Genomic DNA, 55,972 nt, shown 5'->3' on the forward strand with positions numbered 1-55,972 from the left:
CCGGAATGACGCCTTCGCGAGCAAGCTCGCTCCTACAGCAGCATGCTGATCAGGAACATCCGCCGACAAACTCCAGCCACAAAAAAGGCCGCATGTTCATGCGGCCTTCAGTCACCTCAACCCTTCAGGCAATAAAAAACCACCGCTAGGGTGGCTTCTGCAAAGCACCATGGACTCAATCGCCGCGATACTCACATCCGCTGGTGCATGTCTCGTGGATGCGCACCTTTGAAAGCTCCGGCAGCAACGGCTTGAGTTCATTCCAGATCCATTTGGCCAATATCTCGCTGGTAGGATTCTCCAGACCTGGGATGTCATTCAGATAGTTGTGATCCAGACGCTCATACAAGGGCTTGAAAATAGCCTTTATCTCGGAGAAGTCACGGATCCATCCAGTATGCGGGTCAACATCCCCGCTGAGGTGAATGCCAACCCGGAACGAATGACCGTGCAGACGACCGCATTTATGCCCCTCGGGCACATGAGGGAGCCGGTGCGCTGACTCAAAAGTAAACTCTTTAAAAATTTCCACGATGTATGAGCTCTGAAATAATGGCAATCGCCTGAGCGATTAAAGCAGGACGCGAGTTTAACAGCTATCAAGTGAAAGACCATGCCTGGGGCTGGAGCAGGGCGCCAGGCGGCAACACATTGATGGCATGTGGCCAGATCTCTTCAGTTTGAATTAAGTTGTCCAGGTTAAGCTGGTGCCTGTAAAACCTATCGCCAACGGAGGCTGATAATGAAAATGTTCACGACGTTGCTGACTGCCGCAACGCTGGCTGTTACTGCAAACTCTGCAGTGGCGCGGGACATCGATACATCTGAGGCGCAAAAGCTTCAGGACACCGGTACGATCCAGGCGCTGTCGAAACTCAACGAGGCGGCGTTGGCGACTCATCCGGGCGCAACCATCACTGACACTGAACTCGAAAACGAATACGGCAACTACGTCTATCAAGTAGAACTGCGTGACACCCAGGGTGTCGACTGGGACCTGGAACTGGATGCGGTAACAGGTCAGGTCTACAAGAATCATCAGGACAATTAATGAACGCCAATGCACGCTTGTGCATCATTGTGGGCTGTAGTCTGGTTTGTACGGCTGCACACGCCAGGGATCTGAACCAGGACGAAGCGCTGCAGTTAAGGCAGCGCGGAGTTATTCAACCGCTGGAACATTTTATCGAGCGTGCCCTGAGTTACCATCCAGGCGCCAGGTTGCTGGAAGCCGAGCTGGAAGAAAAACATGACCGCTACGTGTATGAGTTCGAACTGCTGACACCCAATGGGATTGTTCGCGAGATCAAGTTCGACGCACGCGACGGACGATTGTTGAAAGATGAGGAAGACTGATGCGGTTGCTGCTGGTTGAGGACAACGTGCCCCTGGCCGATGAATTGATCGCGGCCCTCGGGCGTCAGGGCTATGCCGTGGACTGGCTGTCGGACGGTCGCGATGCGGTCTATCAAGGCGCCAGTGAGCCCTACGACCTTATCGTGCTGGATCTGGGCTTGCCAGGCGTGCCTGGCCTTGAAGTGCTGGAGCAATGGCGCTCCAAGGGCCTGTCGGTCCCGGTGCTCATTCTGACGGCACGCGGTTCCTGGTCGGAACGGATCGAAGGTTTGAAAGCCGGAGCGGATGATTACCTCACCAAGCCATTCCATCCGGAAGAGTTGCAACTGCGCATCCAGGCTCTGCTGCGTCGGTCTCACGGACTGGCCAACCAGCCAACACTGGAGTCGGCCGGCCTGCACCTCGATGAAGGTCGTCAGTGCGTCATCAAGGACGGTGCCGACATCCAGCTGACTTCCGCGGAGTTCAGGCTGCTGCGTTATTTCATGCTGCATCCCGAGCAGATTCTTTCCAAAAGTCATCTCTCCGAACACCTCTACGACGGTGAGAACGAGCGAGACTCCAACGTCATCGAGGTTCACGTCAACCACCTGCGGCGCAAGCTGGGTCGTGGCGTCGTCGAGACCCGCCGTGGTCAGGGCTATCTGTACGGTGGTGCGGGCGCTTGAGGTCGATCCAGCGGCGCCTGAGCCTTGGCTTGATAGCCGTTCTGGTCGTGGTCGGACTGATCATGACCCAGACCAGCCTCTGGCTGTTCGAGCTGGGTCTGCAGCGCTATCTCGAATCCGGCCTGCGCAATGAAAGCGAGAATCTGCTGGTAGCCCTGGCCCGCGGTCCGGTGGGCATGCAACTGGACGAGCATCGCTTGTCCGGGGCCTATCAGCGTCCATTGTCAGGGCACTATTTCCGGATCGATTTCGCCGACGGTCACTGGCGGTCCCGCTCGTTGTGGGACTTCGAGCTGCCCGAACCACAGGCTACCGGCCTGCATGCGAATCTTGAGCTGGGCCACACCGGGCAATCACTGCTGATACTGACCGAGGAATATCGCAAGTTCGGTCAGCAGATCACCATCACCGTGGCCCAGGACTACACGCCGGTAAGGGCCAGTTTCAAGCGCCTCCAACAGATCGGTTTCGCAATGGGGCTCGCGGCCTTGTTGATCGTATTGTTCCTGCAGCGGGTAACCGTGCGCCGCGCCTTGCGACCGCTTGAGCGTGTGCGCGAACAGATCTCCCAGTTGCAGCAGGGGCAGCGCTCCCAACTGGATGATGAAGTACCTCTCGAACTCGAGCCGCTCGTTGCCCAGATCAATCACCTTCTGGCCCACACTGAAGACAGCCTCAAACGCTCGCGCAATGCACTGGGCAACCTGGGTCACGCGCTGAAAACCCCTTTGGCGGTGTTGCTCAGCCTGGCATCCAGCGAGCAACTGGATGCTCATCCCGGCCTGCGCAAGACCTTGCAGGAGCAGCTGGAAAACATCCGCTTGCGGCTGGAGCGTGAACTCAATCGTGCCCGCTTGTCCGGCGACGCGTTGCCGGGCGCCTGTTTCGATTGCGATGTCGAGCTGACCAGCCTGTTTGAAACCCTGCGCATGATCCACGGCGGGCATCTGGATCTGATCAACGACGTCGCGCCCGGCGTGCAGCTGCCGTGGGACCGCGAAGACATCCTCGAGGTCCTCGGAAACCTGCTCGACAACGCCTGCAAGTGGGCTGACAGCCAGGTGCGTCTGAACATCACCGCGCAGGGCCAAGGCTACTGCCTGTGTATCGATGACGACGGCCCGGGGATTCCCCAGTCCAAACGCGAGGAAGTCTGCAGCCGCGGCATTCGCCTCGATGAGCAGACCTCGGGGCATGGGCTTGGGCTGGGCATCGTGCGGGATATCGTCGAAGCCTGGGGTGGTCGGCTGGCTATGCTCGAAAGCCCCTTGGGCGGGCTGCGCGTCAGCATTGTCCTGCCCGAGCGCAGCGCGCCTTGAGCGGGCGCATGGCGGTACGCGACCCTCAAGGCAACAAGACACCTGTCACTCCCCAGATCAACATCCTGCCTATCGATGCATTGCCTGGGGCACTCGTGGGAATCCTGGCTGACTAAGCTCTAGACCGGGCGCAACGCACGGGCTAAGACATGGACAGGACATGAACGAATCCACGATTCAATACAAAACCCTTTTGCTACTGGTAGTGCTGGTCACTATCGCTTTCATCTGGATACTGCTGCCGTTCTACGGTGCGGTGTTCTGGGCAGTGATCCTGGGGATCATCTTTGCGCCCGTGCAGCGCCGCCTTCAGCTGCGACTCAACCGCTCACGTAATGTCACGTCCCTGTGCACGCTGCTCATCTGTCTGGTCATCGCCATCTTGCCGGTGATCGTGATCAGCGCGTTGCTGGTTCAGGAAGGGACCGTGCTGTACAAGAACGTCGAGTCCGGTCAACTGGACATCGCCGGCTATCTGGCGGAGTTCAAGGATCTGCTCCCAGGATCGCTCCAGACGCTTCTGGATCGAATGGGCATGGGCGACCTCAATGGCTTGCGTGACAAGATTGCCAAGGGTGCAATGACAGGCAGTCAGTACCTGGCCACTCAGGCGTTCAGTTTCGGGCAGGGAACGTTCGATTTCGTGGTGAGCTTCTTCATCATGCTTTACCTGCTGTTCTTTTTTCTGCGCGATGGCCAGGAGCTGGTGCGCAAGTTGCGTACTGCCGTTCCCCTGGCCGAACAACAGAAGCGCCGTCTGCAACTCAAGTTCACCCGCGTCGTGCGCGCCACGGTCAAGGGCAACGTCGTCGTGGCCGTCACTCAAGGTGCTCTGGGCGGTTTCATTTTCTGGGTGCTGGACATTCCCAGCGCGTTGCTCTGGGCGGTGATCATGGCGTTCCTGTCCCTGCTGCCGGCAGTAGGAGCGGGCATCGTCTGGGCTCCCGTGGCGGTGTACTTCCTGCTCAGCGGCATGATCTGGCAAGGCGTGGTCCTGGCGCTGTTCGGGGTCTTCGTGATCGGACTGGTTGATAACGTGTTGCGGCCGATCCTGGTGGGCAAGGACACGCGAATGCCGGACTACCTGATCCTGATCTCCACCCTCGGCGGGATGGCGGTATTCGGCCTCAACGGTTTTGTGATCGGGCCGTTGGTAGCCGCGTTGTTCATGTCGACGTGGGGCATCTTCGCCGGTTCGAAGAAAACCGTGCGCTTACCGGGCTGACAGAAATCGAAGCAAAAAAAACCCTGCACATGTGCAGGGTTTTTTATTTTCGGCAGGATCAGCTCGCCATGTGCAGCCCGGCGTTGACCACCAGATCCAGCAACGGCTGCGGATACACACCCAGTACGAAAGTCAGGATCGCTACCGCCAGCAACATCACACCGCCGGTACGCTGCGCCCAGTTAAAGGCCGCATCGTGGCGTGGCAGCTTGGCGTCCACCAGATACATGGTGACCATCACGCGCAGGTAGTAGAACAGGCCGATGGCGCTACCCAGCACCAAGGCTCCGATCAGCCACCACAGCTGCGATTCGACGCCGGTCGCGATCATGTAGAACTTGCCGATAAAGCCCGCGGTCAGCGGGATACCGGCCAGCGACAGCATCATCAGGGTCATGACGGCGGTCAGGTACGGACGGCGCCAGAAGAGGCCGCGGTATTCGAACATCGCATCGGCATCACGCCCGCTGTAAGGCGAAGACATCATGGTGATCACGCCGAACGCGCCCAGGGACGTGAGCACGTAGGTCGCCAGATACACGCCGATGGCTTCCACCGCCATGCCTTTGCTCGCCACCAGGGCGATCATCAGGTAACCGAAGTGCGAGATGGACGAATAGCCCAGCAGACGCTTGAGGTTGGTCTGGGTCAGGGCCAACAGGTTGCCGATCAGGATCGAGGCCACCGCGATTACCGCCAGCACGTCATGCAGTACGCCGCTGCTGGCAGCCGGGGAAATCTGGAACAGTCGCACCAGCACCGCGAACACCGCAACCTTGCTGGTCGTTGCCAGGAAGGCGGCGACCGGAGCCGGCGCACCTTCGTACACGTCCGGCGTCCACAAGTGGAACGGTACCAGCGACAGCTTGAACGCCAGACCGACCACCATCATCGCCAGGCCCAGGCTGGCCAGTGCGCTCGGCATACCGGTGGCGGCGATGGCCATGCCGATCCCCGTGAAGCTCAGTGAGCCTGCATCGGCGTACAGCAGCGCCATGCCGAACAGCAGGAACGCGGAGCCAGCCGCCGACAGCACCATGTACTTGATGCCGCCTTCCAGCGAGCGTTTGTTGAAGAACGCATAAGCCACCAGCCCATAGACCGGCACCGACAGCAACTCCAGGCCAATGAACAGGCCCGCCAGGTGCTGCGCGCTGACCAGTACCAGGCCACCGGCGGCTGCCAGCAGAATCAGCAGATAGAGTTCTTCGCGATTACCCGGGTAACCCACCTTGTCATCACCCAGGTAAGCGTGAGCCATGGTCACACACGCCAGGGTAGAGGCCAGGATGATCGCCATGTACAGGCAGGCGAAGCTGTCGATCTGCAGCAGCGGCGTCACCGCCAGCGGGGCGACTTTCAGCGCCGGGTAAATCGATAGCAGAGCCAGGTTGAGGCCCGCTACCGACAGCAGGAAGGTTTGCGAGTGATTGCGGCGCCATGCGATCGCCAGCATCACCACGACAATCGTGATGCTGGTGATCAGCAGTGGAGCAAGCGCAATAAAGTGTTGAATCGTCAGGTCCATAGCGCTCTTACCGGGCCGAAGCGAGTTGAGTGAAGGCAGTGCCTAGCCATTGCTGCACGCCATGCATGGTCGCTGCAGAGGTGTCGAGGAACGGCTGCGGGAAAACCCCGAGCACGATCAGCAACACGGCCAGGCCCAACACCATGATCAGTTCCCGTCCGTCCATGCCCTTGAGGATCTCATCGGACTGGGACGGGCCGAAGTAGGCACGGTGAATCATGATCAGCGAGTACACCGAACCGAACACCAGGCCGGACGTCGCCACTGCGGTGATCCACGGCGAGCTGACGAACGAACCCAGCAGGATCAGGAATTCACCGACGAAGTTACCGGTGCCCGGCAGCCCGAGGGATGCTGCTGCGAAGAACAGGCTGATGGCCGGCAGGTACGCGATGCGCGACCAAAGGCCGCCCATCTCGCGCATGTCACGGGTGTGCAGACGCTCATACAGCTGGCCGCTGAGGATAAACAGCGCGGCGGCCGACAGACCGTGCGCAAGCATCTGGATCACTGCGCCTTGCAACGCCTGCTGGCTGCCCGAGTAGATACCGATCAGCACGAAGCCCATGTGCGAAACGCTGGAGAACGCGATCAGACGTTTGATATCGGTCTGGGCGAATGCCAGGAAGGCGCCGTAGAAAATGCCGACCAGACCCAGGCCCATGGCGATCGGCGCGAATTCCGCCGATGCATTGGGGAACAGCGGCAGGGCAAAACGCAGCAGGCCGTAGGCAGCGGTCTTGAGCAGGATACCGGCAAGGTCGACGGAACCTGCGGTCGGCGCCTGTGCGTGGGCATCCGGCAGCCAGGAGTGAAACGGCACAACCGGCAGCTTCACCGCGAAGGCAATGAAGAAGCCCAGCATCAGGATGTACTCGGTACCGGGTGCCAGCTGGGTCTTGAGCAAGTCGGCGTAGGAGAACGTCAGCACGCCGGTCTGATTGAAGTGCACCAGCACCAGGCCCAGGATCGCCACCAGCATGATCAGGCCGCTGGCCTGAGTGAAGATGAAGAACTTGGTAGCCGCGTAGATCCGGGTCTTCTTGCCGTCCGAGGAACTGTGACCCCAGAGCGCGATGAGGAAGTACATCGGCACCAGCATCATTTCCCAGAAGAAGAAGAACAGGAACAGGTCGATGGCCAGGAACACGCCGACGACGCCGCCCAGGATCCACATCAGGTTCAGGTGGAAGAAACCGACCTTGCGCTGGATTTCTTTCCACGAGCACAGCACCGACAGCACACCGAGCAGGCCGGTGAGCAGGATCATCAGCAGCGACAGGCCGTCGAGTGCCAGATGCAGGTCGATGCCGAAGCGTGAGATCCACTGGCGGTGGAATTCCAGGGTCCAGGTCGGATCGGCGCCGGGTATCGGCGCCAGGCTGTAGTTGCCGGTGGCCCAGAGCCAAAGGCCCAGGGCCAGTTCCAGGGTCATGGTCAGCAGCGCGATCCAGCGCGGCAGGGTAGGGCCGAAGCGCTCACCCAGCCAGCACAGCAGGCCGCCGATAAAGGGGATCAGGATTAGCCAAGGCAGAATCATGACGGGCTCAATTCCTTTCGCAAATTCGCAAGGTTCATGTCAGACCGCAACCAGAACGACGGCACCCAGTACCAGAACGGCACCGGCGGCAATCGAGGCAGCATACCAACGCAGCTGGCCGGTTTCAGTGCGGCTCATGGTGTCATGACCGCCTTTGACCAGGCGCGGGATCAGGCCGATGGTGCGGTCGAACGGGTCGCCACGCAGCAGGCGGCTGATCGCCAGATAGGGTTTGACGAACAGCTTGTCGTAGATCCAGTCGAAGCCCCAGGCCGCGAACCACCATGTGGTGAGGAAACGACCCGGCGCACTGTTGGCGATTGCCGTTACGAAACGACGCTTGCCCAGGAACAGCAACGCTGCCAGCAGGATTCCCGCCAGAGCGATGGCACCCGACGCGATTTCCAGACTGTGCTTGGCTTCGCCGCCCGCGTGGCCGACGCTTTGCGGCAGCACATCGGCCAATGGCGGGGTGATCAAGGCACCGATGAAGGTCGACAGCACGATCAGGACCGACAGCGGCAGCCAATGAGCGATACCGTGACCGGCATGCGCCTCGGTCTGCTGCTTGCCGTGGAACGCGATGAAGATCAGGCGGAAGGTATAGAGCGACGTCATGAACGCGCCGACCAGACCCGCATACAACAACCCGTTATGCCCGCTGGCGAAAGCTTCCCAGAGAATCTCGTCCTTGGAATAGAAACCGGCGGTCAGCAACGGCAGTGCGGCCAGTGCGGCACCCCCGACGATGAAGCTGGCGTAGGCCAGTGGCAGTTTTTTCCACAGGCCGCCCATCTTGAAGATGTTCTGCTCGTGGTGGCAGGCAACGATCACCGCGCCGGAGGCGAGGAACAGCAGCGCCTTGAAGAACGCGTGGGTCATCAGGTGGAAGATCGCGCCTTCCCAGGCACCTACGCCCAGCGCCAGGAACATGTAGCCGATCTGGCTCATGGTCGAGTAGGCGAGGATACGCTTGATGTCGGTCTGCACCAGAGCCGCGAAACCGGCCAGCACCAGTGTCACACCGCCGACGATACCCACCAGGTGCAGGATGTCGGGCGCCAAGGCGAACAGGCCGTGGGTACGGGCGATCAGGTAGACGCCTGCGGTCACCATGGTCGCGGCGTGGATCAGTGCCGAAACCGGCGTCGGGCCGGCCATCGCGTCTGCCAGCCAGGTCTGCAGCGGCAGCTGTGCGGATTTACCGACTGCACCACCAAGCAGCATCAGGGTCGCCAGCACGATCCAGAAGTCGCCGACCTTGAAGTGCTCCGGCGCGCGGACCAGCAACTCCTGCACGTTGAGCGTACCCAGTTGCTGGAACAGGATGAACAGGCCGATAGCCATGAACACGTCGCCGATCCGGGTCACGATGAACGCCTTGAGTGCGGCGTTACCGTTGTTGCGGTTGCTGTAGTAGAAACCGATCAACAGGTAACTGCACAGGCCCACGCCTTCCCAACCGAAGTAGATGAACAGCAGGTTATCGCCCAGTACCAGGAACAGCATGCTGGCAATGAACAGGTTGGTGTAGGAGAAGAAGCGCGAGTAACCCTCTTCGCCGCGCATGTACCACGAAGCGAACAGATGGATCAGGAAACCGACGCCGACCACCACGCCCAGCATGGTGACCGACAGGCCGTCCAGGTACAGCGCAAAGTTGGGCTGGAAACCGTCGACGTCCATCCAGCGCCACAGCACTTGGGTGTAGTGACCGCCTTCAGGTGGTGCCACGTTGAATTGCCAGATGACCCAGGCGGTCACGATGGCGGAGAGGCCGATGGAGCCGACGCCAATCAGCGCCGCGAGGTTTTCCGAGATGCGACCGCGTGAGAACGACAGCAGCAGAAAACCGATGAGGGGAAATACGAAAGTCAGAAAGAGAAGATTCATCCGCGCATCTCGCTGGCAGCATCGATATCGAGAGTGTGGAAGCGGCGATACAGTTGCATCAGGATCGCCAGGCCGATACTGGCCTCGGCCGCGGCCAGGGTGATCACCAGAATGAACATGACCTGTCCATCCGGCTGCGCCCAGCGGCTACCGGCTACTACGAACGCCAGTGCCGATGCGTTCATCATCACTTCCAGGCTCATGAGCACGAAAAGGATGTTGCGACGCACCATCAGACCGACCAGACCCAGGCAGAACAGGACGCCGGCAACCGCCAGCCCATGTTCGAGGGGAATTGCATTCATGGCTTGGCTCCTTCTTGCCGGGCTTCTTCACGACCCAGGTGGAACGCGGTTACCGCAGCGGCGAGCAGCAGCATCGAAGCAAGCTCCACCACCAGCAGGTAAGGACCGAACAGGCTGATCCCGACCGCCTTGGCGTCGACAGTGGTATGACCGATGGCGGCGCCGCTAGGGTTGGCGAACAGCACATACAGCAGTTCACCGAGCAGCAGCACGCCCAGGATCACCGGACCGAGCCAGATACCCGGCTTGAGCCAGGCACGCTCCTGGTCGACCGAAGCCGGACCCAGGTTGAGCATCATGACCACGAACACGAACAGCACCATTATGGCGCCAGCGTAGGCGATGACTTCCAGCACACCGGCAAACGGTGCGCCCAGGGCGAAGAACGTCATGGCCACGGCAATCAGCGAAATGATCAGGTAGAGCAGGGCATGCACCGGATTGGTGTTGGTGACCACCCGAAGGGTCGACACCACCGCAATGCCGGAGGCGAAATAGAAAGCGAATTCCATCGGGACTTCCTTAGGGCAGCAAGCTCTTGACGTTGATCGGCTCGGCTTCGTTCTGCGCGGCGCCTTTGGGCTTGCCGGCAACGGCCATGCCCGCAACGCGGTAGAAGTTGTATTCCGGGTTCTTGCCTGGGCCGGAGATCAGCAGATCTTCCTTCTCGTAGACCAGGTCCTGACGCTTGAAGTCGGCCATTTCGAAATCCGGCGTCAGCTGGATCGCGGTGGTCGGACAAGCTTCCTCGCACATGCCGCAGAAGATGCAGCGCGAGAAGTTGATCCGGAAGAAGTCCGGGTACCAGCGTCCGTCTTCGGTTTCGGCTTTCTGCAGCGAGATGCACCCGACCGGGCAGGCCACGGCGCACAGGTTGCAGGCCACGCAGCGCTCCTCGCCGTCCGGGTCGCGGGTCAGGACGATGCGGCCACGGTAGCGCGGCGGCAGGTAGACCTGTTCTTCCGGGTACTGCAGGGTGTCGCGCTTGCGGAATGCATGTGAGAACACCATCACCAGGCTGCGAACCTGGGTGTAGGTGCCATGCACGATATTCCATAGATACTTGAGCATGGTTAGGTCCTCACTGACCTGCCGCAGGCGTGTTCAACAACACGATTGCGGCAGTTACCAGCAGATTGATCAGGGTCAGCGGCAGGCAGAATTTCCAGCTGAAATCCATCACCTGGTCATAGCGCGGACGCGGAATGGAAGCGCGCAGCAAAATGAACAGCATGATGAAGAACGCGGTCTTGAGTGCGAACCACATGAAGGAGAGCGAAGGCAGGATGTCGAACGGGCCATGCCAGCCGCCGAAGAACAGAGTCACCAGCAGCGCCGAGATCAGCACGATGCCGATGTACTCACCGACGAAGAACATGCCCCATTTCATGCCGGCGTATTCGATGTGGTAGCCGTCGGCCAGTTCCTGTTCCGCTTCGGGCTGGTCGAACGGGTGACGGTGAGTCACGGCGACGCCGGCGATGAAGAAGGTACAGAAACCCAGGAACTGCGGAATGATGAACCACAGGTTCTGGGCCTGGTACTCAACGATGTCGCGCATGTTGAAGGAGCCGGCCTGAACCACCACACCCATCAACGCCAGGCCCATAAACACTTCATAGGACACGGTCTGTGCCGAGGCGCGCAGGCTGCCGAGCAGGGCGAACTTGTTATTGCTCGACCAGCCGGCGAACAACACGGCGTACACCGACAGGCCGGCCATGGCGAAGAAGAACAGCAGGCCGATGTTCAGGTCGGCCACGCCCCAGGTCGGGGTGATCGGGATGATGGCGAAGGCGATCAGCAAGGCACTCATGGCCACCACCGGCGCCAGGGTGAAGATCATCCTGTCGGCGAACGGTGGGTTCCAGTCTTCCTTGAAGAACATCTTGATCATGTCTGCGGCGATCTGGAAAGCGCCGAACGGACCGACGCGGTTCGGACCGTAGCGATCCTGCCAGAGCGCGAGCAAACGGCGCTCGACCCAGCTGAGCAGGGCGCCGCAGATCACCACGGCCAGCAGGATGACGATAGCCTTGAGAACCGAGATGATCACGTCGATCACTTCAGGGGTAAACCAGCTCATAGCGCCGCCTCCTGCAGACCGTCAACGGTTTTGCCGAAGATCGCCGCCGGAATGCCGGCCAGACCTGCCGGCAACGCGACCAGTCCGGCACCCAGTTCTTCGTTGATGCGCAGCGGCAGACGCAGTGTCTGGCCCGCGACGCTTACGTTCAGCATGGCACCCTCGTTGACACCCAGACGGTCGGCTTCGGATTTGGCCAGGGCGACGTAAGCTTCAGGAATGCGCTCTTGAACCGGCGCGGCCAGTGACGAAGTCTCGTCGCTGCCGAACAGATGGAAGAACGGCACCACCTGCCAGGTTCCGCGTTGTGGCGAGAAGGCGCGGGGCACGCTGGCGAACCAGCTCAGGCCGTCGCCTTTGCTTTCGATCAGGCGCGTGCCCGGATCGCCGGCACGCAAATGACCACCGACTTCGTCCTGGAACTTGTTCCAGGCCTGCGGCGAGTTCCAGCCCGGCGACCAGGCGAACGGCACCTGCTGACGCGGCTCGGCCGAACCCGAATAGCCTTCCATGGAGAACGCGAACGCGGTGTCCTTGTCCTGCGGAGTACGCGGTTCATGGACGCTGATGTTGGCGCGCATCGCAGTGCGGCCGCTATAACGCAGGGGTTCGCGGGCCAGCTTCATGCCCTTGATGCGGAACGAAGCGGACGGTGCGGCGTTGACGATACCCGCCAGCTGAGCGCTGCTGCTGGCGCAGGCTGCGGTGACGTGGTCCAGTTGCGTCCAGTCCACCGGCTGATTCAGCAGGGTGGCGCGCAGGGCGTGCAGCCAGCGCCAGCCTTCGTGAACCAGAATCCCGGCGTCCAGATAGGTCGGATCGAATACCTGGAAGAAGCGCTGGGCGCGGCCTTCCTGGCTGACCAGCGTACCATCGCCTTCGGCGAAGCTGGCCGCAGGCAGGACCAGATGGGCGCGCTCGGTGGTCGGCGTGGTCTGGTGGTCGGCGACGATCACCACCTTGGCGGCGTTCAGTGCCGCATCGACGGTTGCGGCATCCACTCGGCGATAGAGATCGTTTTCCAGCACGACGATGGCGTCGGCCTGGCCGGAGATCACGGCCTGCAGCGCTGCATCGACGGACTCGCCGCCGAACATGGCAAGGCCCATGCTGTTGGCTTCCGGCACGATCAGGCTGATAGAGCCTTGCTTGTCGCGCAGTTTCAGGGCTTTGGCGATGTTCGCGGCCGCTTCGATCAGTGCATTGGAGCCCAGCGAGCTGCCGGAGATGATCAGTGGACGCTTGGCCGCCAGCAATGCGTCGGCGATGCGTTGTGCCAGCTCCAGGGCCTCGCCGTCCAGACCTTCCACAGCCGGGGCGCTGGCATCCAGGGCGTGGGCCACGGCAAAACCGATGCGGGCCAGGTCGTCCGGCGCGGCGTGGACGCATTCCTGCGCCACATCGTCCAGGCGGGTTTCAGCCAGGCTGGCGATGAACAGCGGGTTCAGCTCGTGCTGGCCGATGTTCTTCACCGCGGCATCCAGCCACGGCTGGACCTTCATGGCCGCAGCCATGTCTTCGGCCTTGCCCTTGACGGCCTGACGCAGGCCCAGGGCCATGCGCGCGGCGGTCTGGGTGAGGTCTTCGCCGAGGACGAAAATGGCGTCGTGATCTTCGATGTCGCGCAGGGTCGGGACCGGCAGCGGGCTGTCGTTCAGTACCTGAAGGATCAGGCGCAGACGCTCCAGCTCACCGGCTTCGATACCGGTGTAGAAATGCTCGGCGCCCACCAGTTCACGCAGGGCGTAATTGCTTTCCAGGCTGGCGCGGGGCGAACCGATACCCACGATATTGCGGCCGCGCAACAGATCGGCGGCCTTGTCCAGCGCCTGGTCCAGGCTCAGCTTGACCTGACCTTGAGCCAGCAGCGGCTGGCGCGGACGATCCTTGCGGTTGACATAGCCGTAGCCGAACCGACCGCGGTCACAGAGGAAATACTGGTTCACGGAACCGTTGTAACGGTTCTCGATGCGCCGGATTTCGCCGTAACGCTCGCCGGGGCTGATGTTGCAGCCGCTGGAGCAACCGTGGCAGATGCTCGGCGAGAACTGCATGTCCCACTTGCGGTTGTAGCGCTCGGAGTGAGTCTTGTCGGTAAACACACCGGTCGGGCAGACCTCGGTAAGGTTGCCGGAGAACTCGCTTTCCAGCGTGCCGTCTTCAACGCGACCGAAGTACACGTTGTCGTGGGCGCCGAACACGCCCAGGTCGGTGCCGCCGGCGTAGTCCTTATAGAAACGCACGCAACGATAGCAGGCGATGCAGCGGTTCATCTCGTGCGCGATGAAAGGCCCCAGTTCCTGATTCTGGTGGGTGCGCTTGGTGAAGCGATAACGGCGCTCGTTGTGGCCGGTCATCACCGTCATATCCTGCAAGTGGCAGTGACCGCCTTCCTCGCAGACCGGGCAGTCGTGAGGGTGGTTGGTCATCAGCCATTCGACCACACTGGCGCGGAACGCCTTGGATTCATCGTCATCGATGGAAATCCATGTGTTGTCGGTGGCAGGGGTCATGCAGGACATGACGATACGACCACGGGTGTCGTTTTCGTCGGTGTACTGCTTGACCGCGCACTGGCGACAGGCGCCAACGCTGCCGAGGGCCGGGTGCCAGCAGAAATAAGGGATGTCGAGGCCCAGCGACAGACATGCCTGTAACAGGTTGTCCGCGCCATCGACCTCAAGCGCTTTGCCGTCTACGTGGATAGTAGCCATGGTTCAAAGTTCTTCGTTGGCCCGTTGTCAGCGGGCGTGGCTAATGGAATCTCGGTTGTATCTGCCTTGCTCAGCCCGCGAGGGCGCCGGCAGTTACAGGGTTGACGGCCTGCTGGGCCGCCAACCGGTGTGTCTTGTTATGCGCCGGCTGCGGTCGGGCTTTTCGCCGTCGTGTACAGGGCGTTGGTCTCGGTGCGGACCGGCGCGATGCCTGCCTCGAACTCCGACCGGAAGTATTTGATCGCGCTGCCCAAGGGTTCCACGGCGCCTGGTGCGTGGGCGCAGAACGTCTTGCCGGGGCCGAGGAAATTGACCAGGCCCAGCAGCGTCTCGATATCGCCAGGTTGTCCCTGGCCTTTCTCGATGGCGCGCAGCATCTTCACGCTCCACGGCAGGCCGTCGCGGCAGGGCGTGCAGAATCCGCAGGATTCCTGAGCGAAGAACTCTTCCATGTTGCGCAGCAGCGAAACCATATTGACCGAGTCGTCTACCGCCATGGCCAGGCCGGTACCCATACGGGTGCCGACCTTGGCAATGCCGCCGGCATACATCTGGGCATCCAGATGTTCCGGGAGCAGGAACCCGGTACCGGCGCCGCCCGGCTGCCAGCACTTGAGCTTGAAGCCATCGCGCATGCCGCCGGCGTAGTCTTCGAACAGTTCGCGGGCCTGCACGCCGAACGGCAGTTCCCAGAGGCCAGGGTTCTTGACCTTGCCGGAGAAGCCCATCAGCTTGGTGCCATGGTCTTCGCTGCCTTCGCGGGCCAGCGACTTGTACCAGTCGTTGCCGTTGTTGACGATCGCGGGCACGTTGCACAGGGTCTCGACGTTATTGACGCACGTCGGCTTGCCCCATACACCGACAGCGGCGGGGAAGGGCGGCTTGGAGCGCGGGTTGGCGCGTCGGCCTTCCAGGGAGTTGATCAGTGCGGTTTCTTCACCGCAGATGTAGCGGCCGGCGCCGGTGTGGACGAACAGTTCGAAATCGAAACCGGTGCCCAGGATGTTCTTGCCCAGCAGGCCGGCAGCCTTGGCTTCCGCGACCGCACGGTTCAGGTGTTTGGCCGCGGTGACGTATTCGCCACGCAGGAAGATATAGCCGCGATACGCTTTCAGTGCCTTGGCACTGATCAGCATGCCCTCGACCAGCAGATGGGGCAGTTGCTCCATCAGCATGCGGTCTTTCCAGGTGTTGGGCTCCATTTCATCCGCGTTGCACAGCAGGTAGCGGATGTTCATGGATTCGTCTTTGGGCATCAGGCCCCATTTGACGCCGGTGGGAAAGCCCGCACCGCCGCGCCCCTTGAGGCCCGAATCCTTGACGGCCTGTACGATGTCGTCCGGCGACTGTTCGAGCAGTGCCTTGCGCGCGGCCGCATAGCCGTCCTTGGTCTGGTACTCGTCTAGCCAGACCGGCTCGCCATCATCGCGCAGGCGCCAGGTCAGCGGATGGGTTTCTGCCGTGCGCGCAATGGTGTTGGCGGGGCCGAAAGAAGTGATGGTCATAGGTAACCCTCCAGCATCTTGGCAACGCCAGCAGGCTGTACATCGCCGAAAGTGTCGTCGTCGACCATCACGGCCGGAGCCTTGTCACAGTTGCCCAGGCAGCACACCGGCAGCAGCGTGAAACGGCCATCGGCGGTAGTCTGGCCCAGGCCGATGCCCAGCGAGTTCTGGATTTCGTCGACCACCGATTCGTGGCCGCCGATGAAGCACACCATGCTGTTGCAGACACGAATGATGTGGCGCCCGACCGGCTGGCGGAAGATCTGGCTGTAGAACGTCGCCACGCCTTCCACGTCGCTGGCGGGAATGCCCAGCAGCTCGCCGATGGCGTAGACGGCGCCGTCCGGCACCCAGCCGCGTTCCTTCTGTACGATTTTCAGGGCTTCGATGGACGCCGCGCGCGGGTCCTCGTAGTGATGCATTTCATGCTCGATGGCCGAGCGCTCGGTTTCACTCAGGGCGAAACGGTCTGTCTGGATTAGCGGGCTGTTCATGCTTAGCGGTCCACGTCGGCCATAACGAAATCGATACTACCCAGGTACGCGATCAAGTCCGCGACCATGCTGCCTTTGATCACCGAAGGGATCTGCTGCAGGTGCGGGAAGCTTGGGGTGCGAATCCGGGTACGGTAGCTCATGGTGCCGCCGTCGCTCGTCAGGTAATAACTGTTGATGCCCTTGGTCGCTTCGATCATCTGGAAGGACTCGTTGGCCGGCATGACCGGACCCCACGAAACCTGCAGGAAGTGCGTGATCAAGGTTTCGATGTGCTGCAGCGTGCGCTCTTTGGGCGGCGGCGTGGTCAGCGGGTGATCCGCCTTGTACGGGCCTTCGGGCATGTTGCGCATGCATTGCTCGATGATCTTCAGGCTCTGGCGCATTTCTTCGACGCGCACGATGCAGCGGTCGTAGGCATCGCCGTTGACGGCCAGCGGCACTTCGAACTCGAAGTTCTCGTAACCCGAGTACGGACGCGCCTTGCGGATATCGAAGTCCAGACCGGTGGAACGCAGGCCGGCGCCGGTGACGCCCCACTCCAGCGCTTCTTTGGTGTTATAGGCCGCGACGCCGATGGTCCGGCCGCGCAGGATGCTGTTGTCCAGCGCTGCCTTCTGGTATTCGTCGAGACGCTTGGGCATCCACTCGATGAAGTCCTTGACCAGCTTTTCCCAGCCGCGGGGCAGGTCGTGGGCAACGCCGCCGATCCGGTACCAGGCTGGGTGCAGACGGAACCCGGTGATGGCTTCGATCACGGTGTAGGCCCGCTGGCGGTCGGTAAAGGTGAAGAACACCGGCGTCATGGCGCCCACGTCCTGGATGTATGTTCCCAGGAACAGCAGGTGGCTGGTGATGCGGAAGAACTCGGCCAGCATGATGCGGATCGTGTCGACCTTCTCCGGCACCTTGATCCCGGCCAGCTTTTCGACGGCCAGTACATAGGGCAGGTTGTTCATCACCCCGCCCAGGTAATCGATGCGGTCGGTGTAGGGAATGAAGCTGTGCCAGGACTGACGCTCGGCCATCTTTTCGGCACCACGGTGGTGGTAGCCGATGTCCGGGACGCAATCGACGATTTCTTCGCCGTCCAGCTGCAGAATGATGCGAAATGCACCGTGCGCCGAAGGGTGGTTCGGACCCAGGTTGAGGAACATGTAGTCCTCGTTCTTGCCCGAACGCTTCATGCCCCAGTCTTCCGGACGGAAGCGTGCGGCTTCTTCTTCCAGCTGCTGTTTGGCGAGGGTCAGGCTGTAGGGGTCGAACTCGGTGGCACGGGCCGGGAAGTCCTTGCGCAGTGGGTGACCTTCCCAGGTCGGCGGCATCATGATGCGGCTCAGGTGCGGGTGGCCCGGGAAGTCGATCCCGTACATGTCCCACACTTCGCGCTCGTACCAGTTGGCGTTCGGCCAGATGCTGGTGACGCTGGGCAGGCTCAGGTCCGCTTCGGACAGCGCCACCTTGATCATCACGTCGCTGTTACGTTCCACCGACAGCAGGTGGTAGAACACCGTGAAGTCAGCGCCCGGCAGGCCACGGCGATGAGTGCGCAGGCGCTCGTCGACGCCGTGCAGGTCGTAGAGCATCGAGTAGGGTTTGGCTACCTGACGCAGGAAAGTCAGTACCTCGACCAGCCGCGCTCGCTCGACCCACAGGACCGGCATGCCGGTGCGGGTCGGCTGGGCTGTGAAAGCCTCGGCGCCGAATCGGGTGGACAGTTCAACGACGACATCTTGGTCGTCAGCCTTGTAAGGCGGGATGTACAGAGCGGTGTCTGCAGTCATAGGTCTCAATCACTTCGGTCAACGTACAGAGTCAACCCGGTTCCTGTCTTTTTTATAAGAAGAACGGGCTGTATCAGACTTCGTCGGGGCTGCGCAGGTTTGTGACCTGGATACGCTGTTCGCGGCGCTGTTCCTTTTGCGACGGCATGTCGGCGCGGTACACGCCTTGATCACCGACGACCCAGGAAAGGGGACGACGCTCCTGGCCGATCGATTCCTGCAAAAGCATCAGGCCTTGCAGAAATGCCTCGGGTCGGGGCGGGCAGCCGGGCACGTAGACATCCACAGGGAGGAACTTGTCGACTCCCTGAACCACGGAATAGATGTCGTACATGCCACCGGAGTTGGCACACGCGCCCATGGAAATGACCCACTTGGGTTCCAGCATCTGTTCGTACAGGCGCTGAATGATGGGGGCCATCTTGAGGAACGGTGTGCCGGCGATCACCATGAAATCCGCCTGACGCGGTGATGCACGAATGACTTCAGCGCCGAAGCGCGCGATGTCATGGGGTGCGGTGAAAGCCGTGGTCATTTCCACATAGCAGCACGACAGGCCGAAGTTGTACGGCCAAAGGGAGTTCTTGCGACCCCAGTTGACCGCGCCACTCAGCACGTCTTCGAGCTTGCCCATGAAAATGTTTTTGTGGACTTGATCTTCTAGCGGATCGGAAACGGTTTCCCGCTTGCCGATTGGATACTGCTCATTAGGAGCATCCGGGTCGATCCTGGTGAGATTGTATTGCATCGCCAAAGCCTCATTGTTTTAGCTTCGCTTGCCGAGTACGACGACCTTCGGGAGCCCAATCGAGCGCCCCTACCCGCCATAGGTAGACAAGACCTGCCAACAGAATTGCTATGAAAACGAGAGCTTCGACGAATCCGGTCCAGCCGCTTTCGCGGACGGACACAGACCAGGCAAAGAGAAAAAGGGCTTCAATGTCAAAGATCACGAAAAGCATCGCGACCAGATAGAATTTTGCGGAGAAACGCAGCCGGGCACTGCCGGTAGGCAGCATGCCAGACTCGAAAGGTTCGTTCTTGCTGCGGCCCCAGGCCTTGCTTCCGAGCAGGCTGGACAGACCGAGCATGAAGGCGCAGAGGCCGACAACACCCAAAAGGAAAATGGCGAAGCCCCAGTTGTGGGCAATCAGTCCTGTCGATTCGGGCATGCGGGCAGTCCTTATATTATAGAGAGCAAAGGTCTCTGTGCTTGATGACGAGTTGACGCAGTGACGAAATGTCGCAGTGCATTCAACGGGGTGATTTTATGTGCAAACAGTGGGCAAGTAAATTTTCTACATCAAAATTATTCAGAGAATTAATCGGGCCTACCACCAGTAACGCTCTACAAGCCATACGGAGCAAGGGCTGCAGCTGTTTTCACCCACTATGTTTCCGCGCTTGAAAAGCACTGAAAGTTAATTTGAATGATAATTGATATCATCTATCGCGTAGTTTTCTTATCTATTGCGCCGCATCAGGGAATCGATCGCGCTTATTGATTCGCTCAGTTGTAACACCGGACTCTTGGCGGCGCCTTGTTCGAGGTCAATAAAAGCTGCTGCCGGGAAAAGACAAACCGCCCATCGGGGCGGTCTGTTCGGCGCCGTGAGCCTGTCACGATCAGTGAAATTGTTCCTCCTCGGTCGAGCCGGTCAGGGCCGTAACCGACGACACGCCGCCCTGGATCACCGTGGTCATGTCGTCGAAGTAGCCGGTGCCCACTTCCTGCTGATGTGCGACGAAGGTGTAGCCTTTGGCGGCATCGGCGAACTCCTGCTCCTGGAGCTTCACGTAGGCGGTCATGTCGTTGCGGGCGTAGTCATGCGCCAGGTTGAACATGCTGTGCCACATGTTGTGAATGCCGGCCAGGGTGATGAACTGGTGCTTGTAGCCCATCGCCGACAGTTCACGCTGAAATTTGGCGATGGTTGCGTCGTCCAGGTTCTTCTTCCAGTTGAAAGAAGGCGAGCAGTTGTAGGACAGCAACTGGTCTGGATATTCCTTCTTGATCGCTTCGGCGAAGCGGCGCGCTTCGTCCAGATCGGGCTTGGCCGTCTCGCACCAGATCAGGTCGGCATAGGGCGCATAGGCCAGGCCGCGGGAGATGGCCTGGTCCAGGCCCGCACGCACTTTATAGAAGCCTTCCGGCGTGCGGGTGCCGGTAACGAACGGCTGGTCGTAGGGGTCGCAGTCCGAGGTCAGCAGGTCGGCAGCATTGGCGTCGGTGCGCGCCAGAATCAGTGTCGGTACGCCTGCAACGTCTGCCGCCAGGCGAGCGGCGACCAGCTTCTGCACGGCTTCCTGGGTCGGAACCAGCACCTTGCCACCCATGTGGCCGCATTTTTTCACGGATGCCAGCTGGTCTTCGAAGTGCACGCCCGCCGCGCCCGCTTCGATCATGTTCTTCATCAGCTCGTAGGCATTGAGGACGCCGCCAAAGCCGGCCTCGGCGTCGGCGACGATGGGGGCGAAATAGTCGATGTAGCCTTCATCGCCTGGATTCTTGCCGGCTTTCCACTGGATCTGGTCGGCGCGGCGAAACGAGTTATTGATGCGCTTGACCACTGTGGGTACCGAGTCTACCGGGTACAACGACTGATCCGGGTACATGGATTCGGCAGAGTTGTTGTCGGCAGCCACTTGCCAGCCCGACAGATAGATCGCCTGAATCCCGGCCTTGACCTGCTGCACGGCCTGGCCGCCGGTCAGGGCGCCCATGCAGTTGACGAAGTCCTTGTCAGGGCGAAAGGAAGGTCTGGCTCCTTGAGTGATCAGGTTCCAGAGCTTGTCGGCACCCATTTTTGCGAAGGTGTGTTCAGGCTGGACCGAACCGCGCAGTCGCACGACGTCAGCCGCCGAGTAGGTGCGAGTCACGTTTTTCCAGCGTGGATTTTCAGCCCAGTCTTTCTCGAGCGCCGCTATTTGTTGTTCGCGTGTCTGTGCCATGGAGATAAACCTCATGAAGTAGGCCTTGATTGAAAGTCCTGCTCCGCCAATAAGCCTCGTTTATCGAAGGCACGGTAGATGGCTGCTCACTGATGGGAGGTCTTGCTCGAAACCGCGGTATGACGCGATGGCAACGGATGAACGAAATGGCTCGGAGATGGAGCGGCTGTCCAGGCGTGACGCGAATGGGCAGGACAGGTCAAGGACGCCGTGCTGCTGCATTCGACAGGCAGTGCCTGACGACCGATAAAACGCTTCCGTCCCTCGGGACAACTTCGTTCCAGTCGCAATCTCGTCAAACTGCCTTGTGGGCGGTGCGGACACGGATCGGCTCATGTGGGTGCGTCTGAGCGGCGATCCGGAGACTCTTGCAGGGCCTCTGATCAGCGGGAGCGAGGCAATCATGCCTCGCCCTTTTTGACCCGTCAAACAATTTGTAGTGCTTTTTGTGCCTCACTACATAATTCTTGATTTGCGACCCGCTGGTCACTAAAAGGCCCGTGGGTGCTGGCCTCGAGGGGTGCTGTCGGTTATTCCAGGCTGTCGACTTTGACTCGCATAACCATATCGCCTCGCCCTTGTGTGGCATAGCGTTGCGCGATGCCACGCTGGTCTGCCGATGAGTTGCTGCTTTGGCCGGCCAGGGTGATCCATTCGCCCAGTCGGCCGCTGACCTTGCTGTCAGTGCTTTGTACGTTGATGGTGTCCGGACGCTCCTGGCTCATGCGATCCCGATTGGTACTGATCTCCAGATGCACGATATCGCCGGTCACGGTGGCGGTGACGTAGAAGCCCTGGGTGACGTTGCGGTATTCGGTATTGCTTTGGGCGTAGCCGTAGGAGTCGGTCGAGGAGGTGGTCAGCGGCACGCTTTGCCCGACCTGGATCAGGGCCGGTGTCCCTTCGCTGGTCTGCACCTGCTGGACGCCGCCTTCGCGGCCGGCAGTGCCATAACTGATGATGCGCGACGCATTGGCGCCATTGCTGTTGCGTGCCGCGCTGTCGCTGGTATCGACGCTGATCAGCAGGCGCTTGGGGGCGGTGTCCAGCTGGGAGATCAGCGCGCGCAGTTCCTGGATCTTGCGCGATTCGGCGTTGACGATCAGTTGATTGCCGTAACTGTTGACCGTCCCCTCTTGGCCGATGAAGGACTGGGCGACCGGTAGCAACTCGGCGCTGGTCCGATAGTTGAGTGGCACGACCTCGGTGGCTGCCGATACGCAGGCACTGAAAGTGACCAGTAATGAAACGAGCAGGGTACGTCCGAACATGACCATTCTCCGCGAGCACGCCTAAAGCCTGAGTGTGCCAGTTTGTCGGCCCGCGATGGGACAAGTTGAATGCGCAGAGGGCAGAACGCCCCGCGTTTCCCGATGCTGGCACAGTGTCACGGTTCGGAAAAAGGCGGGGCGGGATGTCATGTAGTGCCTGGAGCGGCGACTACAAAAGGGCTTGCGTTGCCCGACGGATCATGTCCACGTGTGGCAGGCCGGCTTCCAGGAATTCTTCACTGACCACGGTGAACCCGAAGCGCTGATAGAATTCCACCGCCTGCACCTGCGCGCTGAGCTTCTGCACGTTAAGGCCACGCTGTTCGGCTTCGTGAATCACCGCTTTGAGCAGCGCTTCACCAACGGCCAGGCCACGCCAGTCGCGCAACACCGACAGACGGCCGATTTCGCCATCCGGCAGAAGGCGTGCGGTGCCGATGGCGAAATCGCCTTCGTAGGCCAGGAAATGGACTGCGTCGCCGTCTTCGGCGTCCCATTCCAGTTCCGGCGGAACCGATTGTTCTGCGACGAACACAGCGTCACGGACACGCCGGATGTCGGCGTTGTCCTTGTGCCAGTCTGCAACGGATACGGTGGTTCTATTCATCGGCAAATCCCAGGCTTCCTTGTTTTACGAGTTCGCAGAGCAGATTGCGACCCTCGTCATCGGCCAACCATTGGCCGAGGTTTTCGCTATGCAACGAGTCGGCGGCGCAGATCAGCTTCAGCAAATCGCGCAGATTGCCCGGCAGAAGGCGGCTCTGTCCACTGGCAAACAGTAACAGATCGTCATCCACCTCCGACCAGGCCAGGCGGGCGCTCGGATTGCGAATCAGGATGGCACCCTGATCGAGGCTATCCAGCAAGTCCTGTTCTTCCAGTTCCGGGCCGGTTACCAGTTCAGGATAGCGCGGCTCGGTCATGAACTGGCCGAACCAGGTCAGCAGCAGACGCTCGTCGCTCATGTGCTCGGCAAGCAGGGCCTTGAGGCGGTCCAGCGCATCACGCTGGATCTGGTGCGGGTCACTCGGCGGCTGCACGTCGGCATCGCTGTAGCGGTCTTCGTCCGGAATGAACTGGCTCAGGAAATCGGTGAAGTGTGTCAGCACTTCAGCTGCACCCGGTGCGCGGAAGCCGACCGAGTAGGTCAGGCAGTCGTCCACGGCCACGCCGCAATGCGCCAGACGCGGCGGCAGATAAAGCATGTCGCCCGGTTCCAGGGTCCATTCTTCGGTGGCCTGGAAGTCGGCGAGGATACGCAGGTCGGCGTGCTGCAGCAGCGGGCTTTCCGAATCGCACATCTGGCCGATCTGCCAGTGACGCTTGCCGTGGCCCTGAAGCAGGAACACGTCATAGTTATCGAAGTGTGGCCCGACGCTACCGCCCGGCGCTGCATAGCTGATCATCACATCATCGATGCGCCAGGCGGGCAGAAATCGGAAGTTTTCCAGCAGCTCGCTGACTTCCGGTACGAATTGGTCGACTGCCTGTACCAGCAGTGTCCACTCGCGCTCCGGCAGCTTGCTGAACTCCTCTTCGGCAAACGGACCACGGCGCAGCTCCCACGGGCGCTCGCCATTCTCGATCACCAGGCGCGACTCGACTTCTTCTTCCAGCGCCAGACCGGCCAGTTCGTCAGGGTCGAGGGGGCTCTGGAAATCCGGCAGGGCCTGGCGGATCAGCAGGGGCTTCTTCTGCCAGTAGTCACGCAGGAAAACACGCGCGGTCATACCGCCCAGGAGTTGCAGAGGAATATCAGGATTCATGTGAAAGCCCTTGAATGGGAAACGCCCGGCCAGGCCGGGCGCTTCAGGTCGGTGAACATCGCGTTTCACACGACCTTGGATGGTAGGTGTCAGATGCGCTTGGCTTGGGCCACTGCGTTACCGATGTAGTTGGCCGGCGTCAGCTTTTTCAATTCAGCCTTGGCCTCGGTCGGCATGTCCAGCCCGTCAATGAAAGTCTGCAGCGCCTGCGGGCTGATGCCCTTGCCGCGGGTCAGTTCTTTGAGCTTCTCGTACGGGTTTTCGATGTTGTAGCGACGCATGACGGTCTGGATCGGCTCGGCCAGCACTTCCCAGCAGGCATCCAGATCAGCGGCGATTCGCTGCTCGTTCAGCTCCAGCTTGCCGATACCCTTGAGGCTGGCTTCATAGGCGATGACGCTGTGAGCGAAGCCCACGCCCAGGTTGCGCAGTACGGTTGAGTCGGTCAGGTCGCGCTGCCAGCGGGAAATCGGCAGTTTGCTCGCCAGGTGCTGGAACAGTGCGTTGGCAATGCCCAGGTTGCCTTCGGAGTTTTCGAAGTCGATCGGGTTGACCTTGTGCGGCATCGTCGAGGAGCCGATTTCGCCGGCGACGGTGCGCTGTTTGAAGTAGCCCAGCGAGATGTAGCCCCAGATATCGCGATCGAAGTCGATCAGGATGGTGTTGAAGCGCGCGATGGCGTCGAACAGCTCGGCGATGTAGTCGTGGGGTTCGATCTGGGTGGTGTACGGGTTGAAGCCCAGGCCCAGCTCGTCTTCGATGAAGGCGCGGGCGTTGGCTTCCCAGTCGATGTCCGCATAGGCCGACAGGTGCGCATTGTAGTTGCCGACGGCGCCGTTGATCTTGCCCAGCAGCGGGACGGCGGCGATCTGCGCGATCTGGCGCTCGAGACGATAAACGACGTTGGCCAGTTCCTTGCCCAGCGTGGTCGGGGAAGCAGGCTGGCCGTGGGTGCGCGACAGCATCGGCACATCGGCGAAGCGGATCGCCAGTTCACGGGTCGAGTCGGCGATCTGGCGCATCAGCGGCAGCATCACGTTGTCGCGGCCCTCGCGCAGCATCAGGGCGTGGGACAGGTTGTTGATGTCTTCGCTGGTGCACGCGAAGTGGATGAACTCACTGACCTTGTCCAGTTCAGGCAGCTTGGCAGCCTGTTCCTTGAGCAGGTATTCCACGGCTTTCACGTCGTGGTTGGTGGTGCGCTCGATTTCCTTGACGCGCTCGGCGTGCTCGACCGAGAAGTCTTCGGCCAGGGCATCGAGGATGGCGTTGGCTTCGGCAGAGAAGGCAGGCACTTCGGTGACTTGCGGATGGGCCGCCAGGCGCTGGAGCCAGCGGACTTCAACCATCACGCGAAAACGGATCAGGCCGTATTCGCTGAAAATAGGGCGCAAGGCCTGGGTTTTGCCGGCGTAACGGCCGTCAACAGGGGAAACCGCAGTGAGCGAAGAAAGCTGCATGGGGTGCTCTCGGACAGTCGGGCATCGAAAAGGGGCGCGTATCATACATGAAATCTCGGTCCAGCTGGAGCGGACCGACCAGCGTTGAAGGCGCCATGCCCGGTGGTAGGAGTCGTCGTTGCCTGGCGGGTCAGCCGTGCAACAACGGATAGAGTTCTTTCAATAACTTGCGCCGGCTGAACACCAGCTGCCAGCGATGCCCGCCATTTTGTCGCCACAGGCGGGCCGAACGAATGCCGGCCAGTAGAATGGCGCGAATCTTCGAGGCATTGTTGGGCTGTTGCAGGTTGCGCATGTCGCCGTGCACTTGGATGCGCTGGCGCAGGGTGCTCAGGGTGTCCTGGTACAGCGCGCCGGCGGCTGCGACCACGTTCTCGTGGGCCACGCCAAAGTGCTCGACCTGGGACTGGATCACCGGAACACGTTTGCCGATCACCTCGAGCATGTCGTCGCGCTTGGCGAGCTGGCGTTCAAGGCCCAGCATCGACAGGGCGTAACGCAAGGGTTCGCGCTGCAGGGTCGCAGGATCGCGTTCCAGAGCGCTGGCCATGGCGCGATAGCCTTCACGCAGATTGATGTCGTCACCGCCGTACACGTCCAGGGTGTCCTTGGGGTCCAGCACTAGCAGACTGCCGATCATGCAGCCCAGCGCGGCTTCGCTGACCTGGCCGGTCTTGGCGATGCGGTCGACCAGCACGGCCGCCTGGAACACGCCGCCCAAGGCGATCAATTGCTCTTGAATCGGGGTCATCAATGCGTGTCCTTGGAGGTCCAGGGTTCGGCGGTCTCGATCACGCCGCCACCCAGGCAGATTTCGCCATCGTAGAAGACCACGGACTGGCCGGGGGTCACGGCGCGCTGGGGTTCATCGAAGGTGGCACGGTAGCCGTCGGCCGTCTGTTCCAGCGTGCAGTGCTGGTCGCCCTGGCGATAGCGGACCTTGGCGGTGAGACGACGCGGCGCGCTCAGGTCGATCGGGTTGACCCAGAAGATCTGGGAGGCGAGCAGGGCGCGGGAAAACAGCCACGGATGTTCGTTGCCCTGGCCGACGATCAACTCGTTGTGCTCCAGATCCTTGACCAGCACATACCACGGATCGTCGCCGGCATCCTTCAGGCCGCCGATACCCAGGCCCTGGCGCTGGCCGATGGTGTGATACATCAAGCCGCTGTGGCGGCCGATGACTTCGCCTTGGGTGGTCTTGATCTCGCCGGGCTGCGCGGGCAGGTACTGGCGCAGGAAATCGGTGAAGCGGCGTTCACCAATAAAGCAGATTCCGGTGGAATCCTTCTTCTTGGCAGTGGCCAGGCCATGTTTCTCGGCGATGGCGCGCACTTCGGGTTTTTCCAGTTCCCCAACCGGGAACAGCGTGCGGGCGATCTGCTCGCCGCCGACGGCGTGCAGGAAGTAGCTCTGGTCCTTGTTGGGGTCAAGGCCCTTGAGCAGTTCGGTGCGCCCGTCGATATCCCGGCGGCGCACGTAGTGACCGGTGGCGATCAGGTCAGCGCCCAGCATCAGGGCATAGTCCAGGAAGGCCTTGAACTTGATTTCCCGGTTGCAGAGGATATCCGGGTTGGGTGTGCGCCCGGCCTTGTACTCCTCAAGGAAATGCTCGAACACGTTGTCCCAGTACTCGGCGGCGAAGTTGGCGGTGTGCAGCTTGATGCCGATTCTGTCGCACACGGCCTGGGCGTCGGCCAGGTCTTCGCGGGCGGTGCAGTATTCCGTTCCGTCGTCTTCTTCCCAGTTCTTCATGAACAGGCCTTCCACCTGATAGCCCTGCTCCATGAGCAGAACGGCGGAAACGGAAGAGTCCACGCCGCCGGACATGCCGACTATGACGCGTTTCTTGTCTGGACTGGGGAGGGCTGAATCAGGCATGGGATTTCGAAGGGTGGCCTTTAAAAGGACGCGATTCTATCAGGCTGGCGGCGTGTCGTCTCACGCCTTGTCGCGAAGCAGGTCGAGGCTGAAGCGTTCGGCGCCGAGATAGTCGTCCACGCAGCGCAGCACCAGCTCGCTGCGCCAGCGTTGCTGCTCGCCGAGCAGTTCGTCGCGGGTCAGCCAGACCGGGCCGATGATGCCCTCGTCCAGACGGTAATCGGCATGATGGCGCAGCGCCCTGGCGGCAAAGCAGATGCGCTGATACGTCACGCCATTGCCCGGTGCGGTGTACAGATAGATTCCGACCACGCCGGTCAGCTCCACATCCCAGCCGGTTTCTTCAAGGGTTTCACGCACGGCGGCGTGTTGCAGGCTTTCATTGGGGTCCAGGTGCCCGGCAGGCTGGTTGAGAACGGCGCGGCCGTCTTTGAGTTCTTCGACGAACAGGAATCGGCCCTGGTCTTCGACAATGGTGGCGACGGTGACATGGGCTTGCCAGCTCATTCAATGTTCCTCGGATGCCTTGATGGGGGTGAGTGAAGGGCGGCCAGTATAGCGCTGGAAACGCGCGAACTTCCGGCGCTGAACCTCCGATGAGGAATCCGGCGCCAGAAGTCAGCCTGACAGTCAAACGGCACCGTTAACCGACGTTGTTGTCCAGAAACTGGCGAATCACGGGAATGATCGCTTCTCCGTGGGTTTCCAGCGCGAAGTGGCCGGTGTCGTAGAAGCGAATGTCCGCCTTGGGAATGTCACGCTTCCAGGCCTCGGCACCGGCCGGCAGGAAGAAAGGGTCGTTCTTGCCCCAGACGGCCAGCAGCGGCGGCTGGTACTGACGAAAGAACGCCTGGAAAGCCGGGTACAGCGCTACGTTGGAGGCGTAGTCCAGAATCAGGTCGAGCTGAATGTCCGCATTCCCGGGGCGGGATATCTGAAGCCCCTCCAGCGTGTAGCCGTCCGGTGAAACCGAACTCTTGTCGGCAACGCCTTCAAGGTATTGCCACTTGATTGAGGCCGGTGTCGGAAAATCATGCAGGGCATCCCGGTTCTGCTGAGTCGGCTGGCGCCAGTACCGTTGAATCGGCGCCCAGCTTTCACCCAGGCCCTCTTCATAAGCGTTGCCGTTCTGCGAAATGATGGCGCTGACCCGCTCAGGATGCGCGACAGCCAGGCGCCATGCCACCGGAGCGCCGTAGTCATGCACCATGAGCGCGTACCGTTCGAGTTTGAGTTGCTCGGTGAACTGACCAATGGTTTTCGCCAGTTGACTGAAGGTGTACGGGTACTGATCCCGCGCAGGGGCTTGGGTAAAGCCGAACGCCGGCAGATCTGGCGCGATCACGTGATAGCGGTCGGCCAGTTGGGGAATCAGATCGCGGAACATGAACGATGATGCTGCAAAGCCGTGCAGGAGCAGCACGGTTGGCGCGCCTGGATCGCCCGCTTCGCGGTAGAAGAGCTTCACGTCACCCACCTGCTCGTAGCGGTAATGCACATGACGGGTGGGCTCGCCAGCGTGCGCACCAGCGGCCAGCAGAGACGTTGCAAGCCCGGCCACGGTAATCGTTTTGGAAGAAGTCATGGGGCTCTCCTTTGTAACCTTTAAAATTGAGGTTTGAAGGTTACGAGTCGTTTTGGTAACCTGTCAAACATATTTTATCGGTTACAGGTCGTCATGAACGCCATCATCAATTCCACGGGTGCACCTTTCCTGGCTGACAACCTGGCCTTGGACTTCATCAACAGCGAGTACGGGGTGGGTGACCAGCGTCATGACTGCCTCACCGACGATCAGGCTGTGGCGAACTGGCTGATGGTGGCGGGGCTGTTGCCCGAAAGCGCCGATCTGCAACTGCCACCTGGACTGCTGGGCCAGGCTCGGCAGCTTCGCGAGTGTTTAAGGGAAGTGGTGAACGCTGCGCTGAACGGCACGCCGGCAGAGGCAGGCGTTATCAATCAGATCCTTGAAACGGGCCGCCCGGCAAGAGAGCTGGATTGGGACGAGCAGGTGCGGGGGTTCCGGGTCACGATCCGTCAGCGCGACAGCAGTGCGGCAAGCCTGCTGTGGCCTTTGGCCGAGTCTCTGGTGGGGCTTGTGACCCATGATAAGTTCGAGTTCGTGCGCCAGTGCGAAGCCCACGACTGCGTTCTGCTGTTCCATGACCTGACCAAATCGCACCGTCGTCGCTGGTGCAGCATGGCGACTTGCGGCAACCGTATGAAAGTGGCCGCGTTTCGATCCAGAAACAAACCTGAGTCATGAAGCGAGAGGCGCTTCAACTGGCCGCCGCAATAAAAAAAGCGCCAACGTTGCCGCCGGCGCTTTGAGTTCTCGCTCCGTAGTCCAACCCCGTGCGGGGCTGGACTGCGGGTGGGTCGTTAGACCGGGGTTACCCTTACAACGCGGCGATGGCAGCGTTGAACGTTGCGCTTGGGCGCATGGCTTTGCTGGTCAGTTCCGGGTTGGCGAAGTAGTAGCCGCCGATTTCCACCGGCTTGCCTTGCACGGCGTTGAGCTCGGCAACGATTTTTTCTTCGTTGTCGGTCAGGGTCTTGGCCAGCGGAGCGAATTGCGCCTTGAGGGCTGCATCGTCATCCTGGGCCGCCAGCGCCTGGGCCCAGAACAGGGTCAGGTAGAAGTGGCTGCCGCGGTTGTCGATGCTGCCGACCTTGCGCGAAGGCGACTTGTTGCGATCCAGGAATTCACCGGTCGCCTGATCCAGTGTCTTGGACAGGACCAGCGCCTTGGGATTGCTGTACGCATGGCCCAAATGTTCCAGCGAGGCGGCCAGAGCCAGGAATTCACCCAGCGAATCCCAGCGCAGGAAGTTTTCTTCGACGAACTGCTGAACGTGCTTGGGAGCCGAACCGCCGGCACCGGTTTCAAACAGACCACCACCGTTCATCAGCGGCACAATCGACAGCATCTTGGCGCTGGTGCCCAGCTCCATGATCGGGAACAGGTCGGTCAGGTAGTCGCGCAGTACGTTGCCGGTGACCGAAATGGTGTCCTTGCCGGCGCGGGTGCGTTCCAGGGTCAGCTTCATGGCTTCGACCGGCGACAGGATCTGGATATCCAGCCCCGAAGTGTCATGGTCGCGCAGGTAAGTCCGGACTTTCTCGATCATCACGGCGTCATGGGCGCGAGCCGGGTCCAGCCAGAAGATGGCGGGCGTGTTGCTGGCGCGCGAGCGATTGACCGCCAGCTTGACCCAATCCTGGATCGGTGCGTCTTTGGCCTGGCACATGCGCCAGATGTCGCCCTCTTCGACTTTCTGTTCCATGACCAGATTGCCTTTGCTGTCGGTTACCCGAACCACACCGGCGGACTGGATCTGGAAGGTCTTGTCGTGGGAGCCGTATTCCTCGGCTTTCTGCGCCATCAGGCCAACGTTCGGCACGCTGCCCATGGTGGTCGGATCGAAGGCGCCGTTCTTCTTGCAGTCTTCGATGACCGCCTGGTAGATGGTGGCATAGCAACGATCCGGGATAACCGCCTTGGCATCATGCAGTTGGCCGTCGGCGCCCCACATCTTGCCCGAGTCACGGATCATGGCCGGCATCGACGCGTCGACGATGACGTCGCTCGGTACGTGCAGGTTGGTAATGCCCTTGTCGGAATTGACCATCGCCAGTTGTGGGCGAACGGCGTAGACGGCGTCCAGGTCGGCCTTGATCTCAGCCTGTTTGTCGGCCGGCAGCTTGCCGAGGCGATCGTACAGGTCGCCGATACCGTTGTTCAGGTTGAAGCCGATCTGCTTGAGGGTCTCGGCGTGCTTGGTCAGCGCATCCTGATAGAACTCGGCAACGATCTGACCGAACATGATCGGGTCGGAGATTTTCATCATGGTGGCTTTCAGGTGCACCGAGAACAGCACGCCTTGCTTCTTGGCGTCTTCGATTTCGGCGGCAATGAAGCTGCGCAGCGCTTTCTTGCTCATGACCGAAGAGTCGATGACTTCGCCGGCCTTGACTGCGGTTTTTTCCTTGAGGACGGTGCTGGTGCCGTCCTGGGCGATCAATTCGATCTTGACGCTGTCGTCGGCTTCGACCAGGACGGCCTTTTCGCTGCCGTAGAAGTCGCCTTCGCTCATGTGTGCAACATGAGCTTTGGAGTCTGCAGTCCAGGCGCCCATCTTGTGCGGGTGCTTGCGCGCGTAGTTCTTGACCGAGAGCGGGGCACGGCGGTCCGAGTTGCCTTCACGCAGTACCGGGTTCACGGCGCTGCCCTTGACCTTGTCATAGCGCGCGCGGGTTTCTTTTTCCGCGTCGGTGCTCGGGTTTTCAGGGTAATCGGGAATCTTGAAACCCTGCTCCTGAAGCTCCTTGATGGTCGCGATCAGTTGCGGTACCGAAGCGCTGATGTTCGGCAGCTTGATGATGTTGGCTTCAGGCGTGGTAGCCAGTTTGCCCAGCTCGGCGAGATGATCCGGCACTTGTTGCTCGGCGCCAAGCGATTCCGGGAAGCTGGAGAGCACACGGCCTGCCAGGGAGATATCGCGGGTTTCGACGTCGATATCGGAGGAGGCGGTGAAGGCTTCGATGACAGGCAGCAGGGAATAGGTGGCGAGGGCCGGAGCTTCGTCGGTGAAGGTATAGATGATCTTCGAGCGGTTGGACATTCGTATTAACTCTCTGTTTTGCTGAGCATGCACAAAATCTCGATACGCGCAGGGTATGCACAATTGCCCACGGTTCGTCACGAGCCTGGGTCGAGGTTGATTCGCAGTGATGTCGGGTGCATCAGTCGAGCGTCACGCCATCGGGTACATGAGCCCCGAGGTAGATATCAGGCTGACAGTCCGGTTCCAGACGGTTCGGCCTTTATGACTCTGCGGTCACGGTCGCGAGTATATCAAACCCTTGGCGACAAGCATTAATGCTATGCGAGCCGACCCATCGCGGCCATTGGCCGTTGGTCGAAGCCACCGGCCCTGGCCGGCGCTGCTCAGGCTGCGCAGGGTGAGGTTTGCCAGTGCCGGACGCCCTGACTACGCTCAAAGCCTGTCACGTTGTTCAACCGACGCAAACCGGAGTTCAGCATGGGATACCAGCAAATAAAAATACCCGCCGCCGGCGAGAAGATCACCGTCAACGCCGATCACTCCCTGAACGTGCCCGACAACCCCATCATTCCTTATATAGAGGGCGACGGCATCGGCATCGATATCACCCCGGTGATGATCAGGGTGGTCGATGCCGCCGTCGCCAAGGCCTATGGCGGCAAGCGGCGGATTTCCTGGATGGAAGTCTATGCCGGCGAAAAGGCCACTCAGGTCTACGACCAGGACACCTGGCTGCCGGATGAAACCCTCGAAGCGGTGAAAGACTACGTGGTGTCGATCAAGGGACCATTGACCACGCCGGTGGGCGGCGGCATCCGCTCGCTCAATGTCGCCCTGCGGCAGCAACTGGACCTGTACGTCTGTCTGCGCCCGGTGCGCTGGTTCGAAGGTGTGCCCAGTCCGGTCAAGAAGCCGGGAGACGTGGACATGACCATCTTTCGGGAAAACTCAGAAGACATCTATGCCGGGATCGAGTGGAAGGCCGGATCGCCCGAGGCGACCAAGGTCATCCGCTTCCTCAAGGAGGAAATGGGGGTGACCAAGATCCGCTTCGACGAGGATTGCGGGATCGGCGTCAAGCCTGTGTCCAGGGAAGGTACGCGTCGGCTGGCGCGCAAGGCGCTGCAGTATGTGGTCGATAACGACCGTCAGTCGCTGACCATTGTCCACAAGGGCAACATCATGAAGTTCACCGAAGGGGCGTTCAAGGAATGGGCGTATGAGATCGCCGCCGAGGAATTCGGTGCCACACTGCTCGACGGTGGGCCATGGATGCGCTTCAACAATCCCCGGACCGGCAGGGAAGTGGTGGTCAAGGATGCAATTGCCGACGCCATGCTGCAGCAGATCCTGTTACGGCCGGCCGAGTACGATGTCATCGCGACCCTCAACCTCAACGGTGATTACCTGTCCGATGCCCTGGCGGCCGAAGTTGGCGGAATCGGCATTGCGCCGGGAGCGAACCTGTCCGACACCGTGGCAATGTTCGAGGCGACGCACGGTACTGCACCTAAATACGCGGGCAAGGATCAGGTCAATCCGGGTTCACTGATTCTGTCGGCAGAGATGATGCTCAGGCACATGGGCTGGGTGGAAGCGGCTGACCTTATCATCAAGGGCACCAACGGGGCGATTTCCGCAAAAACTGTAACTTACGATTTCGAACGTTTGATGGAAGGGGCGACGCTGTTGTCATCGTCGGCATTCGGGGAGGCACTGGTGGCGCACATGTAGGCAGGGGAATGCAGGTATCCCAAACAACCGACCCGGAAATTCCGGGCCGGCTGTTTTTTCATGGCTGGCGTTTGTGGTGGTTCGCCTCAGGCTGGCACATTTGAAGCTTTGAAGGTCGGACTCGAAGCATCTGCCGCAGCGGTGACGCTTGCTGCGGCGGGCGAGATGTTGACTGCGTGCAACCCTTTAGGCCCCTGGATGATCTCGAAGTTGACCGGTTGGCCCGCTTTGAGTGTTTTGTAGCCATCCATGTTGATAGCCGAGTAATGCGCGAACAGATCTTCATCCCTGCCATCGGCCAGGATGAATCCATAGCCTTTTGCATTATTGAACCACTTGACTTTACCACTGAGCATAGCCACATCCCTCTGCAAAGGACTCCGTCTGGAGTATCATCCACCTCAATCCGCCTGACCGAAAAAATTTTGGTTGACTGCGCGGACCCTTTTTACCCAATGTGGGTTCTATTGTTTGTAACACCGTTTAGCTGATAGTCAAGGTCACGCGGCAGAGGAATTTTTCAGACCCCTCTCGCCTGCACCTTTTGCTCAATCCGCCCTTTGAATGAACATTTCTTTCATGCAACCGATCAGTAAGATTCGACTAACATTCAATCAGGATGGTCCGCAGTCACACGAGGACGACTCGGCTGGCATTGCCGTCCAGGACGCCAAGCCGACCCTGCAGGCGCCACCGATGTACAAGGTGGTTTTGTTTAACGATGACTACACGCCTATGGACTTCGTCGTCGAAGTGCTGGAGGTCTTTTTTAACCTGAATCGTGAGCTGGCCACCAAGGTCATGCTGGCCGTCCATACAGAGGGACGGGCAGTGTGTGGATTGTTCACCCGCGACATCGCCGAGACCAAGGCAATGCAGGTGAACCAATACGCCAGGGAGAGCCAGCATCCACTACTCTGTGAGATCGAGAAGGACGGTTAAACGCCGGCCACTTGGGTATGAGGTGAAGCAATGTTAAACCGTGAGCTCGAAGTCACCCTCAATCTTGCCTTCAAGGAAGCGCGCTCCAAGCGTCATGAGTTCATGACGGTCGAGCACCTTCTGCTGGCACTATTGGACAATGAGGCTGCAGCCACTGTCTTGCGTGCCTGCGGCGCAAACCTCGATAAACTCAAGCATGACCTGCAGGAGTTCATCGACTCCACCACGCCGTTGATCCCCGTCCATGACGAGGACCGTGAAACCCAGCCGACGCTCGGGTTTCAACGCGTGCTGCAACGTGCCGTCTTCCATGTGCAGAGTTCCGGCAAGCGTGAAGTGACCGGTGCCAACGTGCTGGTCGCGATTTTCAGCGAACAGGAAAGCCAGGCTGTCTTCCTGCTCAAGCAGCAGAGCGTTGCCCGAATTGATGTCGTCAACTACATCGCCCACGGTATCTCCAAGGTTCCAGGGCATGGCGAACACTCTTCCGAAGGTGAGCAAGATATGCAGGACGACGAGGGTGGTGAAGCATCTTCCTCTGGCAATCCTCTGGATGCCTATGCCAGCAATCTCAACGAACTTGCGCGTCAGGGGCGCATCGATCCGCTGGTAGGGCGCGAGAATGAAGTCGAGCGCGTCGCGCAGATTCTTGCCCGTCGTCGCAAGAACAACCCGCTGCTGGTCGGTGAGGCAGGTGTCGGCAAGACAGCTATTGCAGAAGGCCTGGCCAAGCGTATCGTCGACAATCAGGTGCCGGACCTGCTGGCCAACAGCGTGGTCTATTCGCTGGACCTTGGTGCGTTGCTGGCCGGTACCAAGTACCGCGGCGACTTTGAAAAACGCTTCAAGGCCTTGCTCAATGAGCTGCGCAAGCGTCCGCACGCAATCCTGTTCATCGATGAGATCCACACCATCATCGGTGCCGGTGCTGCTTCCGGCGGTGTGATGGATGCCTCGAATCTGCTCAAGCCTTTGTTGTCCTCGGGGGATATTCGCTGCATCGGCTCGACCACCTTCCAGGAATTTCGCGGAATCTTCGAGAAGGACCGTGCCTTGGCGCGGCGCTTCCAGAAGGTCGACGTGTCCGAGCCTTCGGTCGAGGACACCATCGGCATCCTGCGCGGGCTGAAAGGGCGTTTCGAGCAGCACCACAGCATCGAGTACAGCGATGAAGCGCTGCGGGCCGCCGCGGAACTCGCGTCACGCTACATCAATGATCGTCATATGCCCGACAAGGCAATCGACGTCATCGACGAGGCGGGCGCCTACCAGCGTCTGCAGCCGGTCGAACAGCGGGTCAAGCGCATCGAAGTGCCGCAGGTCGAAGACATCGTGGCCAAGATCGCGCGTATTCCTCCAAAGCATGTCAACAGCTCCGACAAGGAGCTGCTGCGTAACCTGGAACGCGATCTGAAGCTCACGGTATTCGGTCAGGATGCGGCCATCGACTCGCTGTCGACAGCGATCAAGTTGTCTCGCGCCGGTCTGAAGTCGCCTGACAAGCCTGTGGGTTCGTTCCTGTTCGCAGGTCCGACCGGTGTCGGCAAGACCGAAGCGGCGCGGCAGTTGGCCAAGGCCCTGGGCGTGGAGTTGATTCGCTTCGACATGTCCGAGTACATGGAACGGCACACTGTTTCGCGTCTGATCGGCGCGCCTCCGGGCTATGTCGGTTTCGACCAGGGCGGTCTGCTGACCGAAGCGATTACCCGTCAGCCGCATTGCGTATTGCTGCTCGATGAGATCGAGAAGGCGCATCCGGAAGTCTTCAACCTGCTGTTGCAGGTCATGGACCACGGTACGCTCACCGATAACAACGGCCGCAAGGCGGACTTCCGCAACGTGATCGTGATCATGACCACCAACGCCGGTGCCGAATCGGCAGCGCGGGCATCGATCGGCTTTACGCATCAGGATCACTCCTCTGACGCGATGGAAGTCATCAAGAAGAGCTTCACGCCGGAATTCCGCAACCGTCTGGACACCATCATTCAGTTTGGTCGCCTCAGCCATGAGGTCATCAAGAGTGTGGTGGACAAGTTCCTTACCGAGCTTCAGGCGCAGCTGGAAGACAAGCGCGTGCTGCTGGAAGTGTCCGACGCGACCCGCAGCTGGCTGGCGCAAGGTGGCTACGATGCGGCTATGGGCGCACGCCCTATGGCGCGTCTGATCCAGGACAAGATCAAACGGCCGCTGGCCGAAGAGATCCTGTTCGGCGAGTTGTCCGAACATGGCGGCGTGGTACACGTCGACATCAAGGATGGCGAGATTACCTTCGACTTCGAGACCACCGCGGAACTGGCCTGACCGTCAGCCTTTCCCGGCTCTGCTCCCTTGATGGGCGCCGAGTCGGGCGAGCAGGCTCACTGCTTGGCTAAATCCATCAGGCACACAAAAACGCCCGGCAACTGCCGGGCGTTTTTGTCAAGGCTTGCTTAACGAGCGCGGTAGGTGATACGCCCTTTGCTCAAGTCATAGGGCGTCAGTTCCACACGCACCTTGTCACCGGTCAGAATACGGATGTAGTTCTTGCGCATCTTGCCGGAGATATGCGCGGTTACGACGTGCCCATTTTCCAACTCCACACGAAACATGGTGTTGGGCAGGGTGTCGACGACAGTGCCTTCCATTTCGAAGCTGTCTTCTTTCGACATGCAGTAAAGCCCTCGGTATACAAATGAGTGGCCCGGTGCAAGTGGCGCCAGGCAAAAGCGGCGTGCATTGTGCCCGAAAAAACCCATTCAAGCCAAGGGGATTAGTACAGAGTGACCCATCTTTGATTGGTCAGCAGCTCGATCGGCCGGTATTGGGTCTTGTAATTCATCTTTTTGCAGTTCTTTATCCAGTACCCCAGATAAACCGCGTGCAGCTGCAGGCGCACGGCTTCGGCGATCTGCCAGAGGATGGCGTAACGACCCAGGCTGCGGCGCTCTTCGTCCGGCTCGTAAAAGGTATAGACCGCGGAGAGCCCGTTGGGCAGCAGGTCAGTGACGGCCACGGCCAGAAGACGGCCCTGAGCGCGAAACTCGTAGAAGCGCGAGAACGGCAGGTCGCGGACCAGAAAGGTAGAGAACTGATCGCGGCTGGGCGGGAACATGTCGCCATCGGCGTGGCGTTGCTGGATATAGCGCTGATAGAGGTCGAAATACTCTTCGGTGAACACCGGCTTCATGCTGCGCACGCTGAGGTCGGCATTACGTTTGAAGATGCGTTTCTGCTGCCGGTCCGGGACGAACAGGTTCACCGGGATGCGCGCCGGGACGCACGCACTGCAGTTCTGGCAGTGTGGCCGGTAGAGGTGATCGCCGCTGCGCCGAAAGCCCATGTCCGACAGATCGGCATAGACCTGAACGTCCATGGGTTGGCTGGGGTCCAGAAACAGGGTAGTCGCCTGCTCTTCGGGCAGGTAACTGCAGGCGTGGGGTTGAGTGGCATAAAACTTAAGCCGCGCCAGCTCCGTCATGATTGCCCCCTTTTGTCCGAATCCTGATTAAGAGTGTATGCCAGCCTGCCCGGCTCGCCTAGGCAACCAGTCGGCGTTATTCGCTTGATCCAGACAGGTTCGCAGACAGTCGGCAAATACCGAGCGGGGTATCGAGGTGGCACCGAAGCTGTGCAGGTGCTGGGTGGGCATCTGGCAGTCGATCAGCACGAACCCCCAGTGCCTGAGATGCTCGACCAGTGTGGCAAAGCCGACTTTGGAGGCATTGTCCGCCCGACTGAACATCGACTCGCCGAAAAACAGCGTGCCCATCGCCAGGCCGTACAGGCCGCCGACCAGTTCGTCACCGGCCCACACTTCAACGCTGTGGGCATGGCCGCGGCGGTGCAGCTCCAGGTAAGCCTCCTGCATGTCGCGGGTGATCCACGTCTCGTTGGCGTAACTGCGCGGCGCAGCGCAAGCGCGGATGACGGCCGCGAAATCCTGATCAAACGTGACCCGGTAGGTCTGCCGGCGCATGACCTTGGCCAGGCTGCGGGAAACGTGCAGGTGCTCGGGGCGCAGTACGGTGCGAGGGTCCGGCGACCACCAGAGGATCGGCTGGCCGTCCTGAAACCATGGAAAGCACCCATGCCGATAGGCCTGCACCAGGCGGTCGGCAGAGAGATCGCCGCCCGCCGCCAGCAGGCCGTTGGGTTCGCGCAGGGCTTTTTCCAGGGGTGGGAACGCCAGGCTGTCGCGCCGTAACCACGTCAGCATGACAGGGCAGCCAGATGGCGGGGGAGGGCGGTGTGCGCGTTGTCGTGCAACTCTGGCAGGCTCGCGCGGTCACAAGCGGTCGTAGTGCGCCATGTGCCGGCGGTCGCCGGATACCACGGTGTGCCATTTAAGCTTCGCAGGTTCGAGAAAAACACGTCTTAAGCCTTTGTCACAAAAGAGAATGCATGCTCAAATTAAGAGCCGTCGGCGATGCTTGAAGGTATGCTACACGACTGTCGGACTCAGGCTCGATACCAAAGCCGTTTCGCACTTTATCCAGTTGGCATCAAAACAGAATCGGCGACTTTTCGTACAGACCTTGAGGGTTACAAAACCGTACAATGCCTACGTTGCGCGGTATTATTCAAGTCATCGGTCAGATCGCCATTCAGGGCGCCGCGTACCCATTCTTCAACCGGGGCGGCAGTGCCGTCTGACAGTCGTTCATAGTCAATCAACGAGATGTTCGCGCTCCAGCGCAGGAAATAAAGAGTTTTGAAGAAATCCACACCAGCACCCAGCGCCGTCCCGCTTTGGCGCCAGCAATTGCATTATCGGCTCAAGGAAGGCGCATTGATCGCCTTTGGCGCGCTGTGCCTGTACCTGATGATGGCGTTATTCACCTACGACCAGAGCGATCCCGGCTGGAGCCACACCAGCAGCGCCGCTCAGGTCCAGAATGCAGCCGGCCGGGCAGGTGCGTTCTGCGCCGACATCCTGTTCATGGTGCTGGGTTACTTCGCCTATATCTTTCCTCTGCTTCTGGGCATCAAGGCCTGGCAGGTCTTCCGCCATCGCCACGAGCCGTGGCAATGGAGCGGCTGGCTGTTCTCCTGGCGCTTGATCGGCCTGGTCTTCCTGATCCTGGCAGGCGCGGCCCTGGCGCATATCCACTTCCATTTCACGGCAGGCTTCCCCGGTTCGGCAGGCGGCGTGCTGGGCGAGGTGCTGGGCGAACTGGCCAAGAAAGCGCTCAATATCCAGGGCAGCACGCTGCTGTTCATCGCTCTGTTCCTGTTCGGCCTGACGGTCTTCACCGACCTGTCCTGGTTCAAGGTCATGGACGTGACCGGCAAGATCACCCTCGATCTGTTCGAACTGTTCCAGGGCGCCGCCCATCGCTGGTGGACAGCGCGTACCGAGCGCAAGCAGATGGTTGCGCAGCTGCGTGAGGTTGATCGACGCAGTGATGAAGTCATGGTGCCGGTCACGGCGGAACGCCGTGAGCCGGCAAAGCCCAAGGAGCGTCCGGTCGAGCGCGAGGAGCCTGTCTTCCGGTCCGCGCCGGCCCCTGAAAAGCCAATGCCTGCCGTGGTCCCGCCGACGCCGGCGCCAGCCAGGGCGCCGGAGCCTGGCAAACGGATCGGGAAGGAAAAGCAGGCTCCGCTGTTCGTCGACAGCGCCGTCGAAGGCACCTTGCCGCCCATTTCGATCCTCGATCCGGCCGAGAAGAAGCAGCTCAACTATTCGCCCGAATCCCTGGCCGCCGTCGGCAACCTGCTGGAAATCAAGCTCAAGGAATTCGGGGTCGAGGTCACGGTCGATTCCATCCATCCCGGCCCGGTCATTACCCGTTACGAAATCCAGCCGGCTGCCGGCGTCAAGGTCAGTCGCATTTCCAACCTGGCCAAAGACCTTGCGCGTTCGCTGGCGGTTACCAGCGTGCGGGTGGTCGAGGTGATTCCGGGCAAGACCACGGTCGGCATCGAAATTCCCAACGAAGATCGCCAGATCGTGCGCTTTTCCGAGGTGCTGTCTTCCCCTGAGTACGACGCCTTCAAGTCGCCGGTGACCCTGGCGCTGGGCCATGACATTGGCGGCCGTCCGGTCATCACCGATTTGGCGAAGATGCCCCACTTGCTGGTGGCCGGTACGACCGGTTCCGGTAAGTCGGTGGGTGTGAACGCCATGATCCTCTCGATCCTGTTCAAGTCAGGCCCGGAAGACGCCAAACTGATCATGATCGACCCCAAGATGCTTGAATTGTCGATCTACGAGGGCATTCCGCACCTGTTGTGCCCGGTGGTCACCGACATGAAGGACGCCGCTAACGCGTTGCGCTGGAGCGTTGCCGAAATGGAACGGCGCTACAAGCTGATGGCGGCCATGGGCGTGCGTAACCTGGCCGGCTTCAACCGCAAGATCAAGGATGCCGAGGAAGAGGGCAACCCGATCCCGGACCCTATGTACCGCCGCGAAAGCATTCACGACGAGGCGCCGCTGCTCTCGACGTTGCCGACCATCGTCGTGGTCGTGGACGAGTTCGCCGACATGATGATGATCGTCGGCAAGAAGGTCGAAGAACTGATCGCCCGTATCGCACAGAAGGCGCGGGCGGCCGGTATTCACCTGATCCTCGCAACCCAGCGGCCATCGGTGGACGTGATTACCGGTCTGATCAAGGCCAACATCCCGACCCGGATGGCGTTCCAGGTCTCCAGCAAGATCGACTCGCGAACCATCATCGACCAGGGCGGTGCCGAACAGCTGCTCGGTCACGGTGACATGCTCTACATGCCGCCGGGCACCAGCCTGCCGATTCGCGTTCACGGGGCATTCGTCTCCGACGAGGAGGTTCATCGCGTGGTGGAAGCCTGGAAATTGCGTGGCACGCCCAACTACAACGACGATATTCTCGCCGGTGTAGAAGAAGCCGGTAGCGGCTTTGATGGCGGCAGCGGCGAGGGCGGTGAAGACAGCGAAAGCGATGCGCTCTACGACGAAGCAGTCAAGTTCGTGCTCGAAAGCCGCCGCGCCTCGATTTCTGCGGTGCAGCGCAAGCTCAAGATCGGCTATAACCGCGCCGCCCGGATGATCGAGGCCATGGAAATGGCCGGCGTCGTCACCGCCATGAACACCAACGGCTCGCGTGAGGTGCTCGCGCCCGGGCCGATGCGCGACTGAAGACAGCCAAACAGTTCGGCAGCGCGTGTACCGCGCTGTCGCCACACCACCGACTCCTACGAGGATTCCCATGCGTCTTATCCGCATGCTACTGGCAACCGCACTGACCTTTTCCGCGATTCCCGCCCATGCCGACAGCAAGGACGTGGCGCGCCTGACCCAGTTGCTGGAGACGTCCCGCACCCTGACGGCGCGATTCTCGCAGCTGACCCTGGACGGCGGCGGCACCCAACTGCAGGAGACCTCGGGCGAGATGGCCCTGCAGCGTCCCGGTCTGTTCAACTGGCACACCGATGCGCCGCAGGAGCAATTGATGGTCTCCGACGGCAAGAAGGTTTCCCTGTGGGACCCTGACCTGGAGCAGGTCACCATCAAGACCCTCGATCAGCGCCTGACCCAGACGCCGGCACTGCTGTTGTCTGGTGACGTTTCGAAGATCAGCGAAAGCTTCGACATCAGTGCCAAGGAAGCCGGCGGCGTGATCGATTTCACGCTCAAGCCCAAGACCAAGGACACGTTGTTCGACAGCCTGCGCCTGTCGTTCCGCAACGGCATCATCAATGACATGCAACTGATTGACAGCGTCGGCCAGCGTACCAATATCCTGTTCACCGGCGTAAAAGCCAATGAGCCGATCGCTGCCAGCAAGTTTCAGTTCCAGATTCCCAAAGGCGCTGATGTCATCCAAGAGTAAAGAAGGCTCGATTCCGGACCATGGACCTGTTTAGTCGTGAACCGATAGCTCAACCACTGGCCGCACGCTTGCGTGCGACCAATCTGGACGAGTACGTCGGTCAGGAACACGTACTCGCCCACGGCAAGCCTCTGCGTGAGGCGCTGGAGCAGGGCGCGCTGCATTCCATGATTTTCTGGGGGCCGCCCGGCGTCGGCAAGACGACCCTGGCGCGACTGCTGGCCAAGGTTTCCGACGCGCACTTCGAAACAGTCTCGGCGGTGCTGGCCGGAGTCAAGGAGATCCGTCAGGCGGTGGAGGTCGCCAAGCAACAGGCCGGGCAGTACGGGCGCCGGACCATCCTGTTCGTCGACGAAGTGCATCGCTTCAACAAGTCGCAGCAGGATGCGTTTCTGCCCTACGTTGAAGACGGCACCTTGATCTTCATCGGCGCCACCACTGAAAACCCATCGTTTGAACTCAATAACGCACTGCTGTCCCGCGCCCGTGTCTATGTGCTCAAGAGCCTGGACGAGGCGGCGCTGCGCAAGCTGGTGCAGCGTGCCCTGACCGAGGATCGCGGGCTGGGCCAGCGACGCCTGAGCTTGAGCGACGAGGGATTCGCGATTCTGATGTCGGCCGCCGATGGCGATGGCCGCAGAATGCTCAATCTGCTGGAAAATGCTTCAGACCTCGCCGAAGACGGCAGCGAGATCGACGTGCAGTTGTTGCAAAGCCTGCTGGGCGATACTCGCCGTCGTTTCGACAAGGGCGGCGAAGCGTTCTATGACCAGATTTCCGCATTGCACAAATCGATTCGCGGCTCCAGTCCGGATGCCGCGCTGTACTGGTTCGCGCGGATGATCGACGGCGGCTGCGATCCGCTGTACCTGGCCCGACGCGTGGTGCGCATGGCCAGTGAAGACATCGGCAACGCCGACCCGCGTGCCTTGCCGTTGTGCATGTCGGCCTGGGATGTCCAGGAACGGCTCGGCAGCCCGGAAGGCGAGTTGGCGGTGGCGCAGGCCATCGTCTATCTGGCCTGTGCGCCCAAGAGCAATGCGGTCTACACGGCGTTCAAGGCCGCGATGCGTGAGGCGGCTGAGCACGGCTCGCTGGAAGTGCCACTGCACCTGCGCAATGCGCCGACCAAGCTGATGAAGCAGTTGGGTTACGGTGAAGAATACCGCTACGCCCATGATGAGCCGGACGCCTACGCGGCAGGCGAAGACTATTTTCCGGAAGAGCTCGAACCGCGCCGGTATTACCAGCCGGTCCCGCGAGGTCTGGAGCTGAAAATCGGCGAAAAACTCAGGCACTTGTCCGATCTGGACGCGGCCAGCCCCCGTCAGCGGAGAAAGTAGTGATTCAGACCATTCTTGCGGTGTCGGTTGCCGGTATCGCTGGTACATTATTGCGCTTTGCGGCGGGCACTTGGGTCAGCGCGAACTGGCCGCGTCATTTCTATACGGCAACCCTGGCGGTGAACATCGTCGGTTGCCTGATCATCGGCGTGTTGTACGGCCTGTTCCTGATGCGACCGGAAGTGCCCATCGAGATTCGAGCCGGCTTGATCGTCGGCTTTGTAGGTGGTCTGACGACCTTTTCATCCTTTTCACTGGACACGCTGCGCCTGCTGGAAAGCGGGCAAGTGCCGCTGGCGTTGGGCTATGCCGGCATCAGCGTGTTCGGCGGGCTGCTCGCAACCTGGGTTGGCCTGTCCCTGACCAGACTTTGATAGACGAGAGAACGATATGCTCGATTCCAAACTGTTACGTACGAACATTCAGGACGTAGCGGACCGCCTGGCTTCCCGGGGCTTCACGCTGGACGTGGCCCGCATCGAATCGCTGGAGGCGCAGCGCAAGGTCGTCCAGACCCGCACCGAGCAGCTGCAGGCCGAGCGTAATGCCCGTTCCAAGTCCATTGGCCAGGCCAAACAGCGGGGCGAAGACATCGCGCCGCTGATGGCGGACGTCGAGCGTATGGGTACCGAGCTTAGCGACGGCAAGGCCGAACTGGACAGCATCCAGGCCGAGCTGGACAGCATGCTGCTGACCATCCCCAACCTGCCGCACGAGTCTGTGCCGGTCGGCGCCGATGAAGACGGCAATGTCGAAGTGCGTAGCTGGGGCACGCCGGCTCAGTTCGATTTCGAGGTCAAGGACCACGTTGCGCTGGGCGAGAAGTTCGGCTGGCTGGATTTCGAGACCGCCGCCAAGTTGTCCGGCGCCCGTTTCGCCCTGCTGCGCGGCCCGATTGCCCGCATGCATCGCGCCCTGGCGCAGTTCATGATCAATCTGCATGTCACCGAACATGGCTACGAAGAAACCTACACGCCTTATCTGGTCCAGGCGCCGGCGCTGCAAGGCACCGGCCAGTTGCCCAAGTTCGAAGAAGACCTGTTCAAGATTTCCCGCGACGGCGAAGCGGATCTGTACCTGATCCCGACGGCTGAAGTCTCGCTGACCAATATCGTCGCCGGCCAGATCCTCGATGCCAAGGATCTGCCGCTCAAGTTCGTTGCCCACACCCCATGCTTCCGCAGCGAGGCGGGTGCGTCGGGACGCGACACGCGTGGCATGATCCGCCAGCACCAGTTCGACAAGGTGGAAATGGTCAAGGTCGTGGCACCGGATCAGTCCATGGACGAGCTGGAATCGCTGACCGCCAACGCCGAACGCGTCCTGCAGCTGCTGGAGCTGCCGTATCGCACGCTGGCGCTGTGCACCGGCGACATGGGCTTCAGTGCGGTCAAGACCTACGATCTCGAAGTCTGGGTGCCGAGCCAGGGCAAGTACCGTGAGATTTCGTCGTGCTCCAATTGCGGAGATTTCCAGGCGCGCCGCATGCAGGCTCGCTGGCGCAACCCGGAAACCGGCAAGCCGGAGCTGGTCCACACCTTGAACGGTTCCGGCCTGGCGGTGGGTCGTACCCTGGTTGCGGTGCTGGAGAATTACCAGCAGGCCGACGGTTCGATCCGGGTACCTGAAGTCCTGAAGCCTTACATGGGCGGCCTTGAGGTCATCGGTTAAATGGAATTCCTGCCGCTGTTCCATAACCTGCGTGGCAGCCGAGTGCTGGTGGTCGGCGGCGGCGAGATCGCCTTGCGCAAATCCCGCCTGATCGCCGACGCCGGTGCGCTGTTGCGGATAGTGGCGCCCCACATCGAGCCCCAGTTGCGTGAACTGGTCCAGCAGAGCGGTGGCGAACTGATTCTGCGCGGCTATGACGTGCGCGACCTTGACGGCTGTGTGCTGATCATTGCCGCCACCGACGACGAGCCGCTCAATGCCCAGGTTTCCCGGGACGCCCGATCCCGTGGCGTTCCGGTCAATGTGGTGGATGCGCCGGCGCTGTGCTCGGTGATTTTTCCTGCCATCGTCGACCGGTCACCATTGGTGATCGCGGTGTCCAGCGGCGGCGACGCTCCGGTGCTGGCGCGGTTGATCCGCGCCAAGCTGGAAACCTGGATTCCATCGACCTACGGCCAACTGGCCGGTTTGGCGGCGCGCTTCCGAAATCAGGTCAAAGGCCTGTTCCCGGATGTGCAGCAGCGTCGGGCATTCTGGGAAGACGTGTTCCAGGGGCCGATCGCGGATCGTCAGCTGGCCGGACAGGGCGCCGAGGCCGAGCGCCTTCTGGAAGCGAAGATCGCGGGTGACGCTCCCAAGGCACCGGGTGAAGTCTATCTGGTCGGTGCCGGGCCGGGTGACCCTGACCTGCTGACCTTTCGTGCGTTGCGTCTGATGCAGCAGGCTGACGTGGTGCTCTATGACCGACTTGTCGCACCGACCATTCTTGATCTGTGCCGGCGCGATGCCGAACGTATCTATGTCGGCAAGCGTCGTGCGGATCATGCGGTGCCTCAGGATCAGATCAACCAGCAACTGGTTACGCTGGCTCAACAGGGCAAGCGTGTCGTGCGGCTCAAAGGCGGCGACCCGTTCATCTTCGGTCGCGGCGGCGAAGAGATCGAGGAACTGGCGGCCCACGGCATTCCATTCCAGGTGGTGCCGGGCATCACTGCTGCCAGCGGTTGCGCGGCCTACGCCGGGATTCCACTGACGCATCGTGACTATGCCCAATCGGTGCGCTTCATCACCGGGCATCTGAAGGATGGGACAACCGACCTGCCTTGGGCGGATCTGGTTGCGCCTGCGCAGACCCTGGTGTTTTACATGGGGCTGGTCGGGCTGCCGGTGATCTGTGAAGAACTGATCAAGCACGGCCGTGGTGCCGACACGCCTGCCGCGTTGGTGCAGCAGGGTACGACGTCCAGTCAGCGGGTGTTTACCGGAACGCTGGCGAACCTGCCGCAACTGGTCGCCGAGCATGAAGTTCATGCGCCGACGCTGGTGATTATCGGGGAAGTGGTTCAGTTACGCGAAAAACTGGCCTGGTTCGAAGGCGCCCAGGCCACGTTGTAACCTGCTGTCGCGGATAGCCCGTTCGGGCTATCCCTCTCAAATTTGTATCGCGTCAGCGCTGCACGATGCCGTTGCCCGGCAGCCGTTCCCGGTCGTGGTTGGCGTTGAAGTGCACGTCAGGCCCTTTCGGCACGATGCCGGTCGGGTTTATGGTGCGGTGGCTGCCGTAGTAATGACCCTTGATATGTTCGAGGTCGACGGTCTCGGCGATACCCGGCCACTGATACAGTTCGCGCAACCAGTTGTTGAGGTTCGGATAGTCGGCGATGCGCCGCCGATTGCATTTGAAATGGCTGTAATAAACCGCGTCGAACCTCACGATGGTGGTGAACAGGCGTATGTCCGCCTCCGTCAGGTGCTTGCCGGCGAGATAGCGATGTTCACCCAGCTGCTTTTCCAGTACGTCCAGCTCCGCAAAAAGCTCGTCATAGGCCTGTTCATAGGCGCCTTGGGACGTGGCAAAACCGGCCCGGTACACGCCATTGTTGACGTTGGGATAGATCTCTTCGTTGAGTTGGTCGATACGGCCTTGCAAAGCAGCTGGGTACAGGTCCAGGCGGTTGCCGGTCAGCTCGTCGAACGCCGAGTTGAACATGCGGATGATTTCCGCCGATTCGTTGCTCACGATCCGTTGCAGCTTCTTGTCCCATAGAATGGGCACGGTGACCCGACCCGTGTAATGCGGGTCATCGGCGGTGTAGCGTTGGTGCAGGAACTGATGACCGTCCAGCAGATCGCCGGTCGAGCCCTTGTGGGTGTCGAATGTCCAACCGTTCTCTAGCATCAGCCAGCTGACCACCGACACATCGATCAGAGCCTCGAGACCTTTCAGCTTGCGCACGATCAGCGTGCGATGCGCCCAAGGGCAGGCCAGCGAGACGTACAAGTGGTAGCGGCCGGCTTCTGCCTTGAAGCCGCCTTCTCCGGTCGGGCCTGGCTCGCCGTCGGCGGTCACCCAGTTGCGGCGTTGAGCGTTTTCCCGTTGGAACGCGCCGTCTTTGCTGCTTTCGTACCACTGGTCATGCCAGCGTCCCTCGACCAGAAGGCCCATTGTCTGTCTCCAATCTCTAAGTGGATAGATGTTGGAGACCAGTCTAATCGGATTGGTTCGAGCTAAAAGCGCAAAGACTCGGCTGTTCCCATCGACAAAATCGATGCTTACAGCGTCTTGTCCCGGCGCTCCCAGAATTGCTCCGCTTGCTCGAAGGCTTGCTCTCGCGCCACGCCCAGACCACGCAAGGCCAGAGCGATGGTGGAAATCAGCGCCAGTTGTGGATAGCTGTCCTGCAGTTCGCCGCGCCACAACGCCACCAGTTGCTGCGGATCGAGGGTCGCGGGCTTGACGTGGCGTCTCGGCGACAGTGCCGGCCATTCTTCATCCCAGGCCCGGCCTGCGGTTGTGCCGTACAGATGGCTGATGGTGTCAGGGTTGATCTCGATTTCTCCGCCATCGCCCTTGACCACGATCACGTTGTCGCCCAGCAGGCGGCTGGCCTCGCGGTGCACGCTCTGGTAGCCAGGGTGAAAAATGCTTTGCAGGCCGCAGCGTGCCGAAAGCGGATTGAGAATGCGTGCCAGCGAATGAATGGGCGAGCGCAGGCCCAGCGTATTGCGCAGGTCGATCATCCGCTGCAGGCGCGGCGCCCAGTCCACCAGCGGCATGAATGCCAGGCCGTGGTCTGCCAGTGCTCCACCAACCGCCTGCCAGTTGCGGCACAGCGGGATGTCGAGCAGGTTCAGCAGCTGTTCGGCGTACAGGCGACCGGCCGTGTGGGCGCCGCCGCCGTGCATCAGCACTTTTACGCCGTTCTGGCCCAGGCATTTGGCCGCGAGTAGATACCAGGGCAAGTGACGCTTCTTGCCGGCATAAGTCGGCCAATCGATATCCACCTGAATCGGTGGCGCATCGAGTCGTTCACGCAGCGCTTGAGTGAAACCGGCCAGTTCCTCGGCGCTTTCTTCCTTGTGACGCAGCAGCATCAGGAAAGCGCCCAGTTGCGTATCCTCGACCTTGCCATCCAGCAGCATGCCCATGGCGTGGTGTGCTTCTTCGCGGGTCAGGTTGCGCGCGCCGCGCTTGCCTTTGCCCAGAATGCGCACGAATTCGGCGAACGGATGCTCGGTGGGTGTCTCGGTAACCAGCGGGGAATAGTCGCTCATATACAGTTGGTCGGCTTAGGCAGGCCCGCCAGCTTGGCGGCAAGTTTGGCGGGAGTGCCGTTGAACAGGCGGTTGAGGTGCATGCTGTTACCTTTCTCCGGTCCCAGCTTGAGCGACGTATACTTGATCAGCGGGCGCGTGGCGGGGGATAGCTGATATTCTTGGTAGAAATTGCGCAGCAGATTCAGCACTTCGACATGCTCGGCGCTCAGCGTGATGCCTTCTTCAACGGCCAGCGCGTGTGCGACGTCCAGGGACCAGTCATCAAGATTCTCAAGAAAGCCGTCCTTGTCGAGGGCAATGGTCTGTTCAGCGACGATCAGGTTTTTCATAGCCAGGTATTGACCCTGTCAAAACGGATGGACAGCTCGACGAAGCCGGCGTAATCAATGGCTTCTACGCCTTCCGGCGCCGCTAGATTGCGCGCGGTCAAGTCTTCAGCCAGTGCGAACAGCTTCTCACAATCGAGGCGCTTGTTTGCGCACGCCAGGGCATACACCGCGTCACCGCAAAGCAGTAAACCGTCCTGCGGTCCCAGCAGGCTGAGGCAGCTGGCCAGGCGGGTGTCGGCGAATGGGGAGTGAGAGAGTACGTGCAGAGTAGCCATCAGATTGTGATCACCTGGTCGTAGCTGTCCATGAGCGCTGACAACTCGGCGCCTTGCTTGCAGATGATTGCGCTCTGCGCCACGATACCGGCCAGCCCGCGTTCATCAAGGCTTCGGCCGCAAGCGTACAGATCGTCGATGCCGAACATGTCCAGCGCACGGAGATTGGCGGTCAGGTCTTTCTGTTCCAGGGCGGCGGCGTTCTGTTGCGGCACGAGCTGGAATACGCCGTCATCCATGAACAGCAAGCCGATCGGTAAGTCAAATGCGCCACCGGCCAGTACGATATCCAGTGCTTCCCGAGCGCTCGGCCCGGACCAGGGCGACTGCCGGCTGACGATCAAAAGCGACTTGGGCATTTCAGACCCCTCCAAAACAGATCAATCGATCGGCGGCCTGTACGGCATCATGCAGCTGGCCCAAACCCGACAATTCCCACGGCGATGCCAGGTTGGCGGCGGGCCGCTGGTAGCGTCCGGCCTCCTGATTGTCGAGTACGCCCCGGCGCAGAGCCGCAGCGATACAGACCACGCCATCGAGCTGGTGCTGCGCAATGAATTCGCGCCACAGACGCGCAACGTCCTGTTCGTCCTGTGGAGTTACCACGTTCGCCGATGCGCTGTGCACCCCATCCTGATAGAAGAACAGGCGCACGATTTCATGTCCCTGCGCCAGCACGGCCTGTGCAAAAAGCAGGGCTCGGCGGGAAGAGGGCGCGTGGGGCGGGGCAAATACGGAAATGGCGAACTTCATCACGGGCTCGATCGTTGAAACATGCGCAATGATAAAGAATTCATCACCGGCGGACAGCAAAAAGCCCGCATGAGCGGGCTTTTTGTTGAAGCGGGCGATGATCAGTCGTCGCGGCTCATGATGCCGAAGATCTGCAACAGGCTGACGAACAGGTTGTAGATCGACACATACAGGCTGACGGTCGCCATGATGTAGTTACGCTCGCCGCCGTGAATGATCGCGCTGGTCTGGAACAGGATGCAGACCGACGAGAACAGAACGAAGCCGGCGCTGATCGCCAGTTGCAGGCCGCTGATCTGGAAGAACAGGCTGGCAACTACCGCACCGAGCAGGACGAAGAAACCGGCGGTGATGAAACCGCCCAGGAAGCTCATGTCCTTGCGGGTCATCAGTACGTAGGCCGACAGACCACCGAACACCAGCGCGGTCATGGCGAACGCGGAGCTGACGACTTCAGCGCCACCGGTCATGCCAAGGTAGCGGTTGAGGATCGGGCCCAGCAGGAAGCCCATGAAGCCGGTCAGCGCGAAGGTCGAAACCAGGCCCCAGACCGAATCACGCAGCTTGTTGGTGAGAAAGAACAGGCCGTAGAAACCGATCAGCACGACGAATATGTTCGGATAGCCAACGCGCATCTGCTGAGCGACGAACGCCATGACACCGCTGAATGCAAGGGTCAGGGCCAGAAGACCATAAGTGTTGCGCAGGACACGACTAACCTCTAGTTGGTCGGCCTGCATGCCGGTTTTAAGGGCGTAATCCTGTTCGCGCATGGCGAAACTCCTTACTGTTGAAATGTTGAGTTGCAAAGATCATAACAGAGGCGCCGCCACTGGCCACCCGGAGAGTTTGACAGCGTGTTTCATTCCGGTATTATGGCGCCCGCAACAAATGCGGAGATATGGCCGAGTGGTTTAAGGCAGCAGTCTTGAAAACTGCCGACTGTAACAGGTCCTAGAGTTCGAATCTCTATGTCTCCGCCATCTTCGACACGCTAAAGCCCTGAGAATTCAGGGCTTTTTCGTTTCTGCCGCGCGCACGGTCAACACAGCCACGAAGGCCGGGCGTCCCGCATTTTCGCAGGCGTCCCGCATCTATCCTTTTCTGGGACTTATCTGGTCGGTTTCACGATTTCACCGACACGGCGATAAACTGTTTCAGTTATGCGCTTGTCAGTGTGCCCTAGCAGCCGGCTCGCATGTCCCAGGTCATCGATCTCGCTGGCCGCTTTCGGTCGAATATCCCGGAACTGAAAGTTTTGAATGCTCTGACAAAGCTCCTGGTCTCGATTCTCCAGGGCGATGGCCATCGCTTTCTGTCGAGCATCGTTGAACCTGCGCCGCAGCATCGTTCCAGTCAGTGGCAGCCCTGTTTCAGTCGTGACCAGATACGGGCCTCTCAGCCGCCTGGACCGGTGTTGCTCCAGCAACCTGGCCACCAGCACTCCCAACTGGTTCGGTTCGCTGTCGATACTCAATCGGATTCTCAGCTTCTTGGCCGTCTTCCCCTGAGCCATCTGTAGAAATCCGTCCACCACATCGGTTGTTCGCGTCTTGAGCACATCTGCCGGTCGCTGCCCGGTCAGATAAGCCAAATCCATCGCGTCCCTAAGTTCTGAGCTGGCCATGGCGTATACGGCGTCCCAGATCAACGGACCCGCGTAGAAATCGCGCGGCCTTTCCTTATTCTTTCTCACCCCGGTGACGGGGTTGTTGCCATCGAAAAGACCCCATTCCCGTGCGACGTTATAGACGTGTGATAGAAGTGACAGCTCGCGATTGGCCCTGATCTTCGCAGTACGCTTGTCTCGATACTGGGCGATGATCTGCGGCGTCACTGCGTTGACCGGCGCGTCACCAAACGCACCCCTCAATTGCTTCAGCGCAAGCAGGTTTTCCCGCTGCGTGCTGGGCTTTTTCCCAGGAAGGATCTCCCGTTCATAGCGATCAAAGACCTGGTCCAACGTCTTCACGCACACAGGAACAGGTTTGCAGTCCAGCTTGGCCCATTCTCTCTTGGCGACATCAAGATCGCTCCCCAGCGGAATCTCGATTCGTTTGCCGTCGGCGTCACGTCCGTCATAGACGTATGTCATCCATACTGTCCCGTTCTTGCGTTTCCTAAGTCGCCTTAACATCCTCGGCGGCAAATCCCTGTTTGCAGACTTCCTTCTCCCCATACCCTCAATTCACCCGAGACAAATCAAAAGACCAGGTCTCCGCAACCGCCCGCTGCGCCGTAGGGCTCACTCCGGCCAGCTTCAATCGCGCATATACCCGCCCCACAACTGGCCGGCGAGCAGCAGTCAGCACGTAATTCCAACCGTTCATGTCCAGCCAATGAATCTGTCGAGAGGGCACCTGGTATCCGGTAATCACTGCCAGTTCGTCATCGGTCAGAATCTCGCTGCTGATCTTAAGATCGTTCATCACACCCATCCTTGAGTCCATTTCTCACCTCATTCTCTGGCCTAAGCCAAGCCGATAAGTCTCAACGGCCGCCATGTCTTGAACCTCCCGCTGAATGAGCATCCGTTGCGAGTTCGGCACATTCAGCAGAAAACCCAGGCAGTCCACCATCGCCATCAGTTGGCCGAAATTTCTGGCCGAGCGCTCTGTGATGCAACCCGAGTGCATTTCGCCAAGCCCGGCGGTATAGGCGGGCGCCGCACGGTTGAACATGTGGAAAACGTACTGGCTGTGACTCTGCGTGAACTCCCGCCAGTAGCCCGCCTGCGCGGCGGTCAAACGGTTCAGGCTGTCGACGCCGCTACGCACCCGCTGTAGCCCATCCATACCCAACAGCTCCAGATGGATCAACCGCGTATCACAGCGCTCATCCAGCTCTGCGCACACCATCATCCCGCCACGCCAGATCACATTCGTCGTCTGCCCGCCACAGGCGAGGGCAAACACGCTGTCGTTATACAGCGGCAGAAACTGTCGCCAGTCGAACAGGCTCTTGTCACCAGAGCGACGTTCATAAACCAGAACCGGCGCATTGAGATGACTCGCCAATTGCGCCAGGTGGCCATCCGGTTTCTGAGGCGGATACATCTCATCCCCCAAAAGCTTCATTAGATAGCGCGTCAAAATACCTCTGCCGCTATCCAGCCCTCCGCTCAATTGCAGCAAGGGATAACTGCCGTGATCCTTTCGAATTTGCTCAGCGCGCTGCGCACCGAGCCACCACGCCATCGCCACAAATCCTCTGGGGCCGAAAGCGGTCCAGAAATCGTCGAAACAGATAGCTTCTCTCAGGCTGTTCTTCATATCGCTACGCTCTCTTGTTTTAGGATTGGAACATCCAGCATTTGACCGTCATACAACGGTCGAACATCTGGTTTCGTGCGGCCTGGAAGCTGCGAACGGCGCTATCCACGGCCTTGTTGCTTTCGAGGAATTTGTGGGTACGCGACTGCTTGAGCAGGGCGCGTAACGTCTTCATATCTGCCAGATTCTGGCGATGCTCGGCGGCGCGTTCCGCGAATTCGTTCAAGTTGATGGCAATCACATCGGATTTTTTACTGTGGTTAACGACCGGGCCGTCGCTCAGGCTTTCCAGGTACTCGTACACTTCCCAGAAATCAGCCACCAGCGGATGGTCCGCGCTAATCGCCGCCTGACGTTCAAGTGCCATCCGGTTCAACAACTGATGTGTGCAGACGCGCTGATGTTCGTTGAGCGGGCAGACCAACTCCAGGCAGTCCACCAGGGCCATCATCTGGCTGTGGTTTTTGATGATTCGCTCGATGCCGATCTCTCTGATACTGCGCAACTGTTGCTCATGCACCAGAACACGCTGACCGAAGCGCTCCAGCACCTGGGACTCGGCTTTCACGGCTTGCAGAAGGAAATGGCTCAGTTCCTCAACCTGCAGCAGGTTGAGGTTGTCGGCCGCGTTGCGGCCCTCATCGGTCTGTGCCGGTCGCTCGAAATGCAACTTCACGATCCGCGTCAAAATAGCCTCTGATGCGCTGACAGCGGCGTTCTGGCTGATAGCAATCGTTGCCCGAAACGGCGGCTCATACGTCTCGTTGCCGCTGGTCTTCATACCCTTCGTGCCCAAGGTGCCGCCGCCGTAAAAGTCCTTGAGCTCGTCCCAGTCGAAACTCTTCACGTGCAATTTGTCGGGCTCGCTGCGATCACCCTCGATCATCACCACCGGCATGTTCGATACCTGCCCCATGGCACGCTGACGACCGGCGCGGGTAGATTTCGTAGGATCGAAGCCCTCGTAATCGCGGCCGAGCAGCTTCCACAAAAAAGTGATCAAGGTTGTCTTGCCGGCACCGGGCTCGCCGGAGGCTTCCAGAAACGGGAACGATTTGTAGCGCTTGCGGATCTGCTCGGCGTAAAGCGAACCAAACCAGAACGCCAGGGCAACGATCCCTTTGGCACCGAAGCTGGCCCACAACAGAGGCAGCCAATCCGAGCGGTAGGCCTTTGCATCCTGCTGAACATGTACGCTGATGGACTTCTGCAGTGTCTTCAGCCGCAGCGGGCCAAGTTCGTAGAAATCCTCGCTGTTGATCGGCGTGACAATTCCATTGCGGACCGCCACATCCTCAAACACGTAGGCTTCGTATTCCCGGCTGTAACCGACGAAGTCAATCGTCTGAACCGTCTTGATCCGGAACAGCTGCTTTTTCAGGATCTGATCGAGCTGGTGGCCGCTGCCGGTAAACACCGCACCTGGTGCGATGTGCATCAGGCGCTTCTTGAACTCGCTCGAAGCCGAGAGCTGCGCGCCCGTGAAAGTATTTTTTACGCTGCCACCGTCATGGGGGAAATCCACCTGGAAGTAATACCAGGCCTCATCGGTGATCTCATTGCGCTGGTAATACAGCGCTTGCGGGAAGCACTCGGCGATTTCCACTACCGACCCGCATTGGCGTAACGCCTTCTCCCTGCGCTTGGCGTCGTTGAGCAACTGGACTTCGTGGCTTTCCGACTCATTCAGTTGCTCAAGCACTTTGGCGTACTTATCGAAATCGAGCTTGAACCAGTACAGTCGATTGTCGAAGTTGAAATGAAATTCCCGGCACTCATCCAACTGATACAGCAGAATCCCTTTTTCCTCTGCGCTGGCGGCTATCAGCAGCGCGCCGAGGTGGCGGGTGTGAGCGATGTCCTTGGCAACTCGTTGTGTGAGTTCCTGCTCGTCATCGATGAACTGCCAGCGCTGATGCAGATCGTTCCAATCCACTTTGCGACCGTCACGCTGTGGCACCTGCGCGGCCTCGCACACGTAGCC

55 protein-coding genes and 1 tRNA gene (1 of these 56 cut by a window edge) are annotated in these 55,972 nt (G+C 60.3%); 16 read left to right on the forward strand and 40 right to left on the reverse strand.

The window, feature by feature from the left end:
- Positions 1-175: 175 nt before the first annotated feature.
- Positions 176-532, reverse strand: coding sequence for a 6-carboxytetrahydropterin synthase QueD (gene queD / locus EGJ27_RS21200; protein ID WP_125832714.1), 357 nt, complete (start codon positions 530-532; stop codon positions 176-178).
- A 210-nt stretch (positions 533-742) separates the two neighbouring features.
- On the opposite strand from queD, the gene EGJ27_RS21205 reads away from it, so the two are divergent.
- From EGJ27_RS21205 to EGJ27_RS21225, 5 genes are all read left to right on the forward strand, one after another.
- Positions 743-1,051, forward strand: a complete 309-nt coding sequence (locus EGJ27_RS21205; RefSeq protein ID WP_125832715.1) for a PepSY domain-containing protein — start codon at positions 743-745, stop codon at positions 1,049-1,051.
- Positions 1,051-1,356 (forward strand): PepSY domain-containing protein, encoded by a 306-nt coding sequence (locus tag EGJ27_RS21210; protein ID WP_125832716.1) that lies wholly within the window; start codon positions 1,051-1,053, stop codon positions 1,354-1,356. Before EGJ27_RS21205 ends, EGJ27_RS21210 begins: the two co-directional genes overlap by 1 nt.
- The gene (locus EGJ27_RS21215) at positions 1,356-2,024 is read left to right on the forward strand and encodes a response regulator transcription factor (protein ID WP_125832717.1); all 669 of its coding nucleotides are present in this window, start codon (positions 1,356-1,358) and stop codon (positions 2,022-2,024) included. The genes EGJ27_RS21210 and EGJ27_RS21215 overlap by 1 nt, the downstream gene beginning before the upstream one ends.
- On the forward strand, positions 2,021-3,343 hold the full coding sequence (locus EGJ27_RS21220; protein ID WP_125832718.1) for an ATP-binding protein: 1,323 nt from the start codon (positions 2,021-2,023) through the stop codon (positions 3,341-3,343). The genes EGJ27_RS21215 and EGJ27_RS21220 overlap by 4 nt, the downstream gene beginning before the upstream one ends.
- Before the next feature lie 160 nt (positions 3,344-3,503).
- A complete protein-coding gene (locus EGJ27_RS21225) occupies positions 3,504-4,568 on the forward strand; it encodes an AI-2E family transporter (RefSeq protein WP_125832719.1) in 1,065 nt (354 codons plus the stop codon).
- A gap of 58 nt (positions 4,569-4,626) precedes the next feature.
- Here the strand turns inward: EGJ27_RS21225 and nuoN are convergent, their stop codons facing one another.
- The 22 genes from nuoN to EGJ27_RS21335 form a co-directional block, all read right to left on the reverse strand.
- Positions 4,627-6,096 (reverse strand): NADH-quinone oxidoreductase subunit NuoN, encoded by a 1,470-nt coding sequence (gene nuoN / locus EGJ27_RS21230; RefSeq protein WP_125832720.1) that lies wholly within the window; start codon positions 6,094-6,096, stop codon positions 4,627-4,629.
- Between the two features lie 7 nt (positions 6,097-6,103).
- A complete protein-coding gene (gene nuoM / locus EGJ27_RS21235; RefSeq protein ID WP_125832721.1) occupies positions 6,104-7,636 on the reverse strand; it encodes an NADH-quinone oxidoreductase subunit M in 1,533 nt (510 codons plus the stop codon).
- Between the two features lie 39 nt (positions 7,637-7,675).
- A complete protein-coding gene (gene nuoL, locus EGJ27_RS21240; RefSeq protein WP_125832722.1) occupies positions 7,676-9,529 on the reverse strand; it encodes an NADH-quinone oxidoreductase subunit L in 1,854 nt (617 codons plus the stop codon).
- On the reverse strand, positions 9,526-9,834 hold the full coding sequence (gene nuoK, locus EGJ27_RS21245; protein WP_125832723.1) for an NADH-quinone oxidoreductase subunit NuoK: 309 nt from the start codon (positions 9,832-9,834) through the stop codon (positions 9,526-9,528). Before nuoK ends, nuoL begins: the two co-directional genes overlap by 4 nt.
- On the reverse strand, positions 9,831-10,346 hold the full coding sequence (nuoJ, locus tag EGJ27_RS21250; protein WP_125832724.1) for an NADH-quinone oxidoreductase subunit J: 516 nt from the start codon (positions 10,344-10,346) through the stop codon (positions 9,831-9,833). Before nuoJ ends, nuoK begins: the two co-directional genes overlap by 4 nt.
- Before the next feature lie 10 nt (positions 10,347-10,356).
- A complete protein-coding gene (nuoI, locus tag EGJ27_RS21255; RefSeq protein ID WP_125832725.1) occupies positions 10,357-10,905 on the reverse strand; it encodes an NADH-quinone oxidoreductase subunit NuoI in 549 nt (182 codons plus the stop codon).
- Positions 10,906-10,915: 10 nt separating this feature from the next.
- Positions 10,916-11,920, reverse strand: a complete 1,005-nt coding sequence (gene nuoH, locus EGJ27_RS21260; protein WP_125832726.1) for an NADH-quinone oxidoreductase subunit NuoH — start codon at positions 11,918-11,920, stop codon at positions 10,916-10,918.
- The gene (gene nuoG / locus EGJ27_RS21265; protein WP_125832727.1) at positions 11,917-14,634 is read right to left on the reverse strand and encodes an NADH-quinone oxidoreductase subunit NuoG; all 2,718 of its coding nucleotides are present in this window, start codon (positions 14,632-14,634) and stop codon (positions 11,917-11,919) included. The genes nuoH and nuoG overlap by 4 nt, the downstream gene beginning before the upstream one ends.
- A 137-nt stretch (positions 14,635-14,771) precedes the next feature.
- Positions 14,772-16,139 (reverse strand): NADH-quinone oxidoreductase subunit NuoF, encoded by a 1,368-nt coding sequence (gene nuoF / locus EGJ27_RS21270; RefSeq protein WP_125832728.1) that lies wholly within the window; start codon positions 16,137-16,139, stop codon positions 14,772-14,774.
- On the reverse strand, positions 16,136-16,633 hold the full coding sequence (nuoE, locus tag EGJ27_RS21275) for an NADH-quinone oxidoreductase subunit NuoE (protein WP_125832729.1): 498 nt from the start codon (positions 16,631-16,633) through the stop codon (positions 16,136-16,138). The genes nuoF and nuoE overlap by 4 nt, the downstream gene beginning before the upstream one ends.
- A gap of 2 nt (positions 16,634-16,635) precedes the next feature.
- The gene (nuoC, locus tag EGJ27_RS21280) at positions 16,636-18,417 is read right to left on the reverse strand and encodes an NADH-quinone oxidoreductase subunit C/D (RefSeq protein ID WP_125832730.1); all 1,782 of its coding nucleotides are present in this window, start codon (positions 18,415-18,417) and stop codon (positions 16,636-16,638) included.
- A 73-nt stretch (positions 18,418-18,490) separates the two neighbouring features.
- Positions 18,491-19,165 (reverse strand): NADH-quinone oxidoreductase subunit B family protein, encoded by a 675-nt coding sequence (locus EGJ27_RS21285; RefSeq protein ID WP_125832731.1) that lies wholly within the window; start codon positions 19,163-19,165, stop codon positions 18,491-18,493.
- Between the two features lie 10 nt (positions 19,166-19,175).
- Positions 19,176-19,589, reverse strand: coding sequence for an NADH-quinone oxidoreductase subunit A (locus EGJ27_RS21290; protein ID WP_125832732.1), 414 nt, complete (start codon positions 19,587-19,589; stop codon positions 19,176-19,178).
- Between the two features lie 454 nt (positions 19,590-20,043).
- Positions 20,044-21,369 (reverse strand): isocitrate lyase, encoded by a 1,326-nt coding sequence (gene aceA, locus EGJ27_RS21295; protein WP_125832733.1) that lies wholly within the window; start codon positions 21,367-21,369, stop codon positions 20,044-20,046.
- 530 nt (positions 21,370-21,899) lie between these two features.
- The gene (locus tag EGJ27_RS21300; protein WP_125832734.1) at positions 21,900-22,646 is read right to left on the reverse strand and encodes a secretin N-terminal domain-containing protein; all 747 of its coding nucleotides are present in this window, start codon (positions 22,644-22,646) and stop codon (positions 21,900-21,902) included.
- A 163-nt stretch (positions 22,647-22,809) separates the two neighbouring features.
- On the reverse strand, positions 22,810-23,247 hold the full coding sequence (locus EGJ27_RS21305; protein WP_125832735.1) for a GNAT family N-acetyltransferase: 438 nt from the start codon (positions 23,245-23,247) through the stop codon (positions 22,810-22,812).
- On the reverse strand, positions 23,240-24,406 hold the full coding sequence (locus EGJ27_RS21310; protein WP_125832736.1) for a cupin domain-containing protein: 1,167 nt from the start codon (positions 24,404-24,406) through the stop codon (positions 23,240-23,242). The genes EGJ27_RS21305 and EGJ27_RS21310 overlap by 8 nt, the downstream gene beginning before the upstream one ends.
- 89 nt (positions 24,407-24,495) lie before the next feature.
- Positions 24,496-25,866 carry an adenylosuccinate lyase gene (gene purB, locus EGJ27_RS21315; protein ID WP_125832737.1) on the reverse strand — a complete coding sequence of 457 codons (1,371 nt, stop codon included), beginning with the start codon at positions 25,864-25,866 and terminating at the stop codon, positions 24,496-24,498.
- Positions 25,867-25,996: 130 nt separating this feature from the next.
- A complete protein-coding gene (gene hflD, locus EGJ27_RS21320) occupies positions 25,997-26,617 on the reverse strand; it encodes a high frequency lysogenization protein HflD (protein WP_125832738.1) in 621 nt (206 codons plus the stop codon).
- Entirely contained in the window at positions 26,617-27,747 is a 1,131-nt protein-coding gene (gene mnmA, locus EGJ27_RS21325; RefSeq protein ID WP_125832739.1) for a tRNA 2-thiouridine(34) synthase MnmA, read from the reverse strand. The genes hflD and mnmA overlap by 1 nt, the downstream gene beginning before the upstream one ends.
- A 60-nt stretch (positions 27,748-27,807) precedes the next feature.
- Positions 27,808-28,254, reverse strand: coding sequence for an NUDIX hydrolase (locus EGJ27_RS21330; protein ID WP_125832740.1), 447 nt, complete (start codon positions 28,252-28,254; stop codon positions 27,808-27,810).
- 136 nt (positions 28,255-28,390) lie between these two features.
- Positions 28,391-29,332, reverse strand: coding sequence for an alpha/beta fold hydrolase (locus EGJ27_RS21335; RefSeq protein ID WP_125832741.1), 942 nt, complete (start codon positions 29,330-29,332; stop codon positions 28,391-28,393).
- Between the two features lie 93 nt (positions 29,333-29,425).
- On the opposite strand from EGJ27_RS21335, the gene EGJ27_RS21340 reads away from it, so the two are divergent.
- On the forward strand, positions 29,426-30,013 hold the full coding sequence (locus EGJ27_RS21340; RefSeq protein WP_125832742.1) for an ABATE domain-containing protein: 588 nt from the start codon (positions 29,426-29,428) through the stop codon (positions 30,011-30,013).
- A gap of 133 nt (positions 30,014-30,146) precedes the next feature.
- Here the strand turns inward: EGJ27_RS21340 and EGJ27_RS21345 are convergent, their stop codons facing one another.
- The gene (locus tag EGJ27_RS21345) at positions 30,147-32,372 is read right to left on the reverse strand and encodes an NADP-dependent isocitrate dehydrogenase (RefSeq protein ID WP_125832743.1); all 2,226 of its coding nucleotides are present in this window, start codon (positions 32,370-32,372) and stop codon (positions 30,147-30,149) included.
- A gap of 420 nt (positions 32,373-32,792) precedes the next feature.
- Between EGJ27_RS21345 and icd the strand changes: the two genes are divergently transcribed.
- Complete coding sequence (gene icd, locus EGJ27_RS21350) at positions 32,793-34,049, forward strand: NADP-dependent isocitrate dehydrogenase (protein WP_125832744.1); 1,257 nt, start codon at positions 32,793-32,795, stop codon at positions 34,047-34,049.
- Positions 34,050-34,135: 86 nt separating this feature from the next.
- Here icd and cspD read toward each other — a convergent pair whose 3' ends face one another.
- Complete coding sequence (gene cspD / locus EGJ27_RS21355; protein WP_125832745.1) at positions 34,136-34,405, reverse strand: cold shock domain-containing protein CspD; 270 nt, start codon at positions 34,403-34,405, stop codon at positions 34,136-34,138.
- Between the two features lie 223 nt (positions 34,406-34,628).
- On the opposite strand from cspD, the gene clpS reads away from it, so the two are divergent.
- The gene (gene clpS, locus EGJ27_RS21360; protein WP_125832746.1) at positions 34,629-34,991 is read left to right on the forward strand and encodes an ATP-dependent Clp protease adapter ClpS; all 363 of its coding nucleotides are present in this window, start codon (positions 34,629-34,631) and stop codon (positions 34,989-34,991) included.
- Positions 34,992-35,021: 30 nt separating this feature from the next.
- Positions 35,022-37,295 carry an ATP-dependent Clp protease ATP-binding subunit ClpA gene (gene clpA / locus EGJ27_RS21365; RefSeq protein ID WP_125832747.1) on the forward strand — a complete coding sequence of 758 codons (2,274 nt, stop codon included), beginning with the start codon at positions 35,022-35,024 and terminating at the stop codon, positions 37,293-37,295.
- Between the two features lie 128 nt (positions 37,296-37,423).
- Here clpA and infA read toward each other — a convergent pair whose 3' ends face one another.
- The 4 genes from infA to EGJ27_RS21385 all read right to left on the reverse strand — a co-directional run bounded on the left by infA (position 37,424) and on the right by EGJ27_RS21385 (position 39,698).
- Positions 37,424-37,642: a translation initiation factor IF-1 gene (gene infA / locus EGJ27_RS21370; protein ID WP_002553999.1), complete on the reverse strand. Its 219-nt coding sequence runs from the start codon at positions 37,640-37,642 to the stop codon at positions 37,424-37,426.
- 101 nt (positions 37,643-37,743) lie between these two features.
- Entirely contained in the window at positions 37,744-38,451 is a 708-nt protein-coding gene (locus tag EGJ27_RS21375) for an arginyltransferase (protein ID WP_125832748.1), read from the reverse strand.
- A gap of 27 nt (positions 38,452-38,478) precedes the next feature.
- A complete protein-coding gene (gene aat / locus EGJ27_RS21380; protein ID WP_125832749.1) occupies positions 38,479-39,189 on the reverse strand; it encodes a leucyl/phenylalanyl-tRNA--protein transferase in 711 nt (236 codons plus the stop codon).
- A gap of 326 nt (positions 39,190-39,515) precedes the next feature.
- The gene (locus EGJ27_RS21385) at positions 39,516-39,698 is read right to left on the reverse strand and encodes a hypothetical protein (RefSeq protein ID WP_125832750.1); all 183 of its coding nucleotides are present in this window, start codon (positions 39,696-39,698) and stop codon (positions 39,516-39,518) included.
- Between EGJ27_RS21385 and EGJ27_RS21390 the strand changes: the two genes are divergently transcribed.
- From EGJ27_RS21390 to cysG, 6 genes are all read left to right on the forward strand, one after another.
- Positions 39,685-42,093 (forward strand): DNA translocase FtsK, encoded by a 2,409-nt coding sequence (locus EGJ27_RS21390; RefSeq protein WP_125832751.1) that lies wholly within the window; start codon positions 39,685-39,687, stop codon positions 42,091-42,093. The genes EGJ27_RS21385 and EGJ27_RS21390 overlap by 14 nt on opposite strands.
- A 70-nt stretch (positions 42,094-42,163) precedes the next feature.
- Positions 42,164-42,787 carry an outer membrane lipoprotein chaperone LolA gene (gene lolA, locus EGJ27_RS21395; RefSeq protein ID WP_125832752.1) on the forward strand — a complete coding sequence of 208 codons (624 nt, stop codon included), beginning with the start codon at positions 42,164-42,166 and terminating at the stop codon, positions 42,785-42,787.
- Between the two features lie 20 nt (positions 42,788-42,807).
- A complete protein-coding gene (locus tag EGJ27_RS21400; protein WP_125832753.1) occupies positions 42,808-44,130 on the forward strand; it encodes a replication-associated recombination protein A in 1,323 nt (440 codons plus the stop codon).
- The gene (gene crcB / locus EGJ27_RS21405) at positions 44,130-44,504 is read left to right on the forward strand and encodes a fluoride efflux transporter CrcB (RefSeq protein ID WP_125832754.1); all 375 of its coding nucleotides are present in this window, start codon (positions 44,130-44,132) and stop codon (positions 44,502-44,504) included. The genes EGJ27_RS21400 and crcB overlap by 1 nt, the downstream gene beginning before the upstream one ends.
- A 16-nt stretch (positions 44,505-44,520) precedes the next feature.
- On the forward strand, positions 44,521-45,801 hold the full coding sequence (serS, locus tag EGJ27_RS21410; protein ID WP_125832755.1) for a serine--tRNA ligase: 1,281 nt from the start codon (positions 44,521-44,523) through the stop codon (positions 45,799-45,801).
- Positions 45,802-47,196 carry a siroheme synthase CysG gene (cysG, locus tag EGJ27_RS21415; RefSeq protein WP_125832756.1) on the forward strand — a complete coding sequence of 465 codons (1,395 nt, stop codon included), beginning with the start codon at positions 45,802-45,804 and terminating at the stop codon, positions 47,194-47,196.
- A 52-nt stretch (positions 47,197-47,248) separates the two neighbouring features.
- Here the strand turns inward: cysG and EGJ27_RS21420 are convergent, their stop codons facing one another.
- The 7 genes from EGJ27_RS21420 to EGJ27_RS21450 all read right to left on the reverse strand — a co-directional run bounded on the left by EGJ27_RS21420 (position 47,249) and on the right by EGJ27_RS21450 (position 51,489).
- Positions 47,249-48,247 (reverse strand): glutathione S-transferase family protein, encoded by a 999-nt coding sequence (locus tag EGJ27_RS21420; protein ID WP_125832757.1) that lies wholly within the window; start codon positions 48,245-48,247, stop codon positions 47,249-47,251.
- A 107-nt stretch (positions 48,248-48,354) separates the two neighbouring features.
- Positions 48,355-49,356 carry a glycosyl transferase family protein gene (locus tag EGJ27_RS21425; protein ID WP_125832758.1) on the reverse strand — a complete coding sequence of 334 codons (1,002 nt, stop codon included), beginning with the start codon at positions 49,354-49,356 and terminating at the stop codon, positions 48,355-48,357.
- Positions 49,353-49,688, reverse strand: a complete 336-nt coding sequence (locus EGJ27_RS21430; protein ID WP_125832759.1) for a TusE/DsrC/DsvC family sulfur relay protein — start codon at positions 49,686-49,688, stop codon at positions 49,353-49,355. The genes EGJ27_RS21425 and EGJ27_RS21430 overlap by 4 nt, the downstream gene beginning before the upstream one ends.
- On the reverse strand, positions 49,685-49,963 hold the full coding sequence (tusB, locus tag EGJ27_RS21435; protein WP_125832760.1) for a sulfurtransferase complex subunit TusB: 279 nt from the start codon (positions 49,961-49,963) through the stop codon (positions 49,685-49,687). Before tusB ends, EGJ27_RS21430 begins: the two co-directional genes overlap by 4 nt.
- On the reverse strand, positions 49,963-50,322 hold the full coding sequence (gene tusC / locus EGJ27_RS21440; RefSeq protein WP_125832761.1) for a sulfurtransferase complex subunit TusC: 360 nt from the start codon (positions 50,320-50,322) through the stop codon (positions 49,963-49,965). The genes tusB and tusC overlap by 1 nt, the downstream gene beginning before the upstream one ends.
- Before the next feature lies 1 nt (position 50,323).
- On the reverse strand, positions 50,324-50,716 hold the full coding sequence (tusD, locus tag EGJ27_RS21445) for a sulfurtransferase complex subunit TusD (protein ID WP_125832762.1): 393 nt from the start codon (positions 50,714-50,716) through the stop codon (positions 50,324-50,326).
- 101 nt (positions 50,717-50,817) lie between these two features.
- Positions 50,818-51,489 carry a Bax inhibitor-1/YccA family protein gene (locus EGJ27_RS21450; RefSeq protein WP_125832763.1) on the reverse strand — a complete coding sequence of 224 codons (672 nt, stop codon included), beginning with the start codon at positions 51,487-51,489 and terminating at the stop codon, positions 50,818-50,820.
- A gap of 122 nt (positions 51,490-51,611) precedes the next feature.
- Here EGJ27_RS21450 and EGJ27_RS21455 point away from each other — a divergent pair.
- A tRNA-Ser gene (locus EGJ27_RS21455) sits at positions 51,612-51,699 on the forward strand.
- A 128-nt stretch (positions 51,700-51,827) separates the two neighbouring features.
- On the opposite strand, the gene EGJ27_RS21460 is transcribed toward EGJ27_RS21455, so the two are convergent.
- The 4 genes in view from EGJ27_RS21460 to EGJ27_RS21475 are tightly spaced (at most 24 nt apart) and all read right to left on the reverse strand, a layout consistent with a single transcriptional unit that may run on beyond the window.
- Positions 51,828-52,895, reverse strand: a complete 1,068-nt coding sequence (locus tag EGJ27_RS21460; protein ID WP_125832764.1) for a tyrosine-type recombinase/integrase — start codon at positions 52,893-52,895, stop codon at positions 51,828-51,830.
- A 4-nt stretch (positions 52,896-52,899) separates the two neighbouring features.
- The gene (locus EGJ27_RS21465; protein ID WP_371920876.1) at positions 52,900-53,145 is read right to left on the reverse strand and encodes a DUF4224 domain-containing protein; all 246 of its coding nucleotides are present in this window, start codon (positions 53,143-53,145) and stop codon (positions 52,900-52,902) included.
- A gap of 24 nt (positions 53,146-53,169) precedes the next feature.
- Entirely contained in the window at positions 53,170-53,988 is an 819-nt protein-coding gene (locus EGJ27_RS21470; RefSeq protein ID WP_125832766.1) for a hypothetical protein, read from the reverse strand.
- Between the two features lie 19 nt (positions 53,989-54,007).
- Positions 54,008-55,972, reverse strand: the 3' portion of a protein-coding gene (locus EGJ27_RS21475; protein WP_177523084.1) for a toprim domain-containing protein. The gene runs 747 nt beyond the window's last position; only the last 1,965 of its 2,712 coding nucleotides appear in the window; its start codon lies beyond the right edge, outside the window — the gene reads right to left on this strand; its stop codon occupies positions 54,008-54,010.

Source organism: Pseudomonas sp. v388 (assembly GCF_003935425.1).
In the GTDB taxonomy this organism is placed as follows: domain Bacteria; phylum Pseudomonadota; class Gammaproteobacteria; order Pseudomonadales; family Pseudomonadaceae; genus Aquipseudomonas.

Excerpts from the sequence above, each read along its gene's own strand:
- EGJ27_RS21465 (WP_371920876.1), bottom strand. The coding sequence starts at position 53,145 with ATGAACGATCTTAAGATCAGCAGCGAGATTCTGACCGATGACGAACTG.
- EGJ27_RS21300 (WP_125832734.1), bottom strand. The coding sequence starts at position 22,646 with ATGGTCATGTTCGGACGTACCCTGCTCGTTTCATTACTGGTCACTTTC.
- EGJ27_RS21400 (WP_125832753.1), top strand. The coding sequence starts at position 42,808 with ATGGACCTGTTTAGTCGTGAACCGATAGCTCAACCACTGGCCGCACGC.
- EGJ27_RS21215 (WP_125832717.1), top strand. The coding sequence starts at position 1,356 with ATGCGGTTGCTGCTGGTTGAGGACAACGTGCCCCTGGCCGATGAATTG.
- nuoF (WP_125832728.1), bottom strand. The coding sequence starts at position 16,139 with ATGACCATCACTTCTTTCGGCCCCGCCAACACCATTGCGCGCACGGCA.
- cspD (WP_125832745.1), bottom strand. The coding sequence starts at position 34,405 with ATGCTCAGTGGTAAAGTCAAGTGGTTCAATAATGCAAAAGGCTATGGA.
- EGJ27_RS21285 (WP_125832731.1), bottom strand. The coding sequence starts at position 19,165 with ATGCAATACAATCTCACCAGGATCGACCCGGATGCTCCTAATGAGCAG.
- nuoL (WP_125832722.1), bottom strand. The coding sequence starts at position 9,529 with ATGAATCTTCTCTTTCTGACTTTCGTATTTCCCCTCATCGGTTTTCTG.
- EGJ27_RS21375 (WP_125832748.1), bottom strand. The coding sequence starts at position 38,451 with ATGACGGAGCTGGCGCGGCTTAAGTTTTATGCCACTCAACCCCACGCC.
- nuoG (WP_125832727.1), bottom strand. The coding sequence starts at position 14,634 with ATGGCTACTATCCACGTAGACGGCAAAGCGCTTGAGGTCGATGGCGCG.
- EGJ27_RS21340 (WP_125832742.1), top strand. The coding sequence starts at position 29,426 with ATGAACGCCATCATCAATTCCACGGGTGCACCTTTCCTGGCTGACAAC.
- nuoN (WP_125832720.1), bottom strand. The coding sequence starts at position 6,096 with ATGGACCTGACGATTCAACACTTTATTGCGCTTGCTCCACTGCTGATC.
- EGJ27_RS21345 (WP_125832743.1), bottom strand. The coding sequence starts at position 32,372 with ATGTCCAACCGCTCGAAGATCATCTATACCTTCACCGACGAAGCTCCG.
- EGJ27_RS21430 (WP_125832759.1), bottom strand. The coding sequence starts at position 49,688 with ATGAAAAACCTGATCGTCGCTGAACAGACCATTGCCCTCGACAAGGAC.
- lolA (WP_125832752.1), top strand. The coding sequence starts at position 42,164 with ATGCGTCTTATCCGCATGCTACTGGCAACCGCACTGACCTTTTCCGCG.
- clpA (WP_125832747.1), top strand. The coding sequence starts at position 35,022 with ATGTTAAACCGTGAGCTCGAAGTCACCCTCAATCTTGCCTTCAAGGAA.
- EGJ27_RS21335 (WP_125832741.1), bottom strand. The coding sequence starts at position 29,332 with ATGACTTCTTCCAAAACGATTACCGTGGCCGGGCTTGCAACGTCTCTG.
- tusD (WP_125832762.1), bottom strand. The coding sequence starts at position 50,716 with ATGAAGTTCGCCATTTCCGTATTTGCCCCGCCCCACGCGCCCTCTTCC.
- EGJ27_RS21420 (WP_125832757.1), bottom strand. The coding sequence starts at position 48,247 with ATGGGCCTTCTGGTCGAGGGACGCTGGCATGACCAGTGGTACGAAAGC.
- EGJ27_RS21210 (WP_125832716.1), top strand. The coding sequence starts at position 1,051 with ATGAACGCCAATGCACGCTTGTGCATCATTGTGGGCTGTAGTCTGGTT.
- aat (WP_125832749.1), bottom strand. The coding sequence starts at position 39,189 with ATGCTGACGTGGTTACGGCGCGACAGCCTGGCGTTCCCACCCCTGGAA.
- EGJ27_RS21310 (WP_125832736.1), bottom strand. The coding sequence starts at position 24,406 with ATGAATCCTGATATTCCTCTGCAACTCCTGGGCGGTATGACCGCGCGT.
- icd (WP_125832744.1), top strand. The coding sequence starts at position 32,793 with ATGGGATACCAGCAAATAAAAATACCCGCCGCCGGCGAGAAGATCACC.
- cysG (WP_125832756.1), top strand. The coding sequence starts at position 45,802 with ATGGAATTCCTGCCGCTGTTCCATAACCTGCGTGGCAGCCGAGTGCTG.
- hflD (WP_125832738.1), bottom strand. The coding sequence starts at position 26,617 with ATGACCCCGATTCAAGAGCAATTGATCGCCTTGGGCGGCGTGTTCCAG.
- EGJ27_RS21450 (WP_125832763.1), bottom strand. The coding sequence starts at position 51,489 with ATGCGCGAACAGGATTACGCCCTTAAAACCGGCATGCAGGCCGACCAA.
- EGJ27_RS21330 (WP_125832740.1), bottom strand. The coding sequence starts at position 28,254 with ATGAGCTGGCAAGCCCATGTCACCGTCGCCACCATTGTCGAAGACCAG.
- nuoJ (WP_125832724.1), bottom strand. The coding sequence starts at position 10,346 with ATGGAATTCGCTTTCTATTTCGCCTCCGGCATTGCGGTGGTGTCGACC.
- mnmA (WP_125832739.1), bottom strand. The coding sequence starts at position 27,747 with ATGCCTGATTCAGCCCTCCCCAGTCCAGACAAGAAACGCGTCATAGTC.
- EGJ27_RS21305 (WP_125832735.1), bottom strand. The coding sequence starts at position 23,247 with ATGAATAGAACCACCGTATCCGTTGCAGACTGGCACAAGGACAACGCC.
- purB (WP_125832737.1), bottom strand. The coding sequence starts at position 25,866 with ATGCAGCTTTCTTCGCTCACTGCGGTTTCCCCTGTTGACGGCCGTTAC.
- tusB (WP_125832760.1), bottom strand. The coding sequence starts at position 49,963 with ATGGCTACTCTGCACGTACTCTCTCACTCCCCATTCGCCGACACCCGC.
- serS (WP_125832755.1), top strand. The coding sequence starts at position 44,521 with ATGCTCGATTCCAAACTGTTACGTACGAACATTCAGGACGTAGCGGAC.
- EGJ27_RS21205 (WP_125832715.1), top strand. The coding sequence starts at position 743 with ATGAAAATGTTCACGACGTTGCTGACTGCCGCAACGCTGGCTGTTACT.
- nuoH (WP_125832726.1), bottom strand. The coding sequence starts at position 11,920 with ATGAGCTGGTTTACCCCTGAAGTGATCGACGTGATCATCTCGGTTCTC.
- EGJ27_RS21290 (WP_125832732.1), bottom strand. The coding sequence starts at position 19,589 with ATGCCCGAATCGACAGGACTGATTGCCCACAACTGGGGCTTCGCCATT.
- aceA (WP_125832733.1), bottom strand. The coding sequence starts at position 21,369 with ATGGCACAGACACGCGAACAACAAATAGCGGCGCTCGAGAAAGACTGG.
- nuoI (WP_125832725.1), bottom strand. The coding sequence starts at position 10,905 with ATGCTCAAGTATCTATGGAATATCGTGCATGGCACCTACACCCAGGTT.
- EGJ27_RS21225 (WP_125832719.1), top strand. The coding sequence starts at position 3,504 with ATGAACGAATCCACGATTCAATACAAAACCCTTTTGCTACTGGTAGTG.
- nuoC (WP_125832730.1), bottom strand. The coding sequence starts at position 18,417 with ATGACTGCAGACACCGCTCTGTACATCCCGCCTTACAAGGCTGACGAC.
- infA (WP_002553999.1), bottom strand. The coding sequence starts at position 37,642 with ATGTCGAAAGAAGACAGCTTCGAAATGGAAGGCACTGTCGTCGACACC.
- EGJ27_RS21460 (WP_125832764.1), bottom strand. The coding sequence starts at position 52,895 with ATGGGGAGAAGGAAGTCTGCAAACAGGGATTTGCCGCCGAGGATGTTA.
- nuoK (WP_125832723.1), bottom strand. The coding sequence starts at position 9,834 with ATGAATGCAATTCCCCTCGAACATGGGCTGGCGGTTGCCGGCGTCCTG.
- nuoM (WP_125832721.1), bottom strand. The coding sequence starts at position 7,636 with ATGATTCTGCCTTGGCTAATCCTGATCCCCTTTATCGGCGGCCTGCTG.
- EGJ27_RS21470 (WP_125832766.1), bottom strand. The coding sequence starts at position 53,988 with ATGAAGAACAGCCTGAGAGAAGCTATCTGTTTCGACGATTTCTGGACC.
- EGJ27_RS21425 (WP_125832758.1), bottom strand. The coding sequence starts at position 49,356 with ATGAGCGACTATTCCCCGCTGGTTACCGAGACACCCACCGAGCATCCG.
- clpS (WP_125832746.1), top strand. The coding sequence starts at position 34,629 with ATGCAACCGATCAGTAAGATTCGACTAACATTCAATCAGGATGGTCCG.
- nuoE (WP_125832729.1), bottom strand. The coding sequence starts at position 16,633 with ATGAACAGCCCGCTAATCCAGACAGACCGTTTCGCCCTGAGTGAAACC.
- tusC (WP_125832761.1), bottom strand. The coding sequence starts at position 50,322 with ATGCCCAAGTCGCTTTTGATCGTCAGCCGGCAGTCGCCCTGGTCCGGG.